Raw genomic sequence first — 56,163 nt, 5'->3', positions numbered from 1 at the left:
CGGCATCGACGTCGTGCTCGATGCACAAGGCGTTGGTCACGATCTCCAGGACCATATGCAGGTCCGCATCGTGATGCGCTGCTCGCAGAAGATCACGCTCAACGACACCGTCAACAATCCGCTCCGCCGCACGCTCGCCGGTGCGCGTTATGCGCTATTCCGGAAAGGCTGGCTGACCATCGCGGCCGGCACCGCGGGCGCGTTCTTCAAGACCAATCCGCGCCTTGCCTCGCCCGACATCCAGGTGCACTTCCTGCCGTTCTCGACCGACAAGATGGGCGAGCGGCTGCACGACTTTTCCGGCTTCACCGCGTCGGTGTGCCAGCTCCGTCCCGAGAGCCGCGGGTCACTGCGCATCCGCAGCGCGGACCCGACCGTGCCACCGGAAATCCGCATCAACTACATGTCGACCGAGACCGACCGCACCACCAACGTCGAAGGCCTCAAGATCCTGCGCAAGATCCTGAACGCGCCGGCGCTGAAGCCGTTCGTGGTCAGCGAGTACGATCCCGGAGCGAAGGTATCCACGGACGCCGAACTGCTGGATTATTGCCGCGAGCGCGGCAGCACCATCTACCATCCGACCTCGACCTGTCGTATGGGCAATGATGCGCTCGCGGTGGTCGACCAGCGGTTGAAGGTGAGGGGCCTCGAGGGCTTGCGCGTCGTCGACGGTTCGATCATGCCGGACCTCGTCTCGGGGAACACCAACGCGCCGATCATCATGATCGCGGAGAAGGCCTCCGATATGATATTGGAGGATGCGCGGTAAACCCGCGTCTTGAGAGGATTAGGACTTGGCTACGCGATTCAAGATCGGCACCCGCAAAAGCGTGATGGCGCTGGCACAGACGGAAGAGATTGCGCGCCGCCTGACCGCCGCCGTGCCCGATCTCGATGTCGAGATCGTCAAGTTCGACACCACCGGCGATCTCGACCAGACCAGCAAGCTCTTGCCGCATGGCGGCAAGGGCGGTGCCTTCGTGGCGCAGATCCGCGCCGCGGTGCTTGCGGGCGAATTGCAGGCGGCGATGCATTCGCTGAAGGACATGCCAGGGAATGAGGACACGCCCGGCCTCGTCATCGGCGCCACGCTGTCGCGCGATCCGCCCAGCGATGCGCTGGTGTTGCGCGCCGGCGTCACGCTGCAAGCGCTGCGCCAGTCGCGCGGCAAGGGTTTTAAAGTCGGCACCAACGCGGTGCGACGTGCGGCCTATGCGCGGCGGTTGTTTCCGGATGTCGAGGTGATTCATTTCCGCGGCGCCGCCGACACCCGCGTGCGAAAGCTCGACATTGGCGAGAAGCAGAAGCTTCCCGACGGCGGTGCGGTGGGGCCTGCCGACGCGCTGATCATGGCACGTTCGGGCCTCGATCGCGTTGGTCTTTCCGGCCGCATCGCCTACGAATTCACCGCGGCGGAGATGCTGCCCGCGGCAGGGCAGGGCATCGTCGCCGTCGAATGCGCCGCGCAGGATTGGCAAACGCGAAAAATCCTGTCAGCGATCGACGATGCTGCCGCGCATGCCTGCGCCGACGCCGAGCGCGAGGTGCTGTGGGTGCTGAACGGCCACTGCAATTCGCCGGTGGCGGGTTTTTCCACCATCGACGGCGATCAGATGTCGTTGACCGCCTCCGTGCTCGATCTCTCCGGCAACACCATCATCGAAGTCTCACGCGAAGGGCCGGCCAATCGCCCGCGTGAGCTTGGCCGTGCAGTGGGACTGGACCTGCTGTCGAAGGGGGCCGCCGAGATCATCGAGCGCAGCCGGCCGCGTTAGGGCGTGGCCGTGAACCCATAAACGCGAAATGCTCAATTTTGAATGAAGCGGCACCACTTCGTTGCGGGTCAAAATGCGAAGAGCTCAACCTGAGCAAATCTCGTTCGCCATTCCTCCGTAAGTGGACCTCGATGAGCTGCGCCGCTACTTCGCTGATGGGCCAACCGCCGACATCGCCAATCGGTTTCCAAGCGAGCCCGATCGCAATATGCTGCCGCAGGACAGCCCAGGAGCAAAAATGTCGAAGAAAAGTTTGTTGCTGGTCTGGGATCGGCCATGGCCTGGTCGATCGCGGCGCGGGCACAGCAATCGGCGACACCAGACATCAAGACGCCTGACACTGACCGGCCTGGGCTGTCGTCAATTCAAACTGGAGCGGGAATGAAGAGCAGCATCACGGTGCTGGCCGCCCATAACAACGCCATGTGGTGCGACGCAGTTTGCCGGGCGCATGATCATCCCGGCGAGTTTCATGAGGCGCTCTGGTTGACCCGGCTGGGGACGCCGCGCTTCTACCCTGACGCGGTGACGACAGCAGGCGTGGAAGCTGCACCAGCGCAGCTTGAGGTCATCGCTGACTTGATTGGTTCAAATCGACGGCGGGAGTGGTTCGTCAAGGACAGCTTCCATTGCCTGCACCTGGAGTCGCTTGGCTTTGAGACATTGTTCGATGCCGAATGGATCACGATGAGTGGCGCGGCCGGACGGAGAACATCACGAACAGGATTGTTCTCGCCGCCCCAATCATCGAGACATCCGGGCAGCAACGTCGTCTGGTGGCGATCCACCCCTTGAACGAAACCCTGCATTGCTTCCCCCGCCGATTCAGTACGAGAATCATAGCATCGACAGGGTTTTCTCACAGCCTGGACCCTAAGCGGACTTGTGCCATTTGCGTCTTTATTGATAATCTCCATTATTTCGCCGAGTGGAGAACCGAACGATGTTCGATATCTCGCGTCGAGAACTGACATTGGGCGCAGCGGGTGCTTGTGCCGCATTCGGACTGGATAAGCCGGTCGGATTTGTCGATGCGGCTTACGCTCAACAATCTGCTTCACAACTATTCCGCAAGTATCAAGTTGGCGATATCGAAGTTTTCGCGTTGGTCGACGGTGCGCGAAACGTTCCGCTTCGAGACGGCTTGGTAAAGAATGTCGAGTTTGAAAAGGTAAAGGCTGTAATGCGGGGCGCGGGCTTCCCCGAAAATCAAGCGCCCCTGCGGTTTATTGTTATGGCACTCAAGGTTCGTGATCAGGTCGTGCTGATCGACGCGGGCACAGGTGGCCACCCCATTTATGGCGACGGCAATGGCAGGCTGTTCGAGAGCATGTCGGCGGCCGGCCTCGACCCCAAGGCAGTCAAGACGATCCTGATCTCGCATCTGCATGGTGACCATATCTATGGTCTCATGAACAATGAGAGCAATGCGCAGGTTTTCCCGGATGCTGACATCGTGGTGCCGGCAGCCGAATTAAAATGGTGGACGCAGCCGGGGGTGGAGCAGATCGATTTAGGACCAAGCCGCAAAGGTCTTGCCCAGCGTATCAAAGTGACGGTAGCTTCTTGGAAGAACGTGAGAACATTCGAGGGAGAGCCGGAACTGTTGCCGGGTGTCCAAGCAGTTCAGGTGCCCGGCCATAGCCCGGGAATGGTCGCCCATTTGGTAGCGTCCGGCAGCAAGCAATTCTTGATTACGGCTGACGTGGTCAACCTTGCGCCCCACATTGCAACAAATCCCGAGTGGCAGCTTGCAATCGATCAAGACCCGCAAATGGCCGTCGAAACCCGAAAGAAGGTCTTCGACCGCGCGGTCGCTGACAAATTAATCGTTTCGGGTACGCATTGGTTGATGCCAAACGCCGGCACGCTGACGAAAGATGGCAACAGTTACGCTTTCGTGGCGGAAGGTTAGCACCTGCATTCGGAGTACCGCTATGACCCGTGGCTGACCTCAGCCCTCAGCGTGGCGATATCCGCTTCCGGGAGATAACCCGACCAAGGATATGCGGGCTGACGAGGGCGGCCTTTGACCCAACGCGGAAATCCGTCGTTCATAAGCCGAGATTTCTTATACTCTGCTTCAGCTCTACAGGGCGGATCAGAGTTGGGGCAAAGCCACGGGGTATACCAATGAAGCACCGTAGTGTTTTCGGTACGTGCATTGCTGCGGTTTTGGGGCTGACGCTGCATGCGAACACCGCCGCTAGTCAGGGGCCGTCGCTGAAGCAAGCACTCGTGGGAACGTGGATCGTGATCTCTTGGGAGCAGAAGAAAAACGATGGCACCACCTTGCGGCAGTTCGGAGAGAGCCCAACGGGCATGGCCATTTTTGATGCCAGCGGGAGATACATCATAACGGTCATGTGTTCAGACCGCGCCAACTACACAAGCAATACGCTCTGGCTGGGTACTGCGGACGAAAACAAGGCAACAGCTAACGGGACCCAGACCTACTTCGGGACGTACTCGATGAACGAGGCAGACCGCAGCATCGCAATCCATATTGAAGGCAGTTCCTTTCCGAATTGGAATGGTGCTAACCAGAAGCGCTTCGTAGCGATAACGGAAGATCAGCTCACGCTAACCATTCGACCACCGAGCGGCGAGACCGTCGACGTAGTTTGGAAGCGGGCGAAATGACCACTAACGGTCGCCCCGGCTTATGGCCCGTTGTCAACCTCCGGCCGCAGAGCCGCAATGTCTGCTTCCCGGAAATGAGCCGACCATGGTGAAGAGCCTGCCAAAGGCAGCTTGTGACCCCAAGCGGACATGCCGTCCCTTATTTCGGTCCCAATAACTTGGTTGAACGTGAGCTTTGTTTCAACGTCTTAGAGGCATCCATGAGAGTAGCTATTTTGATCTCGCTTCTGGCGTTGTCGCCTCAGCTATTCGCTCAAACTCATGACGAGAAGCAGCCATCCGGTTCCGACTTTCGAGCTTGTGTTCGGTTGCACGCACCTGATGCGCAAGCAGCGGGGGTTCGGACAGCCGAGGACGCTGCGCGCTATGCTTTGAAAGCGTGTATGCCCGTGTTTGGGATTTTCTTAGATACAAACGCTTCTTCGAAAGTCGAAATCCTAGAGCAAGCGCCACCTCCCGGAAGCTATCGCGTGATCCTCAGGGAGGAGTGGAATTTTGTTGAGTGGGGAAACAGGCGATAGCGTCGACCCGGCGACCGTTCCAGCCAACGTCGCCTTCTGGCCCATCTGCGAAGTTGCAGCGCGTCTGACGGAGGTCTGCTCATCGTGGCAGAGCGGACCAGATTTGCTCAACCTGAATTCTTCGCATTTGACCCATCTCGGAACATACGGACGAACAGCGAATCGCTGCTAGCTAGGGACAATATTGCCCTCGCTTTATTTCCGTTTGAGCGTAGTGTCGGATGATTAACGGCAGACCACCGGCGCCGCTGACCGAGAGTTTTGCGCTCCCGCCATAATCGAGGGAGCGCGATATGCCGCATAAAGAAAACTTACTTCTCGCCTCGCTTTCGCCGAGCGATCTGGCTGCCCTTCAACCCTGCCTAAAGCTCGTGGATCTTGAACAGGAGCAGGTGTTGTTCGAGGCGGGCGATAGCATCGACGCGACCTATTTTCCGACTAGCGCGGTCATCTCCATCGTGGTCACGCTATCGAGTGGCCAAGTCGTGGAGGCCGCGATGGTTGGCCGAGACGGAGTAATTGGCGCATCGGCGGCGCTCGATGGCCGGAAGTCACTAAGTCGGGCGGTGATCCAGCTGAGCGGTAGGGCAATGGTTTGCAGCTTGGCGGAGCTCAGGAGTGCGGCCATGCGGAGCCAAGCGCTCCTTTCACTGCTGATCAGACACGAGCAAACCCTGTACGCTCAGGCGCAGCAATCCACCGCCTGCATGGCAGCGCATCATGTGAACGCCCGCCTGTGCCGCTGGCTGCTCAGGTCAAGAGACCTTTCACAAAGCGATACGCTGTTATTCACGCAAGAGTTCTTAGCGGAGATGCTAGGTGTCAAGCGAACAAGCGTGACGGTCGTGGCGCATACGCTTCAGCAGGCGGGAATCATCAAATACACCAGAGGAAAGATCCTGATAACCAACCTTCAGGCCCTGCAGGATGCAGCCTGCGAATGCTACGAGACCGTGAAATCGCAGTACCAGGGCTTGCTCGGGTGACAGCTGGGGCGGAAAATCAAATTCCGCCGTGGGCCATCTATCCGCGCTTACTTCAGGAAAGTACGACATTCTCATTTCGGTGGTTGAAGTCCTGGTGACGACAGCCACTCGTTTATGTGTTTGGCAACATTCATGAGGCGAGCTCTGCGTAGGAGCGCGTCGCGCGCCGGACTTGGTGGCAGCAGCCTCGCACGATCCTCTAGATCTTTAGCTGCCTCGGATACTCGCTCATCAAAGGCGGGGCGGCTTGCCCGCTCTTCATTCGAGAGCCGCTTTCGGATCATCGACACGCTATACCTCCTCAGCTGGACCGCCCTTCGTCGGTTCCCGAAGTCAAACTACAATCGGGCACTTTGCGTTTCAATCTGAATCCAAAAATCAGGAGCGAACCCCGTAAAAACCTGACAATGTCAGGAACCCGACATAGCAGCGCGAGTTGAATGTACTTGATCTTCGCGAGCCGATCTCAAGGGCCTTCCTCCGTATCGAATGTTATTGTTTGAGCCGAGGGACTGATCAAAAACCCACAACGTAAGTACCCTTGGAGGCTGTCATGGATGGCTCTCGAAGTGAACGCGCACGCGCGCGCGCGCGAAACCTTTTGGCACAAATCGCCCCCTTACCGGATGATTCTGAAGTCCAGCGCTTGCGCGAACTATCGATGGACTACATTCGCGAGGCCGAGAGACTCGAACTAAACCGCGTCACCCCGCGAGAGACCGGCGAACAAATCTCCGAAGCTCTGGATGCGATAGCCCGCGGCTTTTTTGCTCGCTTTCTTCAAGACAAGCGAAGAGATTAGTCCATCGACCGTGACAATCTCGCGCGGCCACAACTAGATTTTCGCGGATCTCGGCAAGTCGTGTCTTTGAACTTTCCGAAGCAAACATCGGCGATCGGATTGCGTTGGTTTTGGTGCGCCGCATGAGTCCGATTGTGGCCCTTCGGCGAAATCGCGACACCGCTCGACGAGGTCCGCTTATTGAGGCATGGCGGACGAGATTTGCTCTGGTTGAGTTCTTCGCGTTTTGACCCATAACCGACTTTGAATTTACAGCGCTCGAATGTCCGTTACTGGCGCTTTCGGATCTGTGTGTCGGCTAATGCTGGCCCCACTTTGCCGCCGCGCGAAATCGACGAACGCCTTGAACCCGGCGGTCGGGTTGCGTCGGCTCGGATAGTAGAGGCTCAACGGCGACCGAATGGGCGTCCAATCCTCGAGCACGGGCACAAGGCGACCTGCCTCCATGTCGTCTCGCACGTCGGACTCCATCGCCAAGGTGAGACCGACGGAAGCGAGGGCCGCGGTGCGCGCGAGGCTCGCTTCGTCGAGGGTGATGGGACCCTCAACGTCGATATGGACCGATTGTCCGTCCTTCTCGAACGGCCAGCGGTAGATTGCACCATCGGGAAGCCGGACGCGGAGACAGGAATGCTCGGCGAGATCCTGGGGGATCAGGGGCGTCCCGTGCGCTTTCAAATAGCTCGGTGTTCCCACCACAACACTGCGCCGCGCGACCCCCAATGGGAGTGCGATCATGTCGACTGGCACAAGATCTGAGCTACGGACGCCGAGGTCGAAGCCGCCCGCGACAATGTCCACTAAGCGCCCCTCTGTGACGATGTCGATGTGAACCTGAGGGTGCGCTCGGAGAAACGGTAGGACAAGCCACGAGAAGATTTCCCGCGCCGCTGTCGGAAACGCATTGATGCGCAGTGTGCCCGAAGGCGTGGCTTGTTGAGAGCGCGCAACCTCCATCGCCTCATGAATGTCCTGCACGGCAGGAGCGACTTGTGCGACGAACCGCTGACCTGCCTCTGTCAAGGAGACGCTTCGCGTCGTCCGGTTGAAGAGCCGGACGCCGAGCGTGCGCTCCAGCTTTCCGACCGCGTTGCTGAGCGCGGTCGTTGAAACCCCGAGCTCAAGCGCAGCCGTGCGAAACTTGCCCCGGCGGGCGACCATGAGCACTGCGTCCAATTCGTTCAGGCTACTCTGCGACATTGTCCCGATTTTCGTGATGGCACATCCCGAATTGTCCCGATTATCGCGCCAGATGTCCATCGCTATCTTGGCTGGCAACCGAACTTGCAGCCGCCGCGGCTGCGACCGCAGCAAGCAGGACAAGAACAATGACGCTCGAACTTCCATCCCCGATCGCCGCGTATGTGGCCGCGAACGCCCGTCTGGATGTTGACGGCATGCTGACACCCTTCGCAGCCGACGCCATCCTTCGCGATAACGGCGCCGTTCTTCGGGGGCACGCCGAAATAAAGCATTTGCTTGAAGAGGCGGTGGTCGGGGCGAAGGCGATTTTCACGCCGGACACCGTCCGGCACGAAGACGGCCAGGTCGTCGTCGAAGGTCCCGGCCATGGCGACTTCAAGGGCAGCCCGATCCGCTTCACCTACCGCTTCACGCTGGAAGACGACGCCATCAAGGCCCTGGAGATCACGGCATGACCATCAAGGCTGATCCGACCGAGTTCGCGGGCAAGTGCGTGCTCATCAGCGGTGGCACCAAAGGTCTGGGCCGTGCCACCGTCGACCGCTTCCTCGCCGGCGGCGCCCGGGTGATCACCGCCGCCCGCGGAGCGATGGAGCCTGTCGACGGTGTCGAGTTCGTCCAGGCGGACCTGACAACTCCCGAGGGTGGGGAAACGCTGGCCAAGGCGGCGCTCGAGCGTATGGGCGGCGTAGACATCCTGGCCCACGTCATCGGCGGTTCGTCCACGCCCGGCGGCGGCTTTGTGGCCCTGACGGACGACCACTGGCTCTCCGAACTAAACCTGAACCTGCTGGCCACGGTCCGCCTCGACCGCCTCCTGATTCCGCAGATGATTGAACGGGGCGCGGGCGCGGTGGTGCACGTCACCTCCATCCAGTCGGTCCTGCCTCTGCCCGAGGCGACTACCGCCTACGCCGCTGCCAAGGCCGCGCTTAGAACCTACAGCAAGTCGATCTCCAAGGAGCTGGGACCGAAGAACGTGCGGGTCAACGTCGTCTCCCCCGGCTGGATCATGACCGAGTCCTCCGTCGACCTGCTGAAGCGCATTCAGGCCGCCAATGGCGGTACGATCGAGCAGGCGCGGCAAGTCGTCCTCGACAGTCTGGGCGGGATTTCCATCGGGCGTGCGGCCGAACCTTATGAGGTCGCCGACGTCATCGCCTACTTGGCCTCGGATCGCGCCGCCTCGATCCACGGCTCTGAGTTTGTTATCGACGGCGGCACCGTCCCGACCGTCTGATCAAAGGGACTCGTTCACGCTTGGCCGAGTTGGCCTAGCGTGAACAGACGCATGCCATGGCCTGATTGTCCCAACGCTGCTCTCCGACCTTAGAACGACTGTCCGCTGCTGGCCGATTGTGTTGCAAAAGTCGAAAGTTGCAGGGCTCAAGACTTTTCGCGAAAACATTGCGCAGCGATCGACCGCTGACTCGTATGACCTCGATCGTGTTACCGAAGTCGCCTGAGAATTTTGCGTGAGGCCGTGAGGTCCCTCGCATCTTGTACGCGAAAGTCGCGCCCACGGCCCGCAGAATTTTGGTCATCGGCGAAAAACGACTTTTGCAACAATATCGGCCCATCAGCGAAGTAGCAGCGCACTTCGTTGAGGTCCGCTCATTGGGGCACGGCGGACTAGATTTGCTCAGGTTGAGTTCTTCGCATTTTGACCAGATGCAGATAACGGCAATGAGCGGCACCTTATGTGCGGCTCCTCGTGCGAAGACCTGCTCGCAACTAGGCAGGGCCACCATCGGTCACACTGCTCACCAACATACGTTCACTGGCCTGAGCCGCCAACCCCACCCGGTCCAGACCCGACGCCATCGCGTGCATCCGCCATACGCCGCGTAACTCCAACCGGGCGCTCCCCAGCCGGGTCCCCAGCCAGGTCCTCCCCACCCCCAGCCAGGTCCCCATGCGGCCGCGCTGGCGAGCCCGAGGCCGATACCTATTCCTACTGGTGCACCCCAGCCACCGCCGCGCCAACCGGCCCCCCAACCGCCGCCATGCCAACCGCCGCCGTGCCATCCACCGTGAAAGCCACGTTGGGCGGACACTCCAGTAGGAGCCAAGGCAAGCACGGCTGCGACACTGAGAGCGAGAAACGCCTTCTTGATCATGACAACCTCCAGTTCGAGTTGTGCCGCATAAACGCTGCGCGACCCGTTTGGTTCTTATGGTGTCAATCACCGGGACGAGACTAGTCAGCTCGGTCGGCTGAAGACCTGCTCTGCGGCAAGTAGTAACAGCCGAGCCTGCACCCATTTGCTTGCTCGCGGGTCGTCAGCTGGGCTGGCAATGCTATCGCGATTGGCTCCGACACGCATGCCCCCTCGGTCAGTCGGGGCTGTCTGGCGCCCGCCATTCCTTCATGACCCGGGTTGTAACTTTTCCGTTTCATAGCCGTTACGGGAATGCAAGGATGGAGCCATCGGGGAATGCCGGAATTTGAGATAAATGTTTGCTTCTCCACGCCGGGCAGGTCATGGCACGAGGATACATCTCGCGCCGTAACTATAGTGGCATCTGCACCCAACGGGGTCGAGGCAGTCATCGCGGTGCTTAGGGATCTCCAATACGATGACCAAGCGGAACTGGTTCACTTCATCCATGTCGGTCTGGCAAGGGAAAAGCGCCGCAAAGGATGACCCCGCTCCGCGTGGTTGACCAACGACGCAATGCGGGTGCGGGTCCGCTGCTGGGTCACAAGTTGACCTCAGCAGCTTGATCAGCCGAGGTCGGTTCATCACTTGGGAGCGGACACTGGGCCGCATCACCGGTAGTCGCCAAAGGGTGCCACGAAGAAGCCCGCGTTTCTTTGGAACGCTGCATCATGGCAATTATTGAACAGGCGGGCAAACTCCCTGGAGCGAAGAAGGCGATGCGTTCGATTTTAGCCTTGAGCGTTTTGATAAGCCTGTGCGGGTTCGCGAACGCGGCAACTGTGAACCATGGGCACCGCCGGCACGCGGTGCTTCATCCCCATCACATGTACCCATCGGGTCGAGCCTCGGGTTTTGCCTATGCGCCGCGTCAACACTACCGGTCCGCACCATATTACCAAGGCTACAGCGAACCATATTATGGTGCTTCGCAGGGCTACGCGCCTGGCGAAAAGGAGCGATTTCTCGAAAGTGTACTCAGCCCTTATTAGTTGAGACCGCGCAATGATCCCTTGATCTCCCGCTCCGTCAACCGAGCCGTTGCCGCCCCATCAGCCTGCGCACTCAAGCGCGGCCGAGGAAACCAGGAATCCAGGACGCGGCCGGTCGGAATGGTTGCAAATCCCTCGCCTTTCGCACCGCGCTGCGCCATCGTCATTGAATCGCTCGCGCCTTGATCCACCGAACTGTCTAAGAAATGTCGCGGACGCTGACCAGGCCAGCTCGGTCCCAAAGCGATCTTCGGTCGATGGTCGCGCCACGCATGAGGAACGACTTCCGTTCAACCTCTTGCTCCAGATTTTTCACGATCGGCGGGATCATGCCATCGTGCGCCTGTTTTGCCCGACGTGTCAAACGTCGGTGCGACAGGCGCTCAACCTGCGCGTCGCGAAACTCTTCAATGATTTGTACTGTGCATGGGGTTGTTTTTGCGATTTTGGTTTCCGCCTCTCGAGGGGCGAAAGTTTTTCACCCCCTCGCGCGCTTCAGCATCTGTTCGACATGGGCGATCGGCGTCTCCGGCTGGATGCCGTGGCCGAGATTGAAGATGAAGCGCCCTTGCGCAAAATTCGTCAGCACATTGTCGACCGCGCGGTCGAGTGCCGAGCCGCCCGTGATCAGCACCAGCGGATCCAGATTGCCCTGCACTGCGACTTTGCTCTGCACGCGCTCGCGGACGAAGGCGGGCTCCGCGGTCCAGTCGATGCTGACCGCGTTGACGCCGGTCGCCTCGACATAGCCCGGCAATTGTGCGCCGGCGCCGCGGGGGAAGCCGATGATCCTGGCGTCCGGCACCTTGGCGCGCACGCCTTCGACGATGCGCCGGGTCGGCTCGGTCGACCAGCGCACGAACTCTGCCGGCGGCAATACGCCGGCCCAGGTGTCGAAGATCTGCAAGGCGTTGGCGCCGGCGTCGAGCTGCGCCAGCAGATATTGGATCGAGCTCTCGACCAGGACGTCGATGATTTTCGCAAAGGCCTCCGGATGCCGGTAGGCCATCATCCGCGCCGGCGCCTGGTCCGGCGTGCCATGGCCCGCAACCATATAGGTCGCGACCGTCCACGGCGCGCCGCAGAATCCGATCAGCGCCATCTTCGGATCGAGCGCGCCGCGCACGATCTTGAGCGCCTCGAACACCGGTGTGAGCTTGCCGAGGTCGGCCTGCGCGGCGAGCGTTGCGACCTTGGCCGGATCGTCCAGCGGCTCGAGCCGCGGCCCTTCACCGACCTCGAAGCGCACGGAGCGACCGAGCGCGTAGGGGATCACCAGAATGTCGGAGAAGATGATCGCCGCATCGAAGCCGAACCGGCGGATCGGTTGCAGCGTGACTTCGGCGGCAAGCTCCGGATTGAAGCAGAGATCGAGGAAGCCGCCGGCCTTGGCGCGTACCTCGCGATATTCCGGCAAGTATCGGCCGGCCTGCCGCATCATCCATAGTGGCGGGACGGCTTGCCGCTGGCCGGAGAGCACGTCGATGAAGGGCTTGGTCGCAGACTGGGGCACGAATGTTCCTGACGCAGAGTTGAGGTTCCTGATACACCGCAATGGGCAGAAGCGGAACAGGGGAACCAGCGCAATTGCGCCGCGTTGACCCGGCCAATGGAGGAGGAATCCATGGCTCAGACATTCAATCCCGCGCCGCATGACAAGCACGCCGACAATCTGCACGAGGCGCTCGCGGCCGACCGCCACGCCAAGCTCGATACCGGGTTGGAAGATACCTTCCCGGCCTCCGATCCCGTGAGCGTCACGCAGCCGACGCCATCGAAGGCCGATGCCGATGCCGACAATCCCTCGCTCTGGGCCAAGGTCAAGTCGATCTTCAGCTAGCGGCCACCGGTTTCCGATAGGTTTGATAAGACCTTGTTAGTGATCTGCGGAAGCCCCGGTCCGTAGGAGTACGGGAAAACCCGTAGATGAATGCGAATTCCCGCAGGCACTTCAGGGTTCAATAACAGAAGCGGCAGAAGTTCCGGTCATCGGAGATTTCTGCCGCATGAACGTCGCCTCACAGAGAGCCGGATGGAGCCGCTTGCCGTTGCGCGCAGCGGCTTTTGTCGTGCTCACTTGCGTGGCGATCCTCGGCGTCAGCGGCTGGCGTGAATGGGCCGCGCGGGACGCGGTGCTCAAGGGCGCCGAAACCGAGATGGCAAACGTCGCCCGCTCGTTGACTCAGCATGCCGAGGACAGCCTTGATCTGCTCGACTCCGGCGTCGTCGGCGTCGTCAGCCGGCTGGAGATGGATGGCGCCGATCCCGCCACGATCGCGAAGCTGCGCAACCTCCTGGAGGCGCGCAAGAAGGCGATGGAGCGCGTCCACAGCCTCGCCATCATCGACGACCAGGGTAACTGGCTGACCTCGCCGGGCGCGATCGCCTCGACGCTCAGCGACGACACGTTCTTCCGTCACCACCAGCTCTCGCCCAAGCGCGAGGCCTATGTCGGCCGTCCCGTGAAGAGCCTCGTCGACGGCGAATGGGTTGTCACCCTGTCGCGCCGCTTCAACAAGCCCGACGGCAGCTTCGGCGGCGTGGTGCTCGCGGCCATCGCCTCTAGATATCTGTCGCACTTCTACGAGCAGTTCGAGATCGGCCGCAACAGCTCCGTGACGCTGATGTACGGCGACGGCATGATCATCGCGCGCAACCCGAACAACGAGAAGTTCGTCGGCCGCAATGTCGGCGACACCCCCCTGTTCCGCGACGCCAGCCTGCAACGGCCGAACGGCGCCTATCATTTCAAGTCGCCGCTGGACGGCGCCGAGCGCGTCAGCTTTTTCAAGCGCTCTGGCCGCTACCCGCTCGTGCTGCTCGCAACGGTCGACAAGGACGAGCTGCTCGCGCCGTGGCGGGCTGCTGCGATTTCCCGCATGCTGTACGTGGTCGCGCTGGTGATGCTGATCGCGGTGATCGGTGCGGTGCTGGTGCGCCAGTTGCAGCGCGGCCAGCGCATGGCCGCGGCCCTGATCGAGAAGGAGGCGCATTTCCGCCTGCTCGCGGAAGGCTCCAGCGACATGGTCACGCGCATCGGGCTCGACGAGCGGCTGCGCTACGTCTCGCCGTCATGCAACCGCGTCGTCGGCTGGCGACCCAATCAGCTCATCGGTACCGATGCGCTTGCCGGAATCCATCCGGAGGACCGGCCGCAGGTGCAGGCCATCGTCGACGCCATGAAGCGCGGCGATACGGACGAAGCGCGCGTCACCTATCGCAACGTGCACCGGCAGAAGTCCGAGGTCTGGCTGGAATCGACCATGCGCGTCACGCGCAAGGATAACGGCAATGTCGACGGTGTGGTCGCGATCTCGCGCGACATCACCGAGCAGAAGAAGCTGGAGACCCGGCTCGAAACGCTCGCGATCGAGGACAGCCTCACCGGGCTTGCCAACCGCCGCCGCTTCGATGAGCGGCTCAAGGAGGAATGGGCGCGGGCCTATCGCGACCGCTCCAGCCTCGGCCTCCTGATGATCGACGTCGATCACTTCAAGTCCTACAACGACGAGTACGGCCATCCCTCCGGCGACGCCTGCTTGCGCGTGGTCGCCAAAATCATCGCGGCCGAGATGCAGCGGGTCGGGGATCTCGCGGCCCGCTATGGCGGCGAGGAATTCGCCATGCTGCTGCCGAACACCGATGCCGCCGGCTGTGCCCGGATCGGCGAGCGGATCCGCAGCGCCGTCCACGATGCAGGCCTCGTTCATGCCTCCAGTGGGGTGGCGGCATGCGTCACCGTCTCGATCGGCGGCGCGGCCTGCCGGCCCTCATTCGAGCGCACTGCGGGTGCGGGATCGCTGATCGAGTCCGCTGATCGCGCGCTCTACGCCGCCAAGGATGCCGGCCGCGATCGGCTGATGATGTCAGGCGAGGTGATGAACCTGCTGAAGGCGGCTGGTCAGTAATATCACTCAATAATGCGGCGGACGCTCATTGGTGGGGCCCGGCGCATTTGCCTCGGCCTCCTGCAGTCGCTCGTTGAGCTGCGCCAGCTGCCGCGTCAGCACATCGATCTGCTTCCACTGCGCGGTGACGGTTTGGTTCAGCGTCTCGATGGTGTCGTCCTGATAGGCAAGACGCGTCTCCAGCGTGTCGATGCGCTCGGCGAGCGCCTTGATGTCATTCGTCACGACCGTGCCCCAATTCTTGTTCGTGCAGGCCCCGTTCGCGCAATCCATGGCCGAGCGCCACGCGTTCGTCGAACACAAAACATTCGCCGCGCCAGCGGCTCTGCGCCTCCGGCACCTCTTCCAGATATTTCAGAATGCCGCCCTTGAGGTGATAGACCTCGGCAAAGCCGCGGGCCAGCAGATGCGCGCTCGCCTTCTCGCAGCGGATGCCGCCGGTGCAGAACATGGCGATGCGTCGGTGCTTCGCGGGGTCGAGCTTCTCGGCGGCGAAATCCTTGAACTGGCCAAAGCTCTTGATTCGGGGATCGACAGCGCCCTCGAACGTGCCCATCGCCACCTCGAAGGCGTTTCGGGTGTCGAGCACCAGCGTGTCGGGTGAGGCGATCAGCGCGTTCCATGCGGCGGCCTCGACATAGGTGCCGACCTGCCGGGTCGGATCGGCGGCCGCATCGCCAAGCGTGACGATCTCCTTCTTCAGCCGCACCTTGAGCCGGCCGAACGGCATCGCCTCGGCGGACGAGCATTTCAGTTCGAGATTGTTCAGCCGGCCGCCGAACATTGCCCCATGCGCGAGCTCGTGGGCGAAGGCGTCGATCGCCTCGGGTGCGCCTGCGATCGTGCCGTTGATGCCTTCGTGGGCCAGCAGCACGCTGCCCTTCAGTGCCAGCCCGGCGCAGAACGCGCGCAGCGGCTCGCGCAGCTCGCGGTAATCGGGCAGGGCGGCGAATTGGTAGAAGGCACAAACCTTGTAAATCATGCGCTCGTTTAGCAGGCGGCCGGCGCCCAGAAAACCCGCAACCGACAGCTCTATTCCCAGCGAATGGCTGCCATTTCCCTGGTATGCCAGCATTGCCCGGGTGGCCCGGAATGTGTCATGAAGGCCCGGATTTTCCGAGATGGCCCGGCACGCGTCCTACGGCCCTGAGAGAGCAAAACTTCGATGAGAAACTTCCATTTCCCCGGCAGGTCCACGGTCCACGCCACCAACGCGATGGTCGCGACCTCGCATCCGCAGGCGTCTCTCGCCGCGATCGAGGTGCTGCGCGAGGGCGGCACGGCCGTAGACGCGGCGGTGGCGGGTTCTGCCGTGCTCGGCGTGATCGAGCCGCAATCGACCGGCATCGGCGGCGATTGCTTTGCGCTGATCCAGCCGCGCGGTGAGGGCAAGATCGTCGCCTACAACGGCTCCGGCCGGGCGCCGAAGGCGGCCAACGCGGACTGGTATCTCGAGCGCAAGATCAATTCCGTGCCGCTGACCTCGGCCCATGCGGTCTCGATCCCGGGCGTGATCGACTGTTTCGCGACCGTGCTGCGCGACCACGGCAAGTTCGGTTTCGACCGGCTGCTGCAGCCCGCGATCAAGGCGGCCGAGGAAGGCTACGTCGTCGCCCCCCGCATCGCGTTCGACTGGAAGAACCAGTTCGAGAAGCTGAAGGGCGGCACCAACACCGTGCGCTACCTGCTGCCGGGCGGCAAGCCGCCGGTCGCCGGCGACGTGATCCGTCAGGCCGAGCTCGGCAAGACGCTGCGCGCCATCGCCAAGGACGGCCGCGACGCCTTCTACAAGGGTGCGATCGCCGACGACATGGTCGAGACCCTGCGCGGCATCGGCGGCCTGCACACGCTCGACGATTTCGCCGCACACACCACCGAGACGACGACGCCGATCGGCACCACCTACAAGGGCTACGACGTCTGGCAGTGCCCGCCGAACGGTCCTGGCGTTACCGCACTGCTGATGCTCAACATCCTGTCGCGCTTCGACCTGACCAAGTACGCGCCGCTCAGCGTCGAGCGCTTCCATCTCGAGGCCGAAGCCGCGCGCATCGCCTACATGAACCGCGAGATGCACGTCGCCTCTCCCGAGCACATGAAGATCAACGTCGCCGAGATGCTCGCGAAGGGCTTTGCCGACGATTACATCAGCAAGATCCGCATGGACGGCCTGCTCGACCTGCCGAATGTGGCGCCGCCGATGAATCCCTCGACCATCTACATCACGGTGGTGGACAAGGACCGCAACGTCTGCTCGTTCATCAACTCGGTCGCACATTCCTTCGGATCGGCCATCGTCTCGAACCAGACCGGTGTGCTGTTCCAGAATCGCGCCGGCGGCTTCCGCATCCAGCCGGGGCATCCCAACTGCATCGAGGGTGGCAAACGTCCGCTGCACACGATCATGCCCGGTCTGCTCACCAAGGGCGGCCGTTCCACGATGTCGTTCGCGGTGATGGGCGGACAGTACCAGCCGACCGGCCAGACCCATCTCCTGACCAACATCCTCGACTACGGCTGCGACGTGCAGGAGGCGATCGATATGCCGCGCGGCCTGCACTACGAGGGCCAGTACCAGCTCGAGGACAGTGTACCGGCTGATATCGTCGAGGGCCTCAAGAAGCTCGGTCACAGGACCACCAGCGTCGTTGGCCCGCTCGGCGGCGCCCAGGCGATCTGGATCGACTGGGACAAGGGCACGCTCACCGGCGGTTCCGATCCGCGCAAGGACGGCTGCGCGCTCGGCTATTGATCGCGCGAGGTTCCTCGCGCCAGGATCAGGAAAAATTGACGGAGGGCGACGCGGCATCGGCTGCGTCGCCCTTTTCTGTTCGGAACGGAGCTCATGGTCCCAAGTTGGTGGGCGGTGAGCGGCGCAGGCGTGCGCTGCTTTTCTTTCGAAGCGGCGGAGGCCCGTCCATGTCCGACCATTCAAGTTCCCGTCCATCAGGATTTGATCGGCGCGCCTTCATGGCAGGTGCCGCAGGCAGCGCGCTTGTTCCCCTTGCCGCACGCGCCGCCGCGCAGGATGCGCGGGCGCCGCTGGCGCAGGATCCGGCGCTTCCCGTTGACGTCACGCTGCGGGTGAACGGCAGGGACATGCGCCTGAGCCTCGACGCGCGCACCACGGTGCTGGATGCGTTGCGCGAACGTCTCAAGCTCACCGGCAGCAAGAAGGGTTGCGATCACGGCCAGTGCGGCGCCTGCACGGTGCTGATCGGCGACCGCCGCGTGGTGTCGTGCCTGACGCTCGCGCTCTCGGCCGAAGGTCAGGAGATCACGACCGTCGAAGGGCTCGCCACCAACGACCAGCTGCACCCGATGCAGCAGGCCTTCGTCGATAATGATGCGTTCCAGTGCGGCTATTGCACGCCCGGCCAGATCATGTCGGCGATTGCCTGCGTGAAAGAGGGACACGCCGGCACCGATGCCGATATCCGTGAGTACATGAGCGGCAACATCTGCCGCTGCGCCGCCTATCCGAACATCGTCGCCGCCGTGAAGCAGGCCGCCCCCGAGATCATGAAAGGCTAGGCCCATGCGACCATTTTCATATCAAAGGGCGACAGACCCTGACATGGCCGTGCAGGCGCTCAGCGCCGCCGCAACCGCCAACAGCCCGCTGACGCAGGCCAACGCGCAGCCGCTCGCCGGCGGCACCACGCTGATCGATTTGATGAAGCTCGACGTGATGCGGCCCGCCGCGATCGTCGACATCAATCCGCTCGATCAACGCTGGTCAGCGATCGATCCGGGTGGTGAGAACCTGCGCCTCGGCGCGCTGGCAAAAATGTCTGATGTCGCCGCCCACGACGAGATTCAGCGCCACTACCCGGTCATCGCCAATTCGCTGAAGCTCGCCGCCAGCGCCCAGCTGCGCAACATGGCGACGCTTGGCGGCAATGTGATGCAGCGGACCCGCTGCAGCTATTTTCGCGATGTCTCCTACCGGAATTGCAACAAACGCAGTCCTGGCTCGGGCTGTGCCGCGATGGATGGCGTCAACCGCATGCACGCGGTACTCGGCACCTCCGACCAGTGCATCGCGACCTATCCCGGCGATTTTGCCCAGGCGCTGATCGCGCTGGACGCCACGGTCGAGGTCACCGGCAGATCCGGCATCCGCCGCCTCCCGTTTGCGGAGCTGCACAAGGCGCCCGGCAGCACGCCCGAGATCGAGACGACGCTTCAATCGGGCGAGCTCATTTCCGCTTTCGTCATTCCGGGCCGCTGGCCGCGCTCCGTTTACTTGAAGGCGCGCGACCGACAATCCTATGAATTCGCGCTGTCCTCCGCTGCGGTCGCGCTCGACGTGCAGGACGGCACGATCAGGGATGCGCGTATCGCGTTGGGAGGCGTCGCCACAGTGCCCTGGCGCGCGCGCGAGACGGAGGCGCTGCTCAAGGGCCAGAAGTTCGATGACGGTCTGGCGCAGCGCGCCGCGGACGCCGCATTCGCCGACGCCAAGGGGCGTCAGCACAACAGTTTCAAGATCGCGCTCGGCAAGCGCGTGGTGGCGCGCGCGCTGCAGCAGGCTGTAACGATGGAGATCTGACCATGACCGCAGCTGCTCCCGAGCCGAAGGCGAATATGGGTCGGCCCGTGCCGCGCTATGATGCGGTAGTAAAGGTGACTGGGCGTGCGACCTACGGGTCCGACATGCCGCTGGACAATCCGGCTTATGCGTTCCTGGTCACCAGCGCGATTGCCAGGGGCCGCATCGACGGCTTTGATCTGGCCGGTGCCAACCGCGTCCGCGGCGTGATCGACATAGTTACGCACGAGAACGCGCCGAAGCTGAAGGAGTCGAAGCTGTTCAGCAATGGCGGCTATGCGGGCACCACGATTCAGCCGTTGAAGTCGGCCGACATCTCGCATGACGGCGAGATCATTGCGGTGGTCATTGCAGAGAGCTACGAGGCCGCGCGCGAGGCAGCCAACCGCGTCAAGGTCAGCTACGCGGCTGCCACACCAAGTGCGACCTTCGACTCGCCGGGCACGACGACGGCAGCTGCGAAGGGACAGAGTTCCCAGTTCAAGGAAGACCCAAAGGTTGGCGATTTCGCCAAGGGGTTTAACGAGGCCGAGGTCAAGCTCACTGCTTCCTACGACACGCCGACGCAGCACCACAATCCGATGGAGCTGTTTTCAACGAGCTGTGCCTGGATGGGCGACAACCTCGTCATCTATGAACCCAGCCAATATGTCTACGGGTTGAAGAATGGCGTGGCCGAGCAGCTCGGCATCGACGCCGACAAGGTGAGGGTGGTCAATCCCTACGTCGGCGGCGGCTTTGGCTCGCGCGGTTCGATGACGCCGCGGACGGCGATCATCGCCGGCATCGCCAAGCGGCTGAACCGGCCGATCAAGCTGGTGCCGACCCGCGACCAGGGTTTTACCATTGCAACCTATCGCGCCGAAACGCGCCACGAGATCAAGCTCGGCGCCAGCCGTGACGGCAAGCTGGTCGCCCTCAGGCATGAGGGCGCCGAAGTGTCCTCGCGCGCCGACCCCTATTGCGTCGGCGGCACCAAGACAACGACGCGGCTCTATGCCTGTCCAAATGTCGACAGCCTGGTATCGATCGTGCGCGCGGACCGAAACACGCCGGGCTTCATGCGCTCGCCGCCGGAGGTGCCGTATCTGTTCGCGCTGGAGAGCGCGATGGACGAACTGGCCGTGAAGCTCAACATGGATCCGGTCGAACTCCGTCGCATCAACGACACCACCAATGAGCCGATCGGAGGGAAGCCCTACACATCGCGGTCGCTGATGGCGTGCTTCGACGAGGCCGCCAAGGCCTTCGGCTGGGCGCAGCGCTCGGCGGCGCCGAAATCGATGTCCGATGGCGACTGGCTGATCGGCTATGGCTGCGCGGCAACCTGTTATCCGACGCAGATGGCTCCTGCAGCGGCGCGTGTGCGCCTCCAGCGCGACGGCCGCACCCGCGTCGAGATCGCCGGCCATGAGATCGGCACCGGTGCCTATACGATTCTGGCGCAGACGGCAGCCGAGCGGCTTGGTGTGCCCCTGGAGAAAGTCGCGGTGTTTGTTGGCGACAGCGACCTTCCGCCGGGACCCGTCGCCGGGGGATCTAACTCCACGGCCAGCACCTGTTCGGCGGTGATGATGGTGTGCGACCAGGTCCGCCAGCGCCTCCTCAAGGCAGTGATGCCGAACAAAAGCCTGACCGACAAGGCCAAAGAGACCATTGGCCTGGGCCAGACGCCGGCGACCAAAGCGGCGAAGAGCAGCGAAGCGATCGATCTTGAAAAGGCATTCGACGCGCTGGGTACGGGCCTGATTGAGGAATATGGCGAGTGGAAGCCGGAAGGCGCTCCGATGGATTCGTTGCGCGCCATGCATGCTGGCCACGCGCGGCTCGTCGGCGGTGCGTCCATGAAGGACAAGATCGCCTACGCTTTTGGTGCGGAGTTCGTCGAGGTCAGGATTAATCGCTTCACGCACGAAATCCGCGCGCCACGGCTGGTCGGCGCCTTTGCGGCCGGCCGCATCATGAATCCGCGCACGGCCCGCAGCCAGCTGATGGGTGGCTTGATCTGGGGCATGTCGTCGGCCTTGCTGGAGGCCACTGAGATCGACCAGCGCACCGCGCGCTACGTCAACGACAATTTCGCCGACTATCTCGTACCCGTAAATGCGGACGTGCCGGGCGTCGAGGTCATTCTGCTCTCCGAGCAGGACGATCATATCAACCCGGCCGGTGCAAAGGGCCTCGGCGAGCTTGCCAATGTCGGCACCAATGCCGCGATCTGCAATGCGATCTATCACGCTACGGGCCAGCGCATCCGCAAGCTGCCTGTAAGGCTGGAAAATATCGAGGTCTGAGGGGTGGAAACCGTATCCTCGTTGCGCTAGACACCTTCCGCCTCAAACGGAAGGTGTTCTATGCAGCGTTTTCAGCGCGCACTCCTCGCCATCATGTCGGCCCTCGCGATCACTGTGATCGCCAGCGTGTCGATATTCGTCTCCACCACGGCATCGGCCCAGACCGCAGGAAAACCCATGACCACAGCTTCAGGCTTGCAGACTATCGACAGCGTCGTCGGCACCGGCGCGTCGCCGAAGCCCGGCCAGATTTGCGTGATGCATTATACCGGCTGGCTCTATGAGAATGGCCAGAAGGGCAAGAAATTCGACTCGTCCGTCGATCGCAACGAGCCGTTCGAATTCCCGATCGGCAAGGGCCGCGTCATCGCCGGCTGGGACGAGGGCGTTGCCACGATGAAAGTTGGCGGCAAGCGCACGCTGATCATCCCGGCGCAGCTCGGCTACGGCGCGCGCGGCGCCGGCGGCGTGATCCCGCCGAACGCGACGCTGATGTTCGATGTGGAATTGCTCGCGGTGAAGTGAGCGGCAAATAAAAAGACCGGCCTTTCGGCCGGTCTTTTCGCTTTTGGTCTGGCGCGCTACTCAGCCGCGCGACGTGCCGCCGCAGCGGCGCGATCGATTGCATCCTTCGCGGCGTCCTTGGCGTCGCCCATGGCCTTCTGGCCTTTGCCCTTCACCTCCTGGACCACGCCTTCGCCCTGCAGGCGCTCGGAACCGGTGGCTTCACCGATACCCTGCTTGGCCTTGCCGATGGCTTCGTTGGCGTTGCCTTTGATCTTGTCGGTCGTGCTACCCATGAAACTCTCCTTGCAGATTGCTCGGAATAACAACGCGGGGCGGCTATGAGGGTTCCGATTTTGGTATGGCTTGACGGTCCGGCTTTGGTTAGCTTGCCGCGCACGGAACCAACAGAAAGCAAGTCCCATGACCGGCCATGATCATTCGCATTCCCACCATGACCACGATCATCACGATGATCGCTGGAAACATGACGGCGTGCGCGTCATTCCCGGCAACCAGCTCGATACCAATGTGCCGTCGACGGCAGGCATGGATCGTGCGGCCGCCATCAATTTCGCACGCGTCGGCGCGCAGAAATTGTGGGCGGGCACCGTCAGCATCAAGCCCGACGCCAAGACCGGCGCGCATCACCACGGCCATCTCGAAAGTGTCATCTATGTGGTGAAGGGCAAGGCGCGGATGCGCTGGGGCGAGAGCCTGCAATTCACCGCCGAGGCCGGCCCCGGCGATTTCATTTTCGTGCCGCCCTACGTGCCGCACCAGGAGATCAACGCCAGCCGCGACGAGGTGCTGGAATGCGTGCTGGTCCGCAGCGACGGCGAGGCGGTTGCGATCAACCTCGATATCGAGCCGGTCGAGAAGCCCGAGACCGTGCTCTGGATCGATCCCGTCCACCGGGATCCGAACGAGAAGAAGTAAGGCTGAAGGCCGCGCGAGGTTCGGTGCGACAGAACCCCGCAGCGGGCGGTCGGAAAATACTTCGGAAGCTGTGTCGGATGGCGGCTCGGCCATCCGTCCTTGGGCAGAACCCCGCCCAAGGAGCTTCCGATGCCCAGGATGATTTTCCTCAATCTGCCGGTGACTGACCTCAAGCGCGCGACCGCCTTTTATGAGGCGATCGGCGCCACCCGGAACCCGCAATTCAGTGACGACACGGCGAGCTGCATGGTCTTTTCCGAGACCATCTACGTGATGCTGACGACCCACGAGAAATTCCGTCACTTCACTCCGAAGCCGATTGCGGACGCGAGGACCTCGAACCAGGCGCTGTTCTGTATCTCGGCCGACAGTCGGAACGAGGTCGACGATATCGTCCGCAAAGCCGAGGCTGCGGGCGGGGTGGCCGATCCGAGCCCGATTGATGACGACAGCTTCATGTACGGCCGCAGCTTCGAGGATCCGGATGGTCACATGTGGGGTGTGAACTGGCTGGACATGGCAGCGGTCCCCCCGAAGCCCGCCATGGCGAATGCCTGATCGAAAGCTGAAGAGGAGCAGTTGCGAATGTCCAAGCTCGTGCCCTGCATGTGGTTCAATGGCGATGCCGTGGAGGCCGCCAATTTCTACGTCTCGCTCGTTCCGAATTCGGCGATCACCAACGTCCAGCACAACGTTTCGGACGGCCCGTCCGGCAAGGACGGCTCCGTGCTCGTCGTCGAGTTCACGGTGGCCGGCCAGCCGCTGGTCGCGCTCAACGGCGGTATGAAGATGGAGTACACGCACGCCCTGTCGCTGATGATCCATTGCGATGACCAGGCGCAGGTGGACAGCGTCTGGAACGCATTCCTCGCCCATGGCGGCAAGGAAGAGCAGTGTGGCTGGCTCAGAGATCGGTGGGGCGTTGCCTGGCAGGTGGTGCCGAAGGTGATGTTCGATTTCCTGTCGAGCCCCGACAAGGCTGCCGCCGCACGCGCAATGCAGGCCATGATGAAAATGGTGAAGCTCGATGTCGAGGTGCTGCGGCGCGCGTTTGAAGGGAAGTCGGCGGCGTGACGATTGCGGGGCCTCGTAGTGCCGTAGGGTGGGCAAAGGCGCAATAGCGCCGTGCCCACCATCAGTCCACGATTGCGAGAGTTGGTGGGCACGCTTCCGCTTTGCCCACCCTACGAGATCCAGCCTAGATTGACCCGCTAATAATTGATCCTCAGCCCTACGCCGCCATGGATCGTGTTGCCGACCGGCTGCGGGCCCAGTGTGCCGTTGGCGAAGAGGTCCACGATCCAGCCCTTCTGCGCGCGGAAGCCGAGGCGGCCGCCATATTCGAACCAGCCCTGGTTGCCCATCGTCGGCACCACCGTGCCGTTGCCGGCCACGGTGGCGACGATGCCGCTGTGGCTGGCGAACGACTGCACCCAGCCGCCGTTGACGTTGGTCTCGATGTTGCCGGCGAAGAGATGGGTCCACTGGCCGCCGATCTTGACCAGGCTGGTGCGGTCGGTGCCGGTCGCAATGCTGGCGTCGAACGGATTGAACGCGACCGTGTTGTCCGCATAACCCGATACGCGCTGCCAGAGCTGCCAGACCTCGACGGAGGCCGCGACCTCGTCGCGCGGTGACACTCGGCTCATCCAGCCGGCGCGACCATAGACCGCGTAGTTCGCGGCGTTGGTCGAGCTGGTCACACTCACCGGGCCGAGGCTGGTGTCGTAGCTGCGGGTGTAGCGCGCCTTCTCCCACGGAGTCAGGATCGTGCCGACGTCGAAGAACGGACGCGACGAGCCCCAATCGGTGAAGTCGTAGCGCAGTGCAAAGGCCCCGATCGGTGCGCTGGTGATGTTGTAGCCGCCCTCGCTGTATTGCGTGTAGGCGAGGCCGGCGAGCAGCGAGAGATTGGAGGTCAGCTCCTTGCGGCCGTGGATGCCGGCAGAAAACGAGCCGGCCGAGCCGAATGCGCTGATGCAGTCGCTGCAATTGACCTGTTCGTTGACGCCAAGCAGCACCGTACCGAGCACGCGGTTGGTGATCATCTGGTTGAAGCGCTGGTTGGCGAGGCCGTTGACCGAGTTGCCGCTGGAATCGGAGCCGGTCGGAGTCGGGCTCGGCGATGGCGACGGGCTGGGCGATGGAGACGGGCTCGGCGACGGGTAGGGGCTTGGTGACGGATAGGGGTTCGGCTCGCCGCATTCGAACTCGCAGGTACTTGCGGCTGAGGCCGGACGAGTGTTGAAAGCAAATAATGCAAGCGCCGCGCCCGCAGCCAATGCGCCGGCCGGGACAAGCCGCTTGAAGCCGAGCTGCGCCATCGTCAGCGCCCGCACAGCATGCCGTCGTCATGGACGGCGGGAGTGATGGTCGGCGAGGCGTCGGCATACTGGTTGACGGCGCACAGCCCCGCATTCGCGGCGCAGTTGGCGGCGAAAGTCCAGGGCGGCGTGTTGGTCTTGGTGATGGAGACCTTGCCGCCGGTCGAAGTGATGACCGCAGTATCGCCCGGCTGGGTCAACTGAATGCACTGGAGGCTCAGCGTACAGACGCTTGCGGCGCCCTCCTGAAGCACGACGACCGAGCGGCCGCGCTGCGACAGGATGTCGAGTGTGGTGCCGCGAACACCGATGGTCGCGAGCGGCGTCGTGATCTTGTAGGCGGTCTTCTCCGAATGTCCGGTGACGAAGCGGAAGGCGCCGGTAGCCATGCGGATGGCGACGTCGCGATAGCTGTGCTCGTCGTTGAAGACGGTGCGGTCGAGCTTCAGCGTGGCGCTCGGTCCAAGGGAAAGATTGGTGCTGTCGGCCATCACGAAACGCGCTGCGCTGCCGGCGCCGGTGCGCACGGTCTCGTCGCGCATCATGCTATCGCCGACGCTGATCGGCGACGTGGTCGCAGCGACGCGCACCACTTCGTTCTGAACCAGGACGGCTTCGCCAACGCGCGTTTGTGCCTGCGCGCAAGTCGCAGCGAACAGCGCAGCCGACAGCAGTGCAGGGAAAAGCAGAAAACGAAAATTCATATCGTACCCGTTCGAAGTCCCCGATCGCGCACGCCGATGTTGTGGTAGAATTATCACAAGTGGCGCGAGACGAGCGTTAGCTTAGTGACAGTTGCGGCGGAATGCGTTCAATGGATCGGCTGAGTTGTTTTTTATTCGCGGTGACGCACATTTGCCACGTAAAATAGCCCCACAGCTGTCGCGTGAAGCACACGCGGTTCCGGGATTGTCGCGAAGCGCAGTGATCGCTGTCGCGATCTTCCTGGCTGCGCATCTCGCGCTGCTGATCGGGCTCATGACGCCGGAAAAATTCGTGTTCGACGAGGTGCATTACGTGCCGGCTGCGCGGCAGATGCTGGGCTCCACGCCGTCGCGGCCGATGCTCAATCCGATGCATCCGCCGCTGGCGAAGGAGCTGATCGCGGCATCGATCGCAGCATTCGGCGACAACGCGCTGGGCTGGCGCTATCCGGCGACGCTGTTCGGCGCGTTTGCGATCGTCGCGATCTATCTCTGCGGGCTCGCGCTGTTCGGATCGCAAGGGCCCGCGATCGCAGCAGCGCTGATCGCGGCGTTCAACCAGATGCTCTATGTGCAGGCGCGCATTGCGATGCTCGACATTTTCGCACTCGGCTTCGGTCTGCTCGCCATCGCCGCTTTCATGCACGGCTTTCGACGAGAGCGGCCGCAGGCGCTGTTCGCACTCGCGGGCGCGCTGTTCGGTCTCGCCGCCGCCTGCAAATGGAGCGGCCTGTTTTCGCTCGGTGTCTGCATCGTCATCGTGGCGGTGATCCGCCTGATGCAGGGCTGGCACACGCTGTTTGCCGACGCCAAGCCAGGTGACTGGTATCGTCCCGATCTCTGGCCAGAGTTCAGAGCACATCATGCCGCGCTCTGCTTCGCGCTGTTGCCGGCCGTGACCTATCTCGCCGCCTTCGTTCCGCTCTACGGGGTGTCGTTGCCCGATCTGATCGAGGCGCAGCGCCGCATCTTTGCCGACAACACCACCACCGCAATCGCCGGCCATACTTATATGAGTTCGTGGCCGTCCTGGCCGTTGCTGGCGCGGCCCGTCTGGTTTCTGTTCGACAAGACCTCGGAAGACAACGTCGCGGCCATCGTTTTCCTCGGCAATCCGCTGGTAGCATGGCCGGCGCTGCTCGCGCTCGCAGTGGTGTTGCGCGACTTCATCGTCGTGCGTCGCTGGGATGCTTTCCTGATCGCGGCGTTCTATTTCGGCCCCTGGCTCGCCTGGGCGCTGCTGCCGCGCACGCTGGGCTTCATCTATTATTATCTGCCGGCCGCAACCGCGGCCTCGCTCGCGCTCGTCTATGGGCTGCGCAGCGAGGGCTTGCCGCGCTGGCTGTTGTGGGCCTATGTCGGCCTAGCCGCGATCGGTTTTGTGGTGATGCTGCCGATCTCAGCCGCTTTCATCGGTACGTCGATGCAGATGTTCAACCGGCTGATGCTGTTTCAGAGCTGGATCTGACAACAGAAAGCCGCCTGCCGGTTTCGCGGCAGGCGGCTTCGATTGCTGCAACTGCATCTCAGATCACTTGCTCAGGTCATTTGGACGCGGTCTTGGTGTCCATGTTCACGACCTGGACGCGACGGTTGATCGGGTCGGCGCCGTTGGCGGTGTCCTTCAGCTTGGTCTTGCCATAGCCGACGGTGACGAGATCGCCGTTGTTGAGGCCGTAGTTCTGCACCAGGTACTTCTTGATGGTGTCGGCGCGACGCTCCGAGAGGCCCTGATTGTACTCTTCGGTGCCGACCGCATCGGTGTGGCCGGCGACCACGAAGGTCGAGCCTTTCAGCGACGGATCGGACAACGCCTTGCCGAGCGCCTGCACCGACGGCACCGAGGTCTTGGCGATGTCGGCCGAGTTATAGTCGAACTGGATCTCCAGATCGATGGTCGGCTTGGTCGATGCGAGCTCGGCGATCTGATCGCGCTCGCCCATCGAGAGCGAACGGGTCTGGCGGTTGCGCACGGTGTTGAGGAAGGTCGCTTCCTTGGCTTGCGCCGTCGGATCGGCCTGCGGACCGGCGGACAGGCCGCGGGTAATCGGCTTGGGCTTCAACGCATCCAGGATCTGGTTGGTGGAGACGCTGGTGTCGCCGGCGAAAGCCAGGCCCGCCGTCAACGACAGCGCGGCCGTGATCGTGATCGTCTTCAGTCCAAAAAACTTATTGAAATGGGTCATTGTCCTATCCTCGCTGTAACGCCTGATGGCGATTTGATGCTGCGAGCATAGGATAGGTTCAAAGGCTCCGACGTGCTCCCCATCACGTTGGTGGACAGGGGCTCCCAAGCTCATTTCATCCGGTTTTCGCGGTGTTTCGGCCCGGCACCTGCGACCGGCGAACAGCAGCCGTCGTGCCCTTTTCGACGCCAGCGCGAGCCGCCGCGCCCCTAGCGTGATCCAAGTCACATTCAGGTTTCGTGGAAAAGCCCAGAGTCCATCCATCGGTGGTTCCGGACTTGGGGAGAAAGACCATGCGTTTCCTGATTGCGGCCGTGTCCCTCGCGGCTCTCGTCTTCTCCAGCAACGTAGCGTTGGCCGCTGACGCAACCGCTGCAGCGTCCATCCCCCAGGCCGGCGAAGTCGAGCTCGAGTTCTGGCGCTCGATCAGGGACAACAGGGCTGAGGAGCTCAACGCCTATCTAACCAAATATCCGAACGGCGCTTTCAAATCGCTGGCGCTGGCCCGCATCGCTGCGATCCAGAATCGCCCCACAACGACGACGCCCAATCCCACAACCGGCGCCGCCCCCTCGACCATCAAGGACGCCGCCGACCAGGCCTCTGAAGACCAGATCGATCTGGACAAAGACCAGCGCCGCGACGTGCAGCGCCGCCTCACCGGCCTCGGCTTCGACATCAAGGCGAGCGGCAAGTTCGACGACGAGACGCGCTCTGCGATCAAGCGCTGGCAGACCGCGCGCGGCTATCCCGCTACCGGCTATCTCAACAAGCTCCAGCACAAGGCCATGCAATCGGAGATCGTCTCCACCCGCGTCGCCTCGGCTGACGCCTCCGACGACGAGCCCGTGCGTCATCGCTCTTCAGGCAGCAATGTCCGCCGCTATCACAGCGGAGGCGGTGGCGAAGCCGGAGGCGGCGCTCTCTTCGGCAACGTGATCGGCGGGCTGTTCAGGTACTGATCCAGTCAGCTGCAGGATAAAGGGAGCGGCCCGGTCCGGGCCGCTTTTGCTTTGGAAACTCGCGCACATCGATCGTCGCAAAGCCGTCGCCGCATGGCCTGCTCGCGAACAAGAAATTGGCCAGATGCGCGCCTAGCAGACACCCTCCATCAGACATCGCAGACGAGGGAGCTGAGTTCCGTCCCGTGCCGAGGCCAAGTGATTATCAATTCTACCGCAACGGCCCGCCGGATCGGACTGTGTCTCTGAACGCCATGCCCATCTATATCGGCGCGGCGATGATTGCGGTGGCGATCCTGCTCTCGACGCTGATTACTGGCTTGACCTCCCGCTATGTCGGTCTCGAAGCTCCAACCGACGAGAACATGTGGCTGGTCGACCGCCTCACCGGCAGTGTCTATCGCTGCCAGGCGGAGGGGCGGGGCAGGGCCGCCTGCGAGCCCGACGTCGCCACCGGCAGCATCAGTGACCGGCCCAGGGCGCCGAAGGACGGCCGCTGACGCCGCATCATTTCGCATTGCGGCAAGAAATTTTTTTCTCCGCGAAACATTGTCGCAGGAGAATACGTAATTGCGAATGCCGGCATGACGCCGGTTTCGTTTTGCTCAAGGAGACTTTTCGATGAAGACCTTGCTCACCGCCGCAGCCTTTGTCGCGTTCGCCCTTTCCGTTTCGCCCGCATCCGCGATGATGGCATGCACCGGCGACAACATGATGAAATCGACGGCCATGATGACCGGCACCGCCGACACGCCGGCCAAGGTGGCCGCGAACAAGGAAATGGCCATGGCCAACACGGACATGAGCATGGGCAAGATGAAGGGCGCCTGCATGCACTACATGAAGGCGCAGAAGGCCATGATGATGAAGTAGGCTTCGGCCGCTCCATCCAGCCGCGCTGCCGGCAGATGGCAGCGCGGCTTTTCCTTGGCCGTTCTGGCTTTACATCTTCTCCGCCTCCCTTTTTCCTGGCGCGAATCCCGCTACATTGCCTCTTGCAATGTCCCGCGCCCTAAAACCCCTTCCGCTTCCGACGACACAGGCCCGGCAGATATGGCTGCGCGCCCAGCGGCTCGATACGCGCGCGCCATTCGGCGAGGGCGCGCAGGCCGTGGCGGAGGCGATCGCTCATCTCGGCTATGTGCAGATCGACACCATCAACGTGATCGAGCGCTGCCATCACCACATCCTGTTCAGCCGTATCCCGTCCTACAGCCGGGCCGACCTGCGGCATGCCCAGAGTGTCGACAGAAGCGTATTCGAATACTGGACCCATGCGCTGTCCTACGTGCCGTCGAACGAGTTTCGCTTCTTCCTGCCGGCGATGCGCGAGCACAAGCGCGAGGGGCACAGATGGTATGCCTCGGTGACGCCGGCCGACACGCGCAAGGTGATGCGGCTGTTGCGGGCCGGCCCGCTGACGATCCGCGACATCGAGGACGACGTGCTCACCGAGAAGGAGCATCTGTGGCAGAGCCGGAAACCCTCGAAGCGGGCGCTTCAGCTTGCCTTCTACACCGGCGTCGCGACCGTCAGCGCGCGCCAGGGCATGCTCAAGACCTATGATCTGATGACGCGGCATTTCGGCTGGGACAAGCTGCCGAAGCCGGCGTCAGCGAAGGAGATCACGGCCTATCTGCTCGACCGCGCGCTGCGTTCGCAAGGCGTCGTCAGCCTCGATTCGATCTGCCATCTCGACGCGCCGAGCAAGAAGGCGGTGGCGGGTCTGATCGCCGCGCGGGTCCGCCGCGGCGAGCTCGTGCCGGTCGCGATCGAGGGCGCCGGCAAGCAGGAGCATTGGGGCACGCCTGCGGCACTGGAGCCGCATGAGGTGTCGCCAGATCTCGTCCATATCCTGTCGCCGTTCGATCCGCTGATCATCCAGCGCAAGCGCACCAATCTCATCTTCGGCTACAACCATCTGTTCGAGGCCTATGTGCCGAAGGCAAAGCGCAAGCTTGGCTATTTCGCGCTGCCCGTGCTGGTCGGCGACGAGATCGTTGCCGCGCTCGACCTCAAGACCGACCGGCAGGCCAAGAAGCTGTTGATGCAGAAATGGACCTGGCTCGGGCAGGGCAAGAAGACGGCGGGGCGCAAGGAGCTCAAGCGGAAGATCGAGGAAGAGCTTGGTCGATTTGAGCGGTTTCAGCTGGCGGAGTGAGCGTCAGCGTATCGGTCCAGCACCTCGTCGGCCGAATAGCCGGAGCGTTGCGCAAATTCTTCCCGTAACCCGAGTTGCGCGGAGACTCTCAATCGCTCCGTTGTGGCGGTCGTCATCAGGGGATCGAAGCCCAATTCCCGCAGGCCCTCCGCCACGCCTTCCATTTCCACGGCGCGCCGCTCGGCATGCAGCACGTCGGAGCGGACGCACATGTCCAGGAATTTGCTGAACGTGGTGGCATCCATCGACGCGCAAAGCCCGCGCATGGTCTCCTCTCGCACGCCGGCGAGCGTTGCGGCGGTCAGGGCTTCGACCAGCAGCGCTTCCATGCCTTTCGTCACCACGCTCCGCAGCATCTTCACGGCCGCTGCTGTTCCAGCTTCGGGACCCGCTACCTCGATGCGAAAACCGAGTGGCCTGAAAATGTCTGCGAAGCGCTCGGCTCCGCTGCCGGACGTATAGAGCGCGACCGCCGCGCCATAGAGGTCGACCGAACCCATCAGATTCGTGTCCGCGAACACGCCGCCGCGCGCCTCGACGGCTTCGGCGACACGTCTTTTGGTTCGCGGGCTCGCGGCGTTGATGTCCACCACGAGACAGCCGGGACGTACGATCCTGGATATCGCTTCGCCGGTCTCGGCTGCGACCGCAACGACGACCGCGGAAAAGATCACGTCCGCGTCCGACAGATCGTCAAGCCGCTCGACCAGCGTGACGCCACAACCGGCCGCCATCGCGCGAAAGACCTGCGAGTAGGGCGGCGCATGCGTCTTGCCCTGACAGAACGCGACCATCGGCGCACCGGTCTGCGCCGCGAGATGTTTTGCAAAGCATTGCGCGGCCTCGCCAAATCCAACAAAGGCGACCTTTGGCTGCGGCATGGCTCTTCTCCAATGCGTCCGATCGAGAGGATGAGGTCTCCTCATGCGGCTCTCCATTGTGCCGAGTCCGGCGCTGGAGTCAATGAACCGGTTCATCAAGAGGGTAATCGTGGAAGACCGTTTGTTACACGTGTGCCTAGTTTTGAGGCGATTGTAGTCGTAAAAGCTTGCTCGAGTTGGTGAACCGGTTCATAAGGCGGGCATGTCATCCCAGCCGCTTCGATCGCAGACTGTAAAGGTCAAGGACGTCGCCCGCGAGGCCGGCGTCGCGGTCGGCACCGTATCCCGTGTGCTCAATGGTCATCCCACGGTGACCCCAGGGCTGCGCGAGCGCGTCGAAAGGGCCATGGCTGATCTCGGCTACGAGGTCGATGTCACGGCGCAGAGCATGCGTGCGGGACGTTCGCGCCTCGTGGCCTGCGCGATTCGCGATTTCGACATCCCGCGCTTCGCGCTGTTCATCAAGGAGGCCGAGGCGGTCCTGCGTGAGGCTGGATACACTTTGCTTCTGGCGAGCACGACCAACCGCCCCGACGTCGAGATCGATTTGCTGGGCGCCTTTCGCAGGCGCCGGGTGGATGGCGTGATGATGACGCTGAGCGACGAGCAGCACCGGGACGTGCGCGAAGCGCTGTCGGAGGCGCCGATGCCGGTCCTGCTCATCGACCGGGACAGCATCGCGGCGCTCGATCGCGTCATGGCCGATCATCGCGAGGGTGCGCGCCTTGCGACGAGCCATCTGATTGGCCTTGGGCACCGTCGGATCGCCATGCTTGTCGGCGATACCAAGGCCTTCCCGTCGCGAAGCCGCCTCGACGGATTTCGCGAGGCGTATTCGGCTGCGGGGATCGCGCCGGATCCGAAACTGTTGCGCGATAATGTGCTCTCGAGCGAAGACGCCTATCGGGCGACGGCGTCGCTCATGAGTATCGCGAATCCCCCGACGGCGCTCTTCGTCGCGGCGATGGACGTGCTCGGCGGCTGCCTGAGAGCCCTGCGGACGATGAGCATTGCCGTCGGTGACGGGATTTCGGTGGTGGCTGGCAGCGACTCCGACCTGGCCGAACTGCACACGCCGCCTATCACGGCGATCGAGTGGGATCTTGCGGCCATGGGCCGCCACGCCGCGACCATGCTGCTGGAGCGGATGCGCGGCGACGAGATCGAGCGCGGCCGTGGTCTCACCGTGCCGACGGAGCTGATCATTCGCGGGTCGAGCCGGCCTCTTGCGAATTGAGCTTGCTACGTCGGGGCAGGATGCGGCCTTGGCCGAAGCTCGCGACACGGCTGTCGAGCCAGACGCCGGCCACGATACCGATGAGATAGGCGACCAAATTCCACAGCGAAAAGATTCGGCCCAACAGCAGCGCGCCTGCGGTGGTGAGCCGGAACGCATCGAGCCACGGGGTGTGCACCAGCCGCGAGAACTCGACCACGATGGCAATTGCTGCCGCGATGGCCGCGATCTGCGTCCGCGGCAGCCGTGGCGCCAACGCCCCGACCAGCAGGAACACCATGGTCGCCCACAACAGCGAGCCGCCATACTTCACGACGAAGGCAGGAAGCCCGAGCGGAAGACCATACCAGCGCAAGGATAGCCCGCAGGCGATCACGACCAGCGCCAAGACGGCACGGATCAGCGATGTCCGCAGCGGCGCAACGGTGTTGACCGGTTGCGCGCCGTGCATTGCTTGTTCCATTGACTCTTTGCCCGCGATGCTGAAAACCCCGGATCAGCTCACAAAAGCAATAACCCGGGGGGAAGCCATGAGCCAGACCACGACCTATGCCGGTTCCGCCTGCACATCCAAGAGCGAAATCGAGACGTCGACCATCCGCGCCATCTCCTGGCGTCTGATCCCGTTCCTGGTGCTGGCCTACTTCTTCTCCTATCTCGACCGCGTCAATCTCGGCTTCGCCGCGCTGACCATGAATGCCGAGTTGAAGTTCACGCCGCTGATCTTCTCCTGGGGCGCCGGCATCTTCTTCATCGGCTATTTCATCTTCGAGGTGCCGAGCAATCTGGCGCTGGAAAAGTTCGGCGCCAGCCGCTGGATCGCCCGCATCATGGTGACCTGGGGCATCATCTCGGCGCTGATGGCGCTGGTGAACAGCGTGACCAGCTTCTACGTCCTGCGCTTCCTGCTCGGCGTGGCCGAAGCCGGCTTCTTTCCCGGCATCATCCTCTATCTCACCTACTGGTACCCGGCCGAATATCGCGGCCGCTTCCTCGCGGCCTTTGCGATCGCCGTGCCGGTTTCGACCGTGATCGGCGCACCGATCTCGGGCCTGCTGCTCGGCCTCGACGGTGCGATGGGGCTGAAGGGCTGGCAGTGGTTGTTCATTCTCGAGGGCATTCCCTCGGTGCTGCTCGGCATCGTCACCTGGTTCTATCTCACCGACCGGCCGGAGAAGGCGGACTGGCTCTCGGCCGAGCAGAAGGCCTGGCTCAAGTCGAAGCTCGATTCGGAAATCGCGGCCAAGCAGGCGGTGAAGCATCTCTCACTCGGTGAAGCCCTGTCCTCACCGAAGGTGATCGCGCTCAGCCTGATCTATTTCGGCTTTGTCGGCGCGCTCTACGGCATGCAGTTCTGGCTGCCGCAGATCGTCAAGGCGTTCGGCCTCAGCAACGCCCAGACCGGCTTCGTCACCGCGATCCCCTATGTGTTCGGCACGATCGCCATGATCCTGTGGGCACGGCATTCGGACGCCACGCGCGAGCGCGTGATGCATGTTGGTGCACCCATGATCCTGATCGCGGTCGCTCTCGCCATCTCCAGCTACATCACAGATCCCACCATGACGATGGTGGCGCTGACCTTCGCCGCAATCGGCGTGTTCTGCGTCTTCGGCGTATTCTGGACCTTGCCGACCTCGTGGCTGTCGGGCACGGCGGCTGCCGGCGCCATCGCACTGATCAACTCGATCGGCAATCTCGCGGGCTTCGGCGGTCCCTATCTGATCGGCTGGGTCAAGGAAGCCACCGGCCAGACCTCGACCGGCCTGCTGGTGCTCGCCGTTCTGCCGCTGCTCGCCGGCATTCTGGTCTTCGTCGGCGGCCACGAGACCAAGCACGAGTTCGCAGAGCAGGGGCGGTAGAGCCGAGTGGACGGTCCCAAGGGTGGGCAAAGCGCAGCGTGCCCACCGCTAGTCTCGTGGGCACGGCGCTGACGCGCCTTTGCCGACCTTACAATATCTGGCCTGAGGCCCGCTGCGCTCCATCCGGGCTCACGGCCTCGCCTGCCCTACGATAGCACCTCCGTGAGAAGGGTCTCCCAATCTCTACCACCCCTTAACGATCACGCTTTCCTGATGACTGACGATTATTGACTTTTATCAGTGATTAGTCGACATTCCTCTCATTGAAGACGCAGGAGTGTCCTCCGATGTTCGTTCGGTCCGTTTTGTCCAGCTATTCCAGGCTCTTGGCGGGTGTGTCGCTGGCCCTGATGGCCGCTGCGCTGGCCGGGTGCAACGATACCGTGGCGCAAAAGGCCGAGCCGCCGCGGCCGGTTCTGGTCGCAACCGCCCATTATGATGCCGAGACCCCGGAGCGCAGCTTCGTCGGCACCGTCAGGCCGCGGATCGAGAGCGATCTCGGCTTTCGCGTCGCCGGCAAGGTCGACAAGCGTTTGGTCGAAGTCGGCCAGACCGTCGAGATCGGGCAACCGCTCGCCACCCTCGACGAAGTCGACCTGAAGCTCCAGGCCGAGCAGGCCGTCGCCGAGCAGACCGCCGCCACCGGCGTGTTGGCCCAGGCTGCAGCCGCCGAGCAGCGCGCCAAGGATCTGAAGGCCAAGGGCTGGACCACCGATGCCGCGATGGATTCGAGCCGCGCGGCTGCTGACGAGGCCCGCGCGCGCCTGGACCGCGCCGTCCGCTCCGTCGAACTGACCAAGAATTCCCTGTCCTACGCGACGCTCAATGCCGACGCCCGTGGCGTCGTCACGGCAACGCTGATCGAGCCCGGCCAGGTGGTTGCCGCAGGCCAGACCTCGATCCGTGTCGCCCGCTTTGCCGAAAAGGAAGCGGTCGTCGCGATCCCTGAGACGCTGGTCGGACGTGCCAAATCGGGCGCCGCCAGCGTCACCCTTTGGTCGGAGCCGGACAAGAAATACACGGCGAAGCTGCGCGAGATCGCGCCCACCGCGGATTCCGCCACGCGCACCTATCTCGCAAAGTTCTCGCTGCCCGAGGCCGACGACAAGGTTTCGCTCGGCATGACCGCGACGCTGACGCTGTCGGACGCCGCCACCGAGCGCGTCGCCCGGTTGCCGTTGTCGGCGCTGTTCAACGAAGGCGGCAAGCCGTCCTTCTACGTCGTCGACGACAATGGCGCGGTCACGCTGAAGCCCGTCGCGGTGAAGTCCTACGACAGCAACGACGTCGTCATCACCAGCGGTGTCGATGAGGGTGCCAAGATCGTCACGCTCGGCGTGCAGAAGCTCGATCCCGGCCAGAAGGTGCGGGTCGTGTCGTCACTGTCTTTCTAAAGCTTACGAGTTACGTCGTGTGAGGTGAGTTTCGGCCCTTGCCCCTACGCAAAGGCTGAAGCGGCGAAGCGATCCAGAATCTGCCCAGCCCCCTGGATTGCTTCGCTGCCTCGCGACGACGCCCTGAACAGAGCGGCTGTCGTTTTTGGCAATTGGATCGTTTTTTCCGGAGAGTGCGATGAAGCGCTTCAACCTTTCGGCCTGGGCCGTCAGCCATCCGACGCTGGTCCTGTTCTTGATGCTCGTGCTCGGCGTCGCCGGCTTCTTCTCATATCAGAAGCTCGGCCGCGCCGAGGATCCGTTCTTCACGGTGAAGGTGGTCAATGTCTCCGTGATGTGGCCAGGCGCGACCGCGCAGGAAATGCAGGCCCAGGTCGCGGATCCCATCGAAAAGAAGATCCAGGAACTGCCTTACTTCGAGAAGGTGCAGACCTACTCCAAGCCCGGCTTCACCGCGCTTCAGGTCACCTTCCGCGACTCCACGCCGCCGAAGGATGTGCCTTATCTCTTCTATCTCCTGCGCAAGAAGCTGGTCGACGTGCAGGGCCAGCTGCCCGCTGGGATTCTGGGGCCGGTAGTCAACGACGAGTTCTCCGACGTCGACTCCATCCTCTACATGATGACCGGCGATGGCGCCGATTACGCCCAGCTCAAGAAGGTCTCGGAAGGTTTCCGTCAGCGCCTGCTCAAGGTGCCCGGCGTGACCAAGGTCGACGTCTACGGCAACCAGGACGAGCGCATCTTCGTCGAGTTCAGCCACGCCAAGCTCGCCACCCTCGGCATCACGCCGCAGGCGCTGTTCGATTCGCTTGCCAAGCAGAACAACGTGACGCCGGCCGGTACGGTCGAGACCTCGTCGCAGCGCGTACCGCTGCGGGTCACCGGCGCGCTCGACGGCGCCAAGGCCGTGGCCGAGACCCCGGTCGAGAGCAACGGCCGCGTGTTCCGCCTGGGCGACATCGCCACCGTCACCCACGGCTATGTCGATCCGCCGAGCTTCGTCGTCCGCCAGGAAGGCAAGCCCGCGATCGGCATCGGCGTCGTCACCGCCAAGGGCGCCAACATCCTCGATCTCGGCAAGGAGGTCGAGAAGGCGACCGCAGAGTTCATGAAGGCCGTGCCGCAGGGCGTCGACGTCGCGCTGATCGCCGATCAGCCCAAGGTGGTCGAGCACGCCGTCGGCGAATTCGTGCATTCCTTCATGGAAGCACTCGTCATCGTGCTGTTCGTCTCGTTCCTCGCGCTCGGCTGGCGCACCGGCATCGTGGTCGCGCTCTCCGTGCCGCTGGTGCTCGGCATCGTCTTCATCGTCATGAACACGATGTCGCTCGACCTGCATCGTATTACGCTCGGTGCGCTGATCATCGCGCTCGGCCTGCTCGTCGACGACGCCATCATCGCGGTCGAGATGATGGTGGTGAAGATGGAGCAGGGCTGGGACCGGTTTCGCGCGGCGTCGTTTGCCTGGGAATCTACCGCGTTTCCGATGCTCACGGGAACGTTGGTCACGGCCGCTGGCTTCCTCCCCATCGGCTTTGCCAATTCCGCGGTCGGCGAGTATGCCGGTAGCATCTTCTGGATCGTGGCGATCGCACTGGTCGCGTCCTGGTTCGTGGCGGTGATCTTCACGCCCTATATCGGCGTCATGCTGCTGCCCAACATCAAGGTGCATCACAATCACGATCCGCACGCGGTCTACGAGACCCGCATGTACCGCGGCCTGCGCGCCATCGTGCAATGGTGCGTCAATCATCGCATCACCGTGGTGGCCGCGACCGTCGGCGTCTTCATCGCTGCCATCGTCGGCTTCGGCCATGTCCAGCAGCAGTTCTTCCCGCTGTCGGAGCGGCCTGAGCTGTTCCTGCAGCTGCGCCTGCCCGAGGGCACCGCCTTCAACGTCACCGAGAAGGCGGTCAAGAAGGCCGAGACGCTGCTCAAGGACGACAAGGATATCGATACCTATACGTCTTACGTCGGCCAGGGCTCGCCGCGCTTCTGGCTCGGCCTCAACCCGCAGCTGCCGAACGAGGCCTTTGCCGAGATCGTCATCGTCGCCAAGGGCGTCGAGGCACGCGAGCGCGTCAAGGCCAAGATCGAGGGCGCCGTCGCCGACGGCATGCTGACGGAGGCGCGCGTGCGCGTCGACCGTTTCAATTTCGGTCCGCCGGTCGGCTTCCCCGTGCAGTTCCGCGTGATCGGCCCCGACGCCAACAAGGTGCGCGAGATCGCCTACCAGGTTCGCGACGTCATGCGGCAGAACAAGAGCGTCAAGGACGTCCAGCTCGACTGGAACGAGCAATCTCCGTACCTCAAGCTCGTCGTCGACCAGGATCGCGCTCGTGCCATGGGCCTGACCCCGCAGGACGTCTCGCAAGCGTTGTCCATGCTGATCTCCGGCGCGCAGGTCACGACCGTGCGTGACGGCATCGAGAAGGTCGGCGTGGTTGCCCGCGCGATCCCGTCCGAGCGTCTCGACCTCGGCGGCGTCGGCGATCTGACCATCACCTCGAAGAACGGCGTGGCTGTGCCGCTGCAGCAGATCGCCAAGATCGAGTACGCCCACGAGGAGCCGATCATGTGGCGGCGCAACCGCGACATGGCGATCACCGTGCGCTCCGACGTCGTCGACGGCGTGCAGGCACCCGACGTCACCAGCCAGATCACGCCGAAGCTGCAGCAGATCAAGGACTACCTCGAGCCGGCCTACCGCATCGAGCCGGGTGGTGCGTTCGAGGAATCCGCCAAGGGTAACGCCTCGATCTTCATCCTCTTCCCGGTGATGGTCATGGTGATGCTGACGCTGCTGATGATCCAGCTGCAGAGCTTCTCGCGCCTGATCCTGGTGTTCCTCACTGCGCCGCTCGGTATCGTCGGCGCCTCGTTGGGGCTCAACATCGCCAACGCCCCGTTCGGTTTTGTGGCGCTGCTCGGCCTGATCGCACTCGCCGGCATGATCATGCGCAACGCAGTCATCCTGGTCGACCAGATCGAGACCGACGTTTCGCATGGCTTGACTCGCCGGGAGGCGATCGTCGAGGCGACCGTCCGCCGCGCCCGTCCGGTGGTGTTGACGGCGCTTGCCGCCATCCTGGCGATGATCCCGTTGTCGCGGTCGGCTTTCTGGGGCCCGATGGCGATCACCATCATGGGTGGCCTGTTCGTCGCGACCTTCCTGACCCTGCTGTACCTGCCGGGCCTCTACGCCCTGTGGTTCCGCAAGAGCCTCGACGAGGCCGGCACCCCCGAGCAGCCTGCCGCGCCGCAGCATGGGAGCGATGACCAGCACGCAATTCCGCTTGCTGAAGCGGCTGAATAAATGAGAAGACTACCGACGGACGAGTCCTGACACATGACACTGGTTGCGGAACATATCGAAGGCGACACCCGGGATCGTATTCTCGAGGTGGCCGAGCGGCTGTTCCGCGTGATCGGCTATCAGAAGACTACGGTCGGGGACATCGCCAAAGAGCTCCGGATGAGCCCCGCCAACGTCTATCGCTTCTTCGAGTCGAAGAAGGCAATCCATCAGGCGGTGGCGCGCAGCTTGATGGGCGAGGTCGAGCTCGAGGCGCAGCGGATCGTGGCGCGGCCCGGTCCGGTGCTCGAGCGCTTCCGCGAGCTGCTCACCACCATCCATCGCATGAACACCGAGCGCTATGTCGGCGACTCCAAGCTGCATGAGATGGTCGAGATCGCGATGCAGGAGGATTGGGACGTCTGCGTCGCCCATATGGAATGCATCGCCGGGGTCATCGGCCAGATGATCGCGCAAGGCGCCGCCTCCGGTGAGTTCGAGGCGCCGGACCTGCAGCTGGCGTCGCTCTGTGCCTGCACCGCCATGATGCGCTTCTTCCACCCCCAGATGATCGCCCAGTGCGCCACTAAGCCGGGCCCGAGCATCGACCAGATGATCGATTTCGTCATCGCCGGTCTGTCGCCGCGCCACTGACGGACGGGCGGGTTTCCCCCTATAAATAAGTTCGCAGTGCCCTAGAGGGGCGAATGGCGGACCGGGACGGACCAACAAACTCCGTCATTGCGAGTGCAGCGAAGCAATCCAGACTGTCTCCGCGGAGGGATTCTGGATTGCTTCGCTGCGCTCGCAATGACGAAAAGGAAGCAGCGCGTGACCGACAAAGACCTGTACTTCTACGAGCCCGCCAAGGGCCACGGCCTCAAGCACGATCCCTTCAACGCCATCATCGCGCCGCGGCCGATCGGCTGGATCTCCTCGCGTGACACCAAAGGCCACGTCAATCTGGCGCCGTACAGCTTCTTCAACGCCTTCGCTTACGTGCCGCCGATCATCGGCTTCTCCTCCACCAACTGGAAGGACTCGGTCGAGAACATTCAGCAGACCGGCGAATTCGTCTGGAATCTCGCCACGATGGATCTCGCCAAGCACATGAACGCGACCGCCGCGCATGTCGCGCCCGAGGTCGACGAGTTCGAGATCGCGGGCCTCACCGCGGTGCCCGGCAAGCTCGTCAACGTGCCACGCGTTGGGGAGAGCCCCGTCGCCTTCGAGTGCAAGGTGTCCGACATCGTTCGCCTCAAGGGCTCCGACGGCAAGGAGGCCGATGCCTGGCTGACGCTGGGCGAGGTCGTCGCTGTCCACATCGACAAGGCCATGATCAAGGACGGCGTCTACCAAACCGCCGCCGCCCGCCCGATCGTGCGCGCGGGGCGCCGCGGCGACTATTTCGAGATCAAGCCGGAAAACATGTTCGAGATGGTTCGGCCCGATTAGGCCTGTCTCTCCCTCCGTCATTCCGGGCTAGCACCTGATGGCGCGCCCCGGAATCGTGGTGTGGAAGCATCCCATTCCCTCTCCGGAACTGGCACCGCACCCCGGCCGTTATGGTCCGGGGCCGCCCGGCCGCGTCAATTCGCACCTTTTTGCGCGCGAAGTGTTCACGCACCTCGGCCACTTTCCGCTAAAATACCCATACCCGCGCCGTTGCATGAGGTCCGCCATGAGCTTCCGCCGCGACACCATCACAAAGCCGATCTTCTCCTGGGCGCGCGGCGTGCTGCCGGCGATGTCCGACACCGAGCGCGAGGCGCTGGAGGCCGGTGACGTCTGGTGGGACGCCGATCTCTTTACCGGCAACCCTGATTGGTCAAAGCTTCTGAATATCCCGCAGGCGAAACTGACCGATGAGGAGCAGGCTTTCCTCAACGGTCCGGTCGACGAGTTCTGCGCCATGCTCGACGAGTGGAAGATCTTTTGGGAATGGCGCGATCTTCCCCAGGAGGCCTGGGCGTTCATCAAGCGCGAAAAATTCTTCGGCATGATCATCCCGAAGGAGTTTGGCGGCCTCGGCTTCTCGCCCTATGCCCACTCGGAAGTGGTGCGGAAAATCTCGACCCGCTCGATCGCGGCCGCCGTCACCGTGATGGTGCCGAACTCGCTTGGGCCCGGCGAGCTTCTGATGCGTTTCGGCACGAAAGACCAGCAGGAGCGCTGGCTGCCGCGGCTCGCCGACGGCCGTGACATTCCCTGCTTCGGTCTCACCAGCCCCGAGGCCGGATCCGATGCCGCTTCGATGGTCGACACCGGCATCATCTGCAAGGGTGTGTTTGAGGGCCGCGAGGTCACAGGCCTCAGGCTGAACTGGCACAAGCGCTACATCACGCTTGGTCCGGTCGCGACGCTGCTGGGTCTCGCCTTCAAGGCCTACGACCCCGATCATCTCGTCGGCGATCAGGAAGAACTCGGCATCACCGTCGCACTGATCCCGACCAATCTGCCCGGCGTCGAGATCGGCCACCGCCATCTGCCTTCGATGCAAGTGTTCCAGAATGGTCCGAACTGGGGCCGCGACGTCTTCATCCCACTCGACTACGTCATCGGCGGTGAGGCACGGCTCGGGCAAGGCTGGAAGATGCTGATGACGGCGCTCGCCGCCGGCCGCGGCATTTCGCTGCCGTCGCTTTCGGCGGCAGGCGCCGCCTACGCGGCGCGCACCACCGGCGCCTATGCCCGCATCCGCGAGCAGTTCGGCATCTCCATCTCCAAGTTCGAGGGCGTCGAGGAGCCGCTCGCGCGCATCGTCGCCACCGCCTATCAGCTCGATGCCGCGCGGCGGCTGACCTGCGCGGCGCTGAATGCCGGCGTTCATCCCGCTGTGATCTCCGGCATCATGAAGCTGCACGCGACCGAGCGGATGCGCATCGCGATCGATGACGCCATGGACATTCACGGTGGCAAGGCTGTGATCGACGGTCCGCAGAACTATATCGGCAATCTCCACCGTGCCGTGCCAGTCGGCATCACGGTCGAGGGCGCCAACATCCTCACCCGCAATCTCATCGTGTTCGGGCAGGGCGCGATCCGCGCCCATCCGTATCTGCTCGATGAGATGAATGCGCTGGCGGACACCGATCGCGAGCGTGGGCTCGCCGCGTTCGACAAGGCGTTCTGGAAGCATGTCGGCCATAGTTTCCAGACCCTGCTCCGCGCCTTCGGCCGAAGCTGGACCTTTGGCGCCTTTGCGCTGGCGCCTGATGCCGGCGACGCCACGCCGTTCTATCGCCAGCTTTCGCGCTATTCGGCCGCGTTCGCGCTCTGCGCCGACATGGCGCTGCTCACGCTCGGCGGCGCGCTCAAGCGCAAGGAAATGCTGTCGGCGCGGTTCGGCGATATCCTCTCCGAGCTCTATCTGCTCTCTGCCGCGCTAAAGCGCTGGCAGGACGAGGGTCGGCAGAAGGAGGATTATGCAGCGCTCGAATGGTGCATGGCGGCGGGCTTCCGGACCATCGAGAACCGGTTCGCCGAAATTCTCGCCAATCTGCCGAACCGCTTCGTCGCCGTGATCCTCAAGCTCGTGGTCCAGCCGTTCGGCGCCCGCGTGCTAGGTCCCTCCGACCGCGTCGTGCATCAGTGCGCGGGCCTCGTGCTGGAGCCCACGGCCGCACGCGAGCGGCTCACGCCGGACCTCGCTCATGTCGACGACGACAGCGGCTTCGCCCGACTGGAACGTGCGTTCAAGCTGGTGGCAGGCACCGACGCCATCGCCAAGCGCATGCGCGCCGCGCACATCCGCGACTGGAAGGACGCCGTCAGCAAGGGCGTGATCACGCAGGCCGAAGGCGAGCAGCTTGCAGCCGCTCATGAAGCCGTCACAAAAGTCATCGAGGTCGACGATTTTGCGCCGGAGGCGCTGTCGCCGATTTACAAGAAAACCGGCGACGTGCATCAGTTCTTCCAGGAACTCGGTGAACAGAGGGCGGCGAGCTGATGGCACGACCGGTATTCATCGTCGACGGCAGCCGGACGCCGTTCTTGAAGGCGCGCTCGGGGCCGGGGCCGTTCACACCGGTCGATCTCGCGGTGCAATGCGGCCGGCCGCTGCTGGCGCGCCAGCCGTTCTCGCCGACTGATTTCGACCAGGTCATCCTTGGCTGTGTCAACGTCATTGCCGACGAGATGAACCCGGCTCGCGTCGCGGCGCTCCGGCTCGGCATGGGCGAGGACATGGTCGCCTTCACGGTGCAGATCAATTGCGGCTCCGGCATGCAGTCGATCGACACCGCCTACCGCTACATCCGCGAAGGCTATGTCGACATGATCCTGGCCGGCGGCACCGAGGCGCTGAGCCACGCGCCGCTGGTCTGGCCGAACTCCGGCGTGCGCTGGTTCGCCGGCCTTGCCACCGCCAAGGGGGTGGCCGCGAAGCTCGCGGCCGCATTCAAGCTGCGTCCAAGCTATCTCAAGCCGATCATCGGGCTGGAGCGCGGGCTGACCGATCCCATCACCGAATTGAACATGGGCCAGACCGCCGAGGTGGTCGGCCATCTCTTCGGCATTACGCGTGCCCAGTCGGATGCTTATGCGGCCGAGAGCCATCGCCGCCTCGCGCACGCGCAGGCCGAGGGCTTTCTGAAAGGCGAGGTCGAGACCGCCTTCTCCCGCGACGGAAAATTCTTCGATCACGACGATGGCGTGCGTCCAGATTCCACGGCCGAGACGCTGGCAAAACTCAGGCCGGTGTTCGAACGTCCCTGGGGCCAGGTCACTGCCGGCAATTCCTCGCAGATCACCGATGGCGCCTCCTGGGTGATCCTCGCCTCCGACGCGGCGGTCGCAAAGCACGGACTGACGCCGAAGGCCGCGATCGTCGACAGCAACTGGGCCGCGCTCGATCCTGCTATCATGGGGCTTGGCCCCGTGATGTCGGCGACGCCGCTGCTCCAGCGCAACAACCTGACCCTCCAAGATGTCGAGACCTGGGAGCTGAACGAAGCGTTTGCGACGCAGGTGCTCGGCTGCCTCGCCGCCTGGAACGACGGCAAATTCTGCCGCGAGATTCTCGGCCTCGACGGCGCCGCGGGCGAAATCGACCGTGGCAAGCTCAACGTCGACGGCGGCGCGATTTCGCTCGGCCATCCCGTCGGCACCTCCGGCAACCGCATCGTGCTGCATCTCGTCAACGCGATGAAGCGGCTCGGCACGCGGCGCGGGATTGCCACCGAGTGCATCGGTGGCGGGCTTGGCGGCGCCATGCTGATCGAGGCGGTGTGACCATGGATTCAAAGATCATGACCGCGCTCGGCGACCGTGTGCTCTCGCTCGGGCCGCAGCCCGCGGCAGACGGCCCCTACAAGCATTTCAAGCTGACGCGCGATGCCGACGGCGTCGCCTGGCTGTTGTTCGACCGCGCCGACGCCAGCGCCAACACGCTGTCCGCCGACGTGATGGAGGAGTTCGATGCCGCGCTCGCGGCGATCGAGACCGAACGGCCCGCAGGACTCGTGATCCGCTCGGCAAAACCGTCCGGCTTCATCGCCGGCGCCGACGTCAACGAATTCCGTGGCGCCAGCGATCCGGCGATGGTGGAGACGCGCATCCGCGCCGCGCATGCGGTGGTCGATCATCTGGAGGCGCTCAAGCTGCCGACGGTCGCGGTGATCCACGGCTTCTGTCTGGGCGGTGGGCTCGAGGTCGCGCTCGCCTGCCAGTCGCGTATCGCCATCGACGGCGCGCGCTTTGGTTTCCCGGAGGTGATGCTGGGCCTGCATCCCGGCCTCGGCGGCACCGCGCGCTTTACGGCACTGGTCAATCCGACCCAGTCGATGGCGCTGATGCTGACCGGCCGTACCATCGATGCGCGTCGCGCCAAATCGCTCGGCCTCGTCGACGCCGTCACGCAGGAGCGCCACGTCGGTGGCGCGGTGAAGGACGTGCTGTTCGGCCGCCTGAAGCGGGCCAAGCCCGGCCTGCTCACCCGCGCGGCCAATCTCGGCCCCGTGCGCGGCCTGCTTGCCAGGCGCATGCGCTCGGAGGCGGCGAAGGCCGCACCGCGCGAGCATTATCCGGCGCCTTACGCGCTGATCGATCTCTGGGAGACCCATGGCGGCAGCAAGTCCGCGATGCTGAAGGCGGAGCAGGCCTCCTTCGCCAGGCTGATGGTGACCCCGACCGCGCAGAATCTGATCCGCGTGTTCTTCCTGCGCGAGCAGATGAAGAAGGCTGCGGGCCCCCGCAACACGGTCAAGCACGTCCATGTCATCGGCGCGGGCGCCATGGGCGGCGATATCGCGGCGTGGTGCGCAGGGCAGGGGCTCCACGTCTCGCTGGCCGACATGAAGGCCGAGCCGATCGCAGGCGCGGTGAAGCGCGGGGCCGAGCTCTACGGCAAGATCATCCGCAAGCCGACCGAGGTCCGCGATGCGCTCGATCGCCTGATCCCCGACATGGACGGCGAGGGCGTCCGCAATGCCGATCTCATCATCGAGGCGGTGCCGGAAAAGCTCGAGCTCAAACAGAAGGTCTATGCCGGCCTCGAGCCCAAAATGAAGCCGGGCGCGATTCTCGCCACCAACACGTCGAGCATTCCGCTTCAGGATCTGCGCACCACGCTGGCGCGGCCGGAGCGCCTCGTCGGGCTGCACTTTTTCAACCCGGTGTCGCGGCTGCAGCTGGTCGAGGTCGTCAGCCATGACGGCAACGATGCGCAAGTGCTGAAGCAAGCGCTGGCGTTTATTGGCGCGATCGACCGCCTGCCATTGTCCGTGAAGAGCTCTCCGGGCTTCCTCGTCAACCGCGCGCTGACGCCCTACATGCTCGAAGCCATGGTGATGCTGGACGAGAAGACCGACCAGCGCCTGATCGATGCTGCGGCCGAGCAATTCGGCATGCCGATGGGGCCGATCGAGCTGGCCGACCAGGTCGGGCTCGATATCTGTCTCGCCGTCGGCGACATGCTGCGCACGAAATTCGGTGATCTGTTGCCGCCAACGCCAGCCTGGCTGCGCGACAAGGTTGCCAAGGGCGAGCTCGGCCGCAAGACCGGCAAGGGGTTTTACACCTGGAAGGACGGCAAGGCCGAGAAGGCGCCATTGCCCGAGACTGGTCCGCGCGTCACCGACCAGATGATCGACCGCCTTGTGCTGCCGATGTCCAATGTCTGCGTCGCATGCTTGCGTGAAGGCATCGTCGATGATCCCGATGCGGTCGACGGCGCCATGATCTTCGGCACCGGCTATGCCCCGTTCCGCGGTGGGCCGTTGAACTATGCGCGTGCACGCGGCGTGGAGAATGTCGTATCGACCATGCGCGCGCTGGCCGAGCGATTCGGCGGGCGCTTCGCGCCCGATCCGGGCTGGGACAATTTCAAGTGAGCAGATTTCACGCGAGAGAAGCATGAGCGAACAGGGAGCTACCGAGCCGAGCGGCGATCTCTGCATCCGCACGCTGGCGATGCCCGCCGACACCAACGCCAATGGCGACATTTTCGGCGGTTGGCTGCTCAGCCAGATGGACGTCGGCGGCGGCGTGTTTGCATCAAAAGTCGCGAAGTCGCGCACCGTCACGGTTGCGATCGACGCGATGAATTTTCGCAAGGCGGTCTATGTCGGCGATCTCGTGTCGGTCTACGCCAACCTCGTGCGCGTCGGGCGCACCTCGCTCACCATCCATCTCGAAGCCTGGGCGCTACGGCGGCGGGAGCTGCAGCCGATCCTCGTGACTGATGGCAATTTCACCTATGTTTCGATCGACGATAACGGCCATCCGCAAGTGATCCAGCGAGACGCTCCGCCGATTGCGACGTAACCGCGCGCGGCACTCAGTCCCGCCTCACGAAATTGGCAGCACCGTGAAACGCGGCGCCATTGAGTCAGCGCGTCGCGGCTTTGCCAAGAACGGGTCATAAAACGGATGAGGTCCCGGCGTACTCAATAGCGCGTCGATTCGGGGTGGAAACGGCCGATTTGTCCTTGGGAACCTTTGGGCAAAATCGTCGTTATTTGCCCGCATTGAGGACTCTACGGGCCATGCCGGACAGCTACATCATCGAAGTGAATTCAGAGACCGCGGGCATCGTTGTTCGCGGTCAGGGCGGCTACTGCTTCTTCGCCTCATCCCAGCAATTCAATCGCCTCGAAGGCCAGCTTTTCCGCAACGCGCGCGAAGCCGAGCGCGCTGCGCGCAAGCTGGTTAATGGCGATGTGAAGGAGGCGGCGTAGCAGCCAGCCCGTCATTCCGGGGCGCGCGCAGCGCGAGCCCGGAATCGATCCTGCTGCAGAAATTGCCGATCAATGGATTGCGGGGCGCACCTTTCGGCGCGCCCCGCAATGACGCCGTCGATCACAACTTCGTCGCTGCGCGCGACAAGAGCTTCCACTGGTCGCCCTGCTTCTGCCAGTTCATCAGGATGTGAAGGTTGGTCGGCACTTTTTTCCCATCGGCCGCCATCTCCTGTTCCGCGACCCAGTGGAAGCGCACGATCGCGGCGGGGCCGACGACCTTGATGGTCGGGTCCTGATAGGCGATCGAGAGAAATTTCGATTTGCCGTCGGTCGCGTTGGTGATGAAGGTCGCCTTGTCCTCGACCTTGCCGCTGGAATGGCTGTAGCTGAGATCGTCCCAGCACAGCGCACCGAGCGCCTTCGGGTCGGCAGCGATCTGGGCGAGGCGGAAGGCCTCGACCTGCTTCGCCACGGCTTCCTCGTCTGCGGAAGCGGCAAGCGCCGGTGTTGAGAGCGCAAGCGCGGAGACGGCGAGAGTCGAGAGAGCCAGATCGCGTCGGTTGATCGTCATCGTTTCCTCCTTTTTGATCTTGTATGGAGTGTTGCAGCCGGGTGCGGCTTTGTCGAGTGGCGCGTGATTGTCATCCGTATGCGTTATTGCGCGCGCGCGGCTCTATTGATACGTCTTCGGCATTGATGCGCGGCGCATTCGGGAAAGTACGGACATGATCGAGACTATGGGCAAGGCATTGCTGTTCGATATCGACGGCACGCTGGCCAACACCGACCCGCTGCATCTGAAAGCGTTCAACCAGGTGCTCGGTCCTCACGGTCATGTTTTCGACCACGCGCGCTTCTCCAGGGAGCTGCAAGGCTTCGCCAATGTGTCGATCGGCGAGCGCTTTCTGCCCAATGAAACATTGGAGGGGCGCGCCGCGATTCTCGGCGAGAAGGAGGAGGTGTTCCGCACGCTGGTCGCGGGACAGATCGAGCCGCTGCCCGGCCTGATGGCGTTGCTCGACCGCGCGGATGAGGCCGGCATTCCCATGGTCGCCGTCACCAACGCGCCGCGTCTCAATGCCGAGCTGCTGTTGTCCGGCCTCGGCATCACGCATCGCTTCAAGACGCTGGTGATCGGCGACGAGTTGCCGCACGGCAAGCCGCATCCGCTGCCCTATCAAGAGGGCTTGCGCTTCGTCGGCGCCAGCGCGGCTGCCTCGATCGCCTTCGAGGATTCCCGCTCCGGCGTGCAGTCGGCCGCTGCCGCCGGCATTCCGACCATCGGTATCCGGACCAGCCTCAGCGATGCTGACCTTGTTGGATCGGGCGCCGTTGCGTCCGCGAGCGCCTTCGACGATCCCGACTTGCTCGCGCGGCTCGCTGCTGCGATGGCGTGGTGAGATTTTCATCCATTAACCGTGATCGGCGTGCGCATTGACCGCGCGCGCGAACCGCCGCACCATGCATCGTTCTGATTTGAGGCCATTGCCGTGACCGGATTGACCCATCGCCAAGCTGAAATCCTCAACATCGCCCGCTCTTCCGGCCGCGTCATGGTCGAGGAGCTGGCGCGCCGGTTCGAAGTCTCGGCGCAGACGATCCGCAAGGACCTCAACGATCTCTGCGAGCGCCGTTCGCTCACCCGCGTCCATGGCGGCGCGATCATCGCCTCGGGCGTCGAAAATCTCGCTTACGAGGCGCGCCGCTTCGTCGCCGCCGACGAGAAGAAAGCGATTGGCGCTGCGGCCGCCTCGTTGATCCCGAACGGCTGCTCGCTCTTCATCAACATCGGCACCACGACCGAGGAGGTCGCGAGCGCGCTGACCTCGCACGAGGACTTGCTCGTCATCACCAACAACCTCAATGTTGCCATGCTGCTCTACCGCCATCCCCGCATCGAGGTGGTGGTGGCCGGCGGCACGGTGCGGCGTGCCGACGGCGCCGTGGTCGGCTCGACCGCAACGCAGCTGATCGGCCAGTTCAAGGTCGACTACGCCATCATCGGCGCGTCCGCGATCGACGAGGAAGGCGCGCTGCTCGACTTCGACTATCGCGAGGTGCAGGTGGCGCAGGCCATCATCGCCAATGCCCGCAGCGTCATGCTGGTGGCTGATTCCACAAAACTTCGGCGCAGCGCGCCGGTCCGCATCGCCCATATCAGCCAGATCCAGACCTTCGTCACCGATCAGGAACTGCCCGAGCGCCTCGCCACCATCTGCCACGGCAAGGGCATCGAGGTGATGGCGGCGATGCCGAAGGGAGCCGGGGATCTCGATGAGGCTCAGGCCGAAGCGCAGGACGCTGCGCCGGAAGCCGCACCGGTGGTCAGGCTGCGCTAGCGCCTCAGGCGCCGTCCCACGGGTCGAGCAGCGGCACGCCAAAAGCGGAAAAATCCTTCACGTTGCGCGTGACGAGCGTGAGAGCGTTGGTAAGCGCGGTTGCCGCAAAGAACCCGTCCATCACCGACAACGCAACGCCGCTGCGGCGACTCTGCGCCATCAGATCACCCCAGCGCTCTGCGACCGCATGGTCGATCGGCAGGATGCGGCCTGCAAACCGAGCCGGCAAATCGTGGGCGAGCCAGGCGGTCAGCGCCGCGCGCCGACGGCCATCATCTAGCAATGCGATGCCGCGGCGAAGCTCGGCAATCGAGGCAACGCTTATGAACGTGCGATCCTCATCGACCGTGTCGAGCCACACCAGGACTTTTGGGGAAGGCGCCGGCCGCTGAACTTCCGACAGCACATTGGTGTCGAGGAGCAGGTTCACGGCATTTCGTCGCGCGGTTCGTCCTGCTCACGTTCAAGCTCGAGGTCGGCGCCGCGTAGCGGCGAAGCCAGCAGGAATTCGGCGAGCGTCCCTTTGCGCGCGGTCTTTCGCGCCCATTCTTCGGCGGAAACGATCACCGCATTGGGCCTGCCGTGACGGGTGATGATCTGGGGACCAGTTTGGGCGCGATCGATCACCTCGGACAAGCGAGCCTTGGCATTGGCAAGCGTCCAAGTGTCGGTCGGTGGCGAATCGGGAGCGGTGCTGTGATCGGTCATCTCGAATAGGACAATATGACTATATTGACCATATAGACCTCAAGGTGATCGTTCAAGCGCGTCGCTGCCCCCGGATCATCAGTTCAGACGCCCATTTTGACGGCGAACTGCCCATCAAAAAGTTCCGTTTTCACTTCTCTTCCCCTCTCTTTCATCTTGCTTTCGTTTTTTGGTGTGATCTAATCAAAAGCGAAAGTAGACACTCGACGGAACGAGTGGTCGCCGGGGGATGCGTCTGTTGGAGCGTATTTTCGACCTCGCCATCATTGGAGGCGGTGTTAACGGTTGCGGCATCGCGCGCGATGCCGTGGGCCGCGGAAACACTGTTTTCCTGTGCGAAATGAACGATCTGGCCAGCGGGACGTCGTCCTGGTCGACCAAACTGGTGCATGGCGGCCTGCGCTATCTCGAATATTACGAGTTCCGGCTGGTCCGCGAAGCGCTGATCGAGCGCGAGATTCTCTGGGGCATCGCGCCCCACATCATCCGTCCCCTGCGTTTCGTTTTGCCGCACCACGCGGGCCTGCGCCCGGCCTGGCTGCTGCGTCTCGGCCTCTTCCTCTACGATCACATCGGCGGCCGTCATCTGTTGCCGTCAACCCGCTCGGTTGATTTGCGGCGTGACGAGGTCGGCCGTCCGCTGATCCCGAATCGCTATAGCCGTGCGTTCGAATATTCCGACTGCTTCGTCGATGACGCCCGTCTGGTCGTGCTCAATGCGCGTGACGCCGCCGACAAGGGCGCCGAGATTCGCACCCGGACCCGTGCGACGGACATCAAGCAGTCCGATGGTGTCTGGACCGTCAGCATGGTCGACACGCTGACCGGCGCACGTTCGTCCATCCAGGCCCGCGCGCTGGTCAATGCCGGCGGCCCCTGGGTCGAGGACGTGCTCGGCCGCGGTGCCGGCGTGAATGCGAAAGCCAAAGTGCGCCTGGTGCAGGGCTCGCATATCGTCGTGAAAAAACTCTACGACCACGATCGCGCCTACATGTTCCAGAATGCTGACGGCCGCATCATCTTCGTCATCCCCTATCAGGATGACTTTACGCTGATCGGCACCACCGATCGCGACTATGACGGCGATCCCTCTAAGGTGAAGGCCACGGCGGAAGAGCTCCAATATCTCTGCGCCGCCGCGAGCGAATATCTCGCCAAGCCGGTGACACCAGAGGACGTGGTCTGGACCTATTCCGGCGTGCGGCCGCTCTATGACGACGGCGCCAGCGAAGCCAAGGCCGCGACCCGCGACTACGTGTTCGAGCTCGACACCCCCGGCGGCTCGCCGCTGCTGTCGATCTATGGCGGCAAGATCACGACCTATCGCCGCCTCGCCGAAGAGGCGCTGGAACGGCTCGCGCCCTATCTTCGCAGCGCGAAAGCGCGCGAGGGCTGGACCGGCAAATGGCCGCTGCCCGGCGGCGACATGGATGTATCGGCCGTCGACGGCCTGATCGCCGAGTTGCAGCGCGGCTACCCCTTCCTCAGCCATGAGCATGCGCGACGTCTCGCGCGCGCCTATGGCACCCGCGCCATCAAATTGCTCGGCGACGCCAAATCGGCCGCCGATCTCGGCCAGGCCTTTGGCGCAACTCTGACCGAACGTGAGGTTCGCTACCTGATGACCAACGAATGGGCGGTGACCGCCGAGGATATCGTCTGGCGCCGCTCCAAGCTCGGCCTGCGGCTATCTGCCGACGAAATTGCCGCTCTGGACGACTGGATCAGGACCCACGTTGTATCGCAAAGTCCTCTGCTGGAAGCAGGAGGACGCTCATGAGCGTGACACTCGATCATGTGACCCGGACCGTCGACGGAGTCCCGCACATTCGCGACGTCTCCCTGACGCTCGAGAGCGGCACGTTGAACGTGCTGCTCGGGCCGACGCTGTCGGGCAAGACTTCGATCATGCGGCTGCTCGCCGGCCTCGACAAGCCGACCACGGGCAAGGTGCTGGTCAACGGCACGGACGTCACTGGCGTTGACGTGCGCCAGCGTTCCGTCGCGATGGTCTATCAGCAGTTCATCAATTACCCCTCGCTCACGGTCTATGAGAACATCGCCTCGCCCCTGCGTGTGCAGGGCAAGCCGCGCGAGGAGATCGAGACGCGCGTGGCGGAAGCTGCCCGGCTGCTCCGGCTCGAGCCGTTCCTGAAGCGAACACCGCTCCAGCTCTCCGGCGGCCAGCAACAGCGTACCGCAATGGCGCGCGCGCTGGTGAAGGGCGCCGACCTCGTGCTGCTCGACGAGCCTCTCGCCAATCTCGATTACAAGCTGCGCGAGGAGCTGCGTGCCGAATTGCCGCGCATCTTCGAGGCCTCCGGCGCGATCTTCGTCTATGCCACGACAGAGCCGACCGAGGCGCTGCTGCTGGGCGGCAACACGGTCTGCATGTGGCAAGGCCAGGCGCTCCAGATCGGGGAGACGCCCGGCGTCTACCGCCGTCCGCAGACACTGCGTGTCGCGCAGGTGTTTTCCGATCCGCCGCTTAATCTCGTCGGCATCGAGAAGAAGAACGGCTCGGTGCAATATGCGGGAGGCATCGCCGCGCCGGCTTCCGGTCTTTATTCCTCGCTCAGCGATGGCGCCTATCGCGTCGGTTTTCGCGCGCATCAGCTTGCACTCGCCAATGGCCAGACTGATCGTCACGCCTTCCATGCCACGGTGACGGTGACCGAGATCACCGGTTCGGAGAGTTTTGTGCATTTGACCCGCGACGGATCGAACTGGGTTGCGGTGCTGCACGGCGTGCACGAGTTCGAGCCCGGCCAGACCATCGACGCGGTGCTCGACCCCAATGATGTCTTCGTCTTCGACGCGGCTGATCGCCTCGTCGCGGCCCCGGGTTCTTGAGGGGGATGCGACATGGCCCGCATTGACCTCATCGATCTCGCCCATTCCTACGGTGGCAATGATGCGCCGGAGGAAACCTTTGCGCTGAAGCCGGTGACCATGACCTGGCGGCAGGGCGGCGCTTATGCGCTGCTTGGTCCGTCCGGCTGCGGCAAGACCACGCTGCTCAACGTCATCTCCGGCATCATCACGCCGTCGCGGGGGAAAATCCAGTTCGACGGCCAGGACATCACACCCCTGTCAACCCAGAAGCGCAACATCGCCCAGGTGTTCCAGTTTCCGGTGATCTACGACACCATGACGGTGGGACAGAACCTGGCGTTTCCGTTGAAGAACCGCGGCGTGCCGAAGGCCGAGATCGACAAGCGCGTCGCTGAGATCGGGCGCCTGCTCGACCTCGAGCCCTATCTGAACCGCAAGGCGACCCGGCTGACGGCTGACGCCAAGCAAAAAATCTCGCTCGGCCGCGGCCTCGTCCGCTCCGATGTTGCCGCCGTGCTGTTCGACGAGCCGCTGACGGTGATCGATCCCGAGCTGAAATGGCAGCTCCGCTCCAAGCTGAAGGCGCTGCATCGCGAGCTCGACCTCACGATGATCTACGTCACCCACGACCAGACCGAGGCGCTGACCTTCGCTGACACTGTCGTCGTCATGCATGACGGCCGCGTGGTGCAGAGCGGAACGCCGGCCGAGCTGTTCGACAAGCCCGCCCATACCTTCGTCGGCTATTTCATCGGCTCGCCCGGCATGAACATCCTGCCGGCCGAGGTGAAGGGACGCGAGGCGCGGATCGACGGCCACATCATCGCGCTCAACCGCGCTTACGACAATCTGCCGGCAAACGCCAAGATCGAGATCGGTGTGCGCCCGGAATTCGTCGAGGTCGTCGCGCCCACACCCGGCCTGCTCACTGCCAGGATCGAGCGCATCGACGATCTCGGCCGCATCCGCTTTGCGCGCGCGCGTCTCGGCGACGCCAAGCTCGCGGCGCGGGCACCTGCGGGCTTCACCAGTTCGGACGGCACGGCCGGGCTGAAATTCGATCCAGCGCACGTCCACGTCTATGCCGACAGCCTTCTGGTGGAAGGAGCCGCCTGATGGACAAGACCGTCAACCAAAAAGCCTGGTTCCTGGTGCTGCCGGTGTTCCTGGTCGTCGCATTCTCGGCGGTGCTGCCGCTGATGACGGTGGTGAACTATTCGATGCAGGACACCTTCGGCAACAACCAGTTCTTCTGGAACGGCGTCGGCTGGTTCAAGGAATTGCTCGATCCATCGACCGATCTCGGCGGCCGCTTCCTGGCTTCGCTCGGCCGCAATCTGTTCTTCTCGCTGGTGATCCTCGCCATCGAAGTGCCGCTCGGCATCGTGGTGGCGCTGTCCATGCCGCGGCAGGGCTGGACCGTTGCGGCCTGCCTCGTCACCCTCGCGCTACCGCTGCTGATTCCGTGGAACGTGGTCGGCACGATCTGGCAGATCTTTGGCCGGCCCGACATCGGCCTGCTCGGCTATACGCTCAATGCGATGGGCATCGACTACAATTACGTGTCCAACGCCGTCGACGCCTGGGTCACCGTCATCGTGATGGACGTCTGGCATTGGACCAGCCTCGTCGCGTTGCTCTGCTATGCGGGCCTGAAGTCGATCCCGGAGGCCTATTATCAGGCCGCCCAGATCGACGGTGCCTCGCGCTGGGCCGTGTTCAAGGCGATCCAGTTGCCGAAAATGAATCGCGTGCTGCTGATCGCCGTGCTGCTGCGCTTCATGGACAGCTTCATGATCTACACCGAG

At 63.3% G+C, this 56,163-nt stretch carries 55 protein-coding genes (2 of these 55 cut by a window edge); 42 read left to right on the top strand and 13 right to left on the bottom strand.

What is annotated here, in order from left to right; all coding sequences use genetic code 11:
• The 7 genes from K3F49_RS16210 to K3F49_RS16180 form a co-directional block, all read left to right on the top strand.
• Positions 1–772: the end of a GMC family oxidoreductase gene (locus K3F49_RS16210; RefSeq protein WP_234681934.1), read on the top strand. The gene continues 854 nt to the left of window position 1, outside the view; only the last 772 of its 1,626 coding nucleotides appear in the window; the start codon falls outside the window, past its left edge; its stop codon occupies positions 770–772.
• A 25-nt stretch (positions 773–797) separates the two neighbouring features.
• Positions 798–1,778 (top strand): hydroxymethylbilane synthase, encoded by a 981-nt coding sequence (gene hemC / locus K3F49_RS16205; protein WP_234681933.1) that lies wholly within the window; start codon positions 798–800, stop codon positions 1,776–1,778.
• Positions 1,779–2,159: 381 nt separating this feature from the next.
• Positions 2,160–2,573 carry a hypothetical protein gene (locus tag K3F49_RS16200; RefSeq protein WP_234681932.1) on the top strand — a complete coding sequence of 138 codons (414 nt, stop codon included), beginning with the start codon at positions 2,160–2,162 and terminating at the stop codon, positions 2,571–2,573.
• Between the two features lie 148 nt (positions 2,574–2,721).
• Positions 2,722–3,693: an MBL fold metallo-hydrolase gene (locus tag K3F49_RS16195; RefSeq protein WP_234681931.1), complete on the top strand. Its 972-nt coding sequence runs from the start codon at positions 2,722–2,724 to the stop codon at positions 3,691–3,693.
• A gap of 218 nt (positions 3,694–3,911) precedes the next feature.
• Entirely contained in the window at positions 3,912–4,421 is a 510-nt protein-coding gene (locus K3F49_RS16190) for a lipocalin-like domain-containing protein (protein WP_234681930.1), read from the top strand.
• An 814-nt stretch (positions 4,422–5,235) separates the two neighbouring features.
• Positions 5,236–5,928 (top strand): Crp/Fnr family transcriptional regulator, encoded by a 693-nt coding sequence (locus K3F49_RS16185; RefSeq protein WP_234681929.1) that lies wholly within the window; start codon positions 5,236–5,238, stop codon positions 5,926–5,928.
• Positions 5,929–6,481: 553 nt separating this feature from the next.
• On the top strand, positions 6,482–6,730 hold the full coding sequence (locus K3F49_RS16180; protein WP_234681928.1) for a hypothetical protein: 249 nt from the start codon (positions 6,482–6,484) through the stop codon (positions 6,728–6,730).
• 249 nt (positions 6,731–6,979) lie between these two features.
• Here the strand turns inward: K3F49_RS16180 and K3F49_RS16175 are convergent, their stop codons facing one another.
• Positions 6,980–7,930: a LysR family transcriptional regulator gene (locus tag K3F49_RS16175; RefSeq protein WP_234682002.1), complete on the bottom strand. Its 951-nt coding sequence runs from the start codon at positions 7,928–7,930 to the stop codon at positions 6,980–6,982.
• A gap of 128 nt (positions 7,931–8,058) precedes the next feature.
• Between K3F49_RS16175 and K3F49_RS16170 the strand changes: the two genes are divergently transcribed.
• The 3 genes from K3F49_RS16170 (at position 8,059) to K3F49_RS16155 (ending at position 11,087) form a co-directional block, all read left to right on the top strand.
• Positions 8,059–8,388, top strand: coding sequence for a nuclear transport factor 2 family protein (locus K3F49_RS16170; RefSeq protein WP_084808638.1), 330 nt, complete (start codon positions 8,059–8,061; stop codon positions 8,386–8,388).
• Positions 8,385–9,173 (top strand): SDR family oxidoreductase, encoded by a 789-nt coding sequence (locus K3F49_RS16165; RefSeq protein WP_234681927.1) that lies wholly within the window; start codon positions 8,385–8,387, stop codon positions 9,171–9,173. The genes K3F49_RS16170 and K3F49_RS16165 overlap by 4 nt, the downstream gene beginning before the upstream one ends.
• A gap of 1,593 nt (positions 9,174–10,766) precedes the next feature.
• On the top strand, positions 10,767–11,087 hold the full coding sequence (locus K3F49_RS16155) for a hypothetical protein (RefSeq protein ID WP_234681925.1): 321 nt from the start codon (positions 10,767–10,769) through the stop codon (positions 11,085–11,087).
• Positions 11,088–11,565: 478 nt separating this feature from the next.
• Here K3F49_RS16155 and hemE read toward each other — a convergent pair whose 3' ends face one another.
• The gene (gene hemE, locus K3F49_RS16150) at positions 11,566–12,600 is read right to left on the bottom strand and encodes a uroporphyrinogen decarboxylase (protein ID WP_234681924.1); all 1,035 of its coding nucleotides are present in this window, start codon (positions 12,598–12,600) and stop codon (positions 11,566–11,568) included.
• Positions 12,601–12,711: 111 nt separating this feature from the next.
• Between hemE and K3F49_RS16145 the strand changes: the two genes are divergently transcribed.
• On the top strand, positions 12,712–12,927 hold the full coding sequence (locus tag K3F49_RS16145; RefSeq protein ID WP_234681923.1) for a hypothetical protein: 216 nt from the start codon (positions 12,712–12,714) through the stop codon (positions 12,925–12,927).
• 166 nt (positions 12,928–13,093) lie between these two features.
• A complete protein-coding gene (locus K3F49_RS16140) occupies positions 13,094–14,995 on the top strand; it encodes a diguanylate cyclase domain-containing protein (RefSeq protein ID WP_234681922.1) in 1,902 nt (633 codons plus the stop codon).
• 6 nt (positions 14,996–15,001) lie between these two features.
• Here K3F49_RS16140 and K3F49_RS16135 read toward each other — a convergent pair whose 3' ends face one another.
• Positions 15,002–15,220 carry a SlyX family protein gene (locus tag K3F49_RS16135; protein ID WP_234681921.1) on the bottom strand — a complete coding sequence of 73 codons (219 nt, stop codon included), beginning with the start codon at positions 15,218–15,220 and terminating at the stop codon, positions 15,002–15,004.
• Positions 15,210–15,977 carry an oxygen-dependent tRNA uridine(34) hydroxylase TrhO gene (gene trhO / locus K3F49_RS16130; protein WP_234682001.1) on the bottom strand — a complete coding sequence of 256 codons (768 nt, stop codon included), beginning with the start codon at positions 15,975–15,977 and terminating at the stop codon, positions 15,210–15,212. The genes K3F49_RS16135 and trhO overlap by 11 nt, the downstream gene beginning before the upstream one ends.
• 183 nt (positions 15,978–16,160) lie before the next feature.
• On the opposite strand from trhO, the gene ggt reads away from it, so the two are divergent.
• From ggt to K3F49_RS16105, 5 genes are all read left to right on the top strand, one after another.
• Positions 16,161–17,747, top strand: coding sequence for a gamma-glutamyltransferase (gene ggt / locus K3F49_RS16125; protein WP_234681920.1), 1,587 nt, complete (start codon positions 16,161–16,163; stop codon positions 17,745–17,747).
• A gap of 167 nt (positions 17,748–17,914) precedes the next feature.
• Complete coding sequence (locus tag K3F49_RS16120; protein ID WP_234681919.1) at positions 17,915–18,529, top strand: (2Fe-2S)-binding protein; 615 nt, start codon at positions 17,915–17,917, stop codon at positions 18,527–18,529.
• A gap of 4 nt (positions 18,530–18,533) precedes the next feature.
• Positions 18,534–19,550 carry an FAD binding domain-containing protein gene (locus K3F49_RS16115; protein ID WP_234681918.1) on the top strand — a complete coding sequence of 339 codons (1,017 nt, stop codon included), beginning with the start codon at positions 18,534–18,536 and terminating at the stop codon, positions 19,548–19,550.
• A 2-nt stretch (positions 19,551–19,552) separates the two neighbouring features.
• The gene (locus tag K3F49_RS16110; RefSeq protein ID WP_234681917.1) at positions 19,553–21,844 is read left to right on the top strand and encodes a xanthine dehydrogenase family protein molybdopterin-binding subunit; all 2,292 of its coding nucleotides are present in this window, start codon (positions 19,553–19,555) and stop codon (positions 21,842–21,844) included.
• 132 nt (positions 21,845–21,976) lie between these two features.
• On the top strand, positions 21,977–22,369 hold the full coding sequence (locus K3F49_RS16105) for an FKBP-type peptidyl-prolyl cis-trans isomerase (RefSeq protein ID WP_234682000.1): 393 nt from the start codon (positions 21,977–21,979) through the stop codon (positions 22,367–22,369).
• Between the two features lie 56 nt (positions 22,370–22,425).
• Here the strand turns inward: K3F49_RS16105 and K3F49_RS16100 are convergent, their stop codons facing one another.
• Entirely contained in the window at positions 22,426–22,644 is a 219-nt protein-coding gene (locus K3F49_RS16100) for a CsbD family protein (protein ID WP_234681916.1), read from the bottom strand.
• 127 nt (positions 22,645–22,771) lie between these two features.
• Here K3F49_RS16100 and K3F49_RS16095 point away from each other — a divergent pair, with 127 nt between their 5' ends.
• From K3F49_RS16095 to K3F49_RS16085, 3 genes are all read left to right on the top strand, one after another.
• Positions 22,772–23,287 carry a cupin domain-containing protein gene (locus K3F49_RS16095; protein WP_234681915.1) on the top strand — a complete coding sequence of 172 codons (516 nt, stop codon included), beginning with the start codon at positions 22,772–22,774 and terminating at the stop codon, positions 23,285–23,287.
• Positions 23,288–23,416: 129 nt separating this feature from the next.
• On the top strand, positions 23,417–23,845 hold the full coding sequence (locus K3F49_RS16090) for a VOC family protein (protein ID WP_234681914.1): 429 nt from the start codon (positions 23,417–23,419) through the stop codon (positions 23,843–23,845).
• A gap of 27 nt (positions 23,846–23,872) precedes the next feature.
• On the top strand, positions 23,873–24,361 hold the full coding sequence (locus K3F49_RS16085) for a VOC family protein (protein ID WP_234681913.1): 489 nt from the start codon (positions 23,873–23,875) through the stop codon (positions 24,359–24,361).
• A gap of 137 nt (positions 24,362–24,498) precedes the next feature.
• Here K3F49_RS16085 and K3F49_RS16080 read toward each other — a convergent pair whose 3' ends face one another.
• Positions 24,499–25,611, bottom strand: a complete 1,113-nt coding sequence (locus tag K3F49_RS16080; protein ID WP_234681912.1) for a hypothetical protein — start codon at positions 25,609–25,611, stop codon at positions 24,499–24,501.
• Positions 25,612–25,613: 2 nt separating this feature from the next.
• Complete coding sequence (locus tag K3F49_RS16075) at positions 25,614–26,315, bottom strand: FecR family protein (RefSeq protein WP_234681911.1); 702 nt, start codon at positions 26,313–26,315, stop codon at positions 25,614–25,616.
• 205 nt (positions 26,316–26,520) lie between these two features.
• On the opposite strand from K3F49_RS16075, the gene K3F49_RS16070 reads away from it, so the two are divergent.
• A complete protein-coding gene (locus tag K3F49_RS16070; RefSeq protein WP_234681910.1) occupies positions 26,521–27,783 on the top strand; it encodes a phospholipid carrier-dependent glycosyltransferase in 1,263 nt (420 codons plus the stop codon).
• Positions 27,784–27,859: 76 nt separating this feature from the next.
• On the opposite strand, the gene K3F49_RS16065 is transcribed toward K3F49_RS16070, so the two are convergent.
• Entirely contained in the window at positions 27,860–28,501 is a 642-nt protein-coding gene (locus tag K3F49_RS16065; RefSeq protein ID WP_234681909.1) for an OmpA family protein, read from the bottom strand.
• 293 nt (positions 28,502–28,794) lie between these two features.
• Here K3F49_RS16065 and K3F49_RS16060 point away from each other — a divergent pair, with 293 nt between their 5' ends.
• From K3F49_RS16060 to K3F49_RS16045, 4 genes are all read left to right on the top strand, one after another.
• Positions 28,795–29,463 (top strand): peptidoglycan-binding domain-containing protein, encoded by a 669-nt coding sequence (locus K3F49_RS16060; protein WP_346657323.1) that lies wholly within the window; start codon positions 28,795–28,797, stop codon positions 29,461–29,463.
• A 254-nt stretch (positions 29,464–29,717) separates the two neighbouring features.
• Positions 29,718–29,963 (top strand): hypothetical protein, encoded by a 246-nt coding sequence (locus tag K3F49_RS16055; protein WP_234681999.1) that lies wholly within the window; start codon positions 29,718–29,720, stop codon positions 29,961–29,963.
• A 121-nt stretch (positions 29,964–30,084) separates the two neighbouring features.
• Positions 30,085–30,336, top strand: coding sequence for a hypothetical protein (locus tag K3F49_RS16050; RefSeq protein WP_234681908.1), 252 nt, complete (start codon positions 30,085–30,087; stop codon positions 30,334–30,336).
• 127 nt (positions 30,337–30,463) lie between these two features.
• Positions 30,464–31,624: a winged helix-turn-helix domain-containing protein gene (locus K3F49_RS16045; RefSeq protein WP_234681907.1), complete on the top strand. Its 1,161-nt coding sequence runs from the start codon at positions 30,464–30,466 to the stop codon at positions 31,622–31,624.
• On the opposite strand, the gene K3F49_RS16040 is transcribed toward K3F49_RS16045, so the two are convergent.
• The gene (locus tag K3F49_RS16040; RefSeq protein WP_234681906.1) at positions 31,609–32,505 is read right to left on the bottom strand and encodes an NAD(P)-dependent oxidoreductase; all 897 of its coding nucleotides are present in this window, start codon (positions 32,503–32,505) and stop codon (positions 31,609–31,611) included. The two genes, K3F49_RS16045 and K3F49_RS16040, sit on opposite strands and share 16 nt — an antisense overlap.
• A 202-nt stretch (positions 32,506–32,707) precedes the next feature.
• Here K3F49_RS16040 and K3F49_RS16035 point away from each other — a divergent pair, with 202 nt between their 5' ends.
• On the top strand, positions 32,708–33,742 hold the full coding sequence (locus K3F49_RS16035; protein ID WP_249794771.1) for a LacI family DNA-binding transcriptional regulator: 1,035 nt from the start codon (positions 32,708–32,710) through the stop codon (positions 33,740–33,742).
• Here K3F49_RS16035 and K3F49_RS16030 read toward each other — a convergent pair.
• A complete protein-coding gene (locus K3F49_RS16030) occupies positions 33,708–34,193 on the bottom strand; it encodes a ribosomal maturation YjgA family protein (RefSeq protein ID WP_234681904.1) in 486 nt (161 codons plus the stop codon). The two genes, K3F49_RS16035 and K3F49_RS16030, sit on opposite strands and share 35 nt — an antisense overlap.
• 79 nt (positions 34,194–34,272) lie before the next feature.
• Between K3F49_RS16030 and K3F49_RS16025 the strand changes: the two genes are divergently transcribed.
• The 10 genes from K3F49_RS16025 (at position 34,273) to K3F49_RS15980 (ending at position 48,470) form a co-directional block, all read left to right on the top strand.
• Positions 34,273–35,604, top strand: a complete 1,332-nt coding sequence (locus tag K3F49_RS16025) for an MFS transporter (protein ID WP_234681903.1) — start codon at positions 34,273–34,275, stop codon at positions 35,602–35,604.
• A gap of 287 nt (positions 35,605–35,891) precedes the next feature.
• The gene (locus tag K3F49_RS16020; protein WP_234681902.1) at positions 35,892–36,998 is read left to right on the top strand and encodes an efflux RND transporter periplasmic adaptor subunit; all 1,107 of its coding nucleotides are present in this window, start codon (positions 35,892–35,894) and stop codon (positions 36,996–36,998) included.
• Positions 36,999–37,176: 178 nt separating this feature from the next.
• A complete protein-coding gene (locus K3F49_RS16015; protein ID WP_234681901.1) occupies positions 37,177–40,314 on the top strand; it encodes an efflux RND transporter permease subunit in 3,138 nt (1,045 codons plus the stop codon).
• A gap of 33 nt (positions 40,315–40,347) precedes the next feature.
• On the top strand, positions 40,348–40,947 hold the full coding sequence (locus K3F49_RS16010) for a TetR/AcrR family transcriptional regulator (RefSeq protein ID WP_234681900.1): 600 nt from the start codon (positions 40,348–40,350) through the stop codon (positions 40,945–40,947).
• A gap of 177 nt (positions 40,948–41,124) precedes the next feature.
• Positions 41,125–41,748 carry a flavin reductase family protein gene (locus K3F49_RS16005; protein WP_234681899.1) on the top strand — a complete coding sequence of 208 codons (624 nt, stop codon included), beginning with the start codon at positions 41,125–41,127 and terminating at the stop codon, positions 41,746–41,748.
• Between the two features lie 226 nt (positions 41,749–41,974).
• Positions 41,975–44,242, top strand: coding sequence for an acyl-CoA dehydrogenase (locus K3F49_RS16000; RefSeq protein ID WP_234681898.1), 2,268 nt, complete (start codon positions 41,975–41,977; stop codon positions 44,240–44,242).
• The gene (locus K3F49_RS15995; RefSeq protein ID WP_234681897.1) at positions 44,242–45,525 is read left to right on the top strand and encodes an acetyl-CoA C-acetyltransferase; all 1,284 of its coding nucleotides are present in this window, start codon (positions 44,242–44,244) and stop codon (positions 45,523–45,525) included. Before K3F49_RS16000 ends, K3F49_RS15995 begins: the two co-directional genes overlap by 1 nt.
• A gap of 2 nt (positions 45,526–45,527) precedes the next feature.
• Positions 45,528–47,624 (top strand): 3-hydroxyacyl-CoA dehydrogenase NAD-binding domain-containing protein, encoded by a 2,097-nt coding sequence (locus tag K3F49_RS15990; RefSeq protein WP_234681896.1) that lies wholly within the window; start codon positions 45,528–45,530, stop codon positions 47,622–47,624.
• Positions 47,625–47,646: 22 nt separating this feature from the next.
• Complete coding sequence (locus K3F49_RS15985) at positions 47,647–48,057, top strand: acyl-CoA thioesterase (protein WP_234681895.1); 411 nt, start codon at positions 47,647–47,649, stop codon at positions 48,055–48,057.
• 221 nt (positions 48,058–48,278) lie between these two features.
• A complete protein-coding gene (locus tag K3F49_RS15980; protein WP_234681894.1) occupies positions 48,279–48,470 on the top strand; it encodes a hypothetical protein in 192 nt (63 codons plus the stop codon).
• 121 nt (positions 48,471–48,591) lie between these two features.
• Here the strand turns inward: K3F49_RS15980 and K3F49_RS15975 are convergent, their stop codons facing one another.
• Positions 48,592–49,044, bottom strand: coding sequence for a nuclear transport factor 2 family protein (locus K3F49_RS15975; protein ID WP_234681893.1), 453 nt, complete (start codon positions 49,042–49,044; stop codon positions 48,592–48,594).
• Positions 49,045–49,198: 154 nt separating this feature from the next.
• Here K3F49_RS15975 and K3F49_RS15970 point away from each other — a divergent pair, with 154 nt between their 5' ends.
• Together K3F49_RS15970 and K3F49_RS15965 are read left to right on the top strand one after the other, a co-directional pair.
• On the top strand, positions 49,199–49,873 hold the full coding sequence (locus K3F49_RS15970; protein ID WP_234681892.1) for an HAD family hydrolase: 675 nt from the start codon (positions 49,199–49,201) through the stop codon (positions 49,871–49,873).
• Between the two features lie 90 nt (positions 49,874–49,963).
• Positions 49,964–50,812 carry a DeoR/GlpR family DNA-binding transcription regulator gene (locus K3F49_RS15965; protein ID WP_234681891.1) on the top strand — a complete coding sequence of 283 codons (849 nt, stop codon included), beginning with the start codon at positions 49,964–49,966 and terminating at the stop codon, positions 50,810–50,812.
• Positions 50,813–50,816: 4 nt separating this feature from the next.
• Here K3F49_RS15965 and K3F49_RS15960 read toward each other — a convergent pair whose 3' ends face one another.
• Positions 50,817–51,242 carry a type II toxin-antitoxin system VapC family toxin gene (locus K3F49_RS15960; RefSeq protein WP_234681890.1) on the bottom strand — a complete coding sequence of 142 codons (426 nt, stop codon included), beginning with the start codon at positions 51,240–51,242 and terminating at the stop codon, positions 50,817–50,819.
• Positions 51,239–51,520 carry a type II toxin-antitoxin system Phd/YefM family antitoxin gene (locus K3F49_RS15955; protein ID WP_234681889.1) on the bottom strand — a complete coding sequence of 94 codons (282 nt, stop codon included), beginning with the start codon at positions 51,518–51,520 and terminating at the stop codon, positions 51,239–51,241. The genes K3F49_RS15960 and K3F49_RS15955 overlap by 4 nt, the downstream gene beginning before the upstream one ends.
• 229 nt (positions 51,521–51,749) lie before the next feature.
• Between K3F49_RS15955 and glpD the strand changes: the two genes are divergently transcribed.
• The 4 genes in view from glpD to K3F49_RS15935 are tightly spaced (at most 12 nt apart) and all read left to right on the top strand, a layout consistent with a single transcriptional unit that may run on beyond the window.
• The gene (gene glpD / locus K3F49_RS15950; protein ID WP_234681888.1) at positions 51,750–53,300 is read left to right on the top strand and encodes a glycerol-3-phosphate dehydrogenase; all 1,551 of its coding nucleotides are present in this window, start codon (positions 51,750–51,752) and stop codon (positions 53,298–53,300) included.
• Positions 53,297–54,373 carry an ABC transporter ATP-binding protein gene (locus tag K3F49_RS15945; protein ID WP_234681887.1) on the top strand — a complete coding sequence of 359 codons (1,077 nt, stop codon included), beginning with the start codon at positions 53,297–53,299 and terminating at the stop codon, positions 54,371–54,373. The genes glpD and K3F49_RS15945 overlap by 4 nt, the downstream gene beginning before the upstream one ends.
• Positions 54,374–54,385: 12 nt before the next feature.
• Positions 54,386–55,471 carry an ABC transporter ATP-binding protein gene (locus tag K3F49_RS15940; RefSeq protein WP_234681886.1) on the top strand — a complete coding sequence of 362 codons (1,086 nt, stop codon included), beginning with the start codon at positions 54,386–54,388 and terminating at the stop codon, positions 55,469–55,471.
• A protein-coding gene (locus K3F49_RS15935) for a carbohydrate ABC transporter permease (RefSeq protein WP_234681885.1) crosses the window boundary here: on the top strand, positions 55,471–56,163 show its 5' portion. 210 nt of this gene lie beyond the right edge of the window; 693 of the gene's 903 nt are visible here — the first part of the coding sequence; its start codon is at positions 55,471–55,473; its stop codon lies beyond the right edge, outside the window. The genes K3F49_RS15940 and K3F49_RS15935 overlap by 1 nt, the downstream gene beginning before the upstream one ends.

The sequence above is a fragment of the Bradyrhizobium monzae genome (assembly GCF_021458635.1).
Lineage (GTDB): Bacteria > Pseudomonadota > Alphaproteobacteria > Rhizobiales > Xanthobacteraceae > Bradyrhizobium.
Note: the sequence above shows the minus strand (reverse complement) of the source record. Positions and strands in the feature narration are given on the sequence as shown.

What these genes read in the sequence shown, in the direction of transcription:
- K3F49_RS16015 (WP_234681901.1), top strand. Translation starts at nt 37,177, where the DNA reads ATGAAGCGCTTCAACCTTTCGGCCTGGGCCGTCAGCCATCCGACGCTG.
- K3F49_RS16085 (WP_234681913.1), top strand. Translation starts at nt 23,873, where the DNA reads ATGTCCAAGCTCGTGCCCTGCATGTGGTTCAATGGCGATGCCGTGGAG.
- glpD (WP_234681888.1), top strand. Translation starts at nt 51,750, where the DNA reads ATGCGTCTGTTGGAGCGTATTTTCGACCTCGCCATCATTGGAGGCGGT.
- K3F49_RS15990 (WP_234681896.1), top strand. Translation starts at nt 45,528, where the DNA reads ATGGATTCAAAGATCATGACCGCGCTCGGCGACCGTGTGCTCTCGCTC.
- K3F49_RS15970 (WP_234681892.1), top strand. Translation starts at nt 49,199, where the DNA reads ATGATCGAGACTATGGGCAAGGCATTGCTGTTCGATATCGACGGCACG.
- K3F49_RS16045 (WP_234681907.1), top strand. Translation starts at nt 30,464, where the DNA reads ATGTCCCGCGCCCTAAAACCCCTTCCGCTTCCGACGACACAGGCCCGG.
- K3F49_RS16080 (WP_234681912.1), bottom strand. Translation starts at nt 25,611, where the DNA reads ATGGCGCAGCTCGGCTTCAAGCGGCTTGTCCCGGCCGGCGCATTGGCT.
- K3F49_RS16120 (WP_234681919.1), top strand. Translation starts at nt 17,915, where the DNA reads ATGTCCGACCATTCAAGTTCCCGTCCATCAGGATTTGATCGGCGCGCC.
- K3F49_RS16025 (WP_234681903.1), top strand. Translation starts at nt 34,273, where the DNA reads ATGAGCCAGACCACGACCTATGCCGGTTCCGCCTGCACATCCAAGAGC.
- K3F49_RS15980 (WP_234681894.1), top strand. Translation starts at nt 48,279, where the DNA reads ATGCCGGACAGCTACATCATCGAAGTGAATTCAGAGACCGCGGGCATC.
- K3F49_RS16030 (WP_234681904.1), bottom strand. Translation starts at nt 34,193, where the DNA reads ATGCACGGCGCGCAACCGGTCAACACCGTTGCGCCGCTGCGGACATCG.
- K3F49_RS16095 (WP_234681915.1), top strand. Translation starts at nt 22,772, where the DNA reads ATGACCGGCCATGATCATTCGCATTCCCACCATGACCACGATCATCAC.
- K3F49_RS15940 (WP_234681886.1), top strand. Translation starts at nt 54,386, where the DNA reads ATGGCCCGCATTGACCTCATCGATCTCGCCCATTCCTACGGTGGCAAT.
- K3F49_RS16185 (WP_234681929.1), top strand. Translation starts at nt 5,236, where the DNA reads ATGCCGCATAAAGAAAACTTACTTCTCGCCTCGCTTTCGCCGAGCGAT.
- K3F49_RS16200 (WP_234681932.1), top strand. Translation starts at nt 2,160, where the DNA reads ATGAAGAGCAGCATCACGGTGCTGGCCGCCCATAACAACGCCATGTGG.
- K3F49_RS16010 (WP_234681900.1), top strand. Translation starts at nt 40,348, where the DNA reads ATGACACTGGTTGCGGAACATATCGAAGGCGACACCCGGGATCGTATT.
- K3F49_RS16180 (WP_234681928.1), top strand. Translation starts at nt 6,482, where the DNA reads ATGGATGGCTCTCGAAGTGAACGCGCACGCGCGCGCGCGCGAAACCTT.
- K3F49_RS16020 (WP_234681902.1), top strand. Translation starts at nt 35,892, where the DNA reads ATGTTCGTTCGGTCCGTTTTGTCCAGCTATTCCAGGCTCTTGGCGGGT.
- K3F49_RS16155 (WP_234681925.1), top strand. Translation starts at nt 10,767, where the DNA reads ATGGCAATTATTGAACAGGCGGGCAAACTCCCTGGAGCGAAGAAGGCG.
- trhO (WP_234682001.1), bottom strand. Translation starts at nt 15,977, where the DNA reads ATGATTTACAAGGTTTGTGCCTTCTACCAATTCGCCGCCCTGCCCGAT.
- K3F49_RS16040 (WP_234681906.1), bottom strand. Translation starts at nt 32,505, where the DNA reads ATGCCGCAGCCAAAGGTCGCCTTTGTTGGATTTGGCGAGGCCGCGCAA.
- K3F49_RS16090 (WP_234681914.1), top strand. Translation starts at nt 23,417, where the DNA reads ATGCCCAGGATGATTTTCCTCAATCTGCCGGTGACTGACCTCAAGCGC.
- K3F49_RS16195 (WP_234681931.1), top strand. Translation starts at nt 2,722, where the DNA reads ATGTTCGATATCTCGCGTCGAGAACTGACATTGGGCGCAGCGGGTGCT.
- K3F49_RS16110 (WP_234681917.1), top strand. Translation starts at nt 19,553, where the DNA reads ATGACCGCAGCTGCTCCCGAGCCGAAGGCGAATATGGGTCGGCCCGTG.
- K3F49_RS15945 (WP_234681887.1), top strand. Translation starts at nt 53,297, where the DNA reads ATGAGCGTGACACTCGATCATGTGACCCGGACCGTCGACGGAGTCCCG.
- K3F49_RS16145 (WP_234681923.1), top strand. Translation starts at nt 12,712, where the DNA reads ATGGCTCAGACATTCAATCCCGCGCCGCATGACAAGCACGCCGACAAT.
- K3F49_RS15975 (WP_234681893.1), bottom strand. Translation starts at nt 49,044, where the DNA reads ATGACGATCAACCGACGCGATCTGGCTCTCTCGACTCTCGCCGTCTCC.
- K3F49_RS16075 (WP_234681911.1), bottom strand. Translation starts at nt 26,315, where the DNA reads ATGAATTTTCGTTTTCTGCTTTTCCCTGCACTGCTGTCGGCTGCGCTG.
- K3F49_RS16170 (WP_084808638.1), top strand. Translation starts at nt 8,059, where the DNA reads ATGACGCTCGAACTTCCATCCCCGATCGCCGCGTATGTGGCCGCGAAC.
- K3F49_RS16035 (WP_249794771.1), top strand. Translation starts at nt 32,708, where the DNA reads ATGTCATCCCAGCCGCTTCGATCGCAGACTGTAAAGGTCAAGGACGTC.
- K3F49_RS16165 (WP_234681927.1), top strand. Translation starts at nt 8,385, where the DNA reads ATGACCATCAAGGCTGATCCGACCGAGTTCGCGGGCAAGTGCGTGCTC.
- K3F49_RS16140 (WP_234681922.1), top strand. Translation starts at nt 13,094, where the DNA reads ATGAACGTCGCCTCACAGAGAGCCGGATGGAGCCGCTTGCCGTTGCGC.
- K3F49_RS16100 (WP_234681916.1), bottom strand. Translation starts at nt 22,644, where the DNA reads ATGGGTAGCACGACCGACAAGATCAAAGGCAACGCCAACGAAGCCATC.
- K3F49_RS16175 (WP_234682002.1), bottom strand. Translation starts at nt 7,930, where the DNA reads ATGTCGCAGAGTAGCCTGAACGAATTGGACGCAGTGCTCATGGTCGCC.
- K3F49_RS16190 (WP_234681930.1), top strand. Translation starts at nt 3,912, where the DNA reads ATGAAGCACCGTAGTGTTTTCGGTACGTGCATTGCTGCGGTTTTGGGG.
- K3F49_RS16060 (WP_346657323.1), top strand. Translation starts at nt 28,795, where the DNA reads ATGCGTTTCCTGATTGCGGCCGTGTCCCTCGCGGCTCTCGTCTTCTCC.
- K3F49_RS16065 (WP_234681909.1), bottom strand. Translation starts at nt 28,501, where the DNA reads ATGACCCATTTCAATAAGTTTTTTGGACTGAAGACGATCACGATCACG.
- K3F49_RS15955 (WP_234681889.1), bottom strand. Translation starts at nt 51,520, where the DNA reads ATGACCGATCACAGCACCGCTCCCGATTCGCCACCGACCGACACTTGG.
- K3F49_RS15985 (WP_234681895.1), top strand. Translation starts at nt 47,647, where the DNA reads ATGAGCGAACAGGGAGCTACCGAGCCGAGCGGCGATCTCTGCATCCGC.
- K3F49_RS16050 (WP_234681908.1), top strand. Translation starts at nt 30,085, where the DNA reads ATGAAGACCTTGCTCACCGCCGCAGCCTTTGTCGCGTTCGCCCTTTCC.
- K3F49_RS16055 (WP_234681999.1), top strand. Translation starts at nt 29,718, where the DNA reads ATGCCCATCTATATCGGCGCGGCGATGATTGCGGTGGCGATCCTGCTC.
- K3F49_RS16000 (WP_234681898.1), top strand. Translation starts at nt 41,975, where the DNA reads ATGAGCTTCCGCCGCGACACCATCACAAAGCCGATCTTCTCCTGGGCG.
- K3F49_RS15995 (WP_234681897.1), top strand. Translation starts at nt 44,242, where the DNA reads ATGGCACGACCGGTATTCATCGTCGACGGCAGCCGGACGCCGTTCTTG.
- ggt (WP_234681920.1), top strand. Translation starts at nt 16,161, where the DNA reads ATGAGAAACTTCCATTTCCCCGGCAGGTCCACGGTCCACGCCACCAAC.
- K3F49_RS16115 (WP_234681918.1), top strand. Translation starts at nt 18,534, where the DNA reads ATGCGACCATTTTCATATCAAAGGGCGACAGACCCTGACATGGCCGTG.